The following is a 57671-nucleotide window of genomic DNA, read 5'->3' on the forward strand; positions in this document are numbered from 1 at the left end:
CCCATGATTCAAGCAAAATTCCATTGAAAACATGCGCCACCAAATCACCAAACCGTAGGGCGCCGTTAGGCCGCAGGCCGTAATGCGCCGTTGGATGCGCAGCACCCATGGCTTAACAAAATTACGGTTGGAATGTATAAGGGCTTCGCCCTCGGAGGGTTAAAATTCGTCGAGGTATTCGAATGAATGGCTTTCTATTACCTGCCCATCACGTATTACTTCGACCGTCCAAGTGCCATCAAAACCAGGCATTAATCGTTTACTGGACCATACTCGCCAGCGGTCGCCACCTATGTCGAAATCTACATCAGCTTGTTCAAAGCCATCTAACTTCCATCTATGAATCACGTGGCTGCCTGTCATACCGCGCAAATCCGTGAAAAAATAAACACGCTGAATTTCGCCATATTCCACTTTTATAGTGTCGCCAATATCATCAACAGGCTCGCGGTCGATTACATCGGTGGCGAACTGTGCACGGGCAACAATGGCGTCATTTGCCATTGCCTGGGACACACCACTCAAAGACACGGCGCTAATCAATGCAACTCGAACTAGCAATTTCCACATACTGTTATCCTAATACGGTTTCTATTTCATCATTAATTAATTCTTGTACCAGCATAGCGCTTTTATTGGACAAAAATAGCTCAGTTAACAATAAAAAACGATCTTTAATTATCTATAAACTTAATTGATACGATCTATTCGACTTTTGTATTATGGCGAAAATTACTAGCTCGCACCTCTCTATTTTTCTTGGCGGTCCGCAAGTGGCGTTGAAAAGGTGTACTCCATATCCCAAGGGAAACGGATCCAAGTATCTTGGCTTACCTCGGTAATAAAGGTGTCTACTAAGGGTTTGCCGGCAGGCTTTGCATAAATGGTTGCAAAATGCGCTTTTGGTAACATTTCACGTACTTTAGCTGCAGTTCGGCCTGTGTCAACCAGATCATCGATCAGGATATAACCATCTCCGTCACCCTCAACACCTTTCAGCACATTCAACTCACCTTGTTGGGTAGCAGCACCCGTTTCGTCTGCTTTGTAACTCACGATACAAATGGTATCAATAAGGCGAATATCCATTTCACGACAAAGAATTGCCGCTGGCACCAAGCCGCCACGAGTGATGGCAATAATGCCCTTCCAAGGGCCTTGCTCTAGTAAACGCCAAGACAGCGCACGAGCATTACGGTGCAGTTCTTCCCATGACACTGGGAAATCCTTTGAATACGGGGTCATCTAAAAGCTCCTAAGCTTAAATCAAGAAAAAGGGGGCGAACCTCTAAAATTTTAGCGGCATTGGTATACCGGCTGCAACTAAAGTTACCCGTTCGGTCAGTTTCGCTAGCATTTGATTCAGTTCACCTACTTCATCGCCAAAGCGCCGAGCCATTTCATTCATGGGCATAATACCTAACCCGACCTCACTGGAAACAATCACTAGACTGCCATCAAAAGCTTCTACGGCAGTTAAGAAGGCTTGCTTTTCTACTGCAAGTCGAGCTTCATCCTCCAAACACAGTAAGTTTGTTAACCACAAAGACACACATTCGATAATAACTGCCTTGCCGCTGCCGTTAAGTGAGGCTAATGTTTCTCCAAGGCTAATGGGCTCTTCAATCAGCTGCCAACTTTCTGGCCTTCGATCTTGGTGCTTACGTACTCGCTCAGCCATGCTGTTGTCCCACGCTTGTGAGGTCGCGATATAACAAACTGAGTCACTATACTTAGCGACGGTTTCTTCCGCAAAGGCACTTTTACCACTTCGGACGCCACCTAAAACTAAATGTTTCATGCTAGCTCTCTTCCTCCAGCCCCTTTTAAAAGACGAATAAGTGATTGATCTAAAATAGCTATTTCATCTTGCGCTGGTATAGCTACACGGATCCAAGCTTGCCCTAAACGCACATGTACACCCACCTGGTGAAGCATAGCGAAAACCTGTTCTGCATATTCTTCACTGTCGAGCTGCCAAGTAACAAAATATAAGGTTTCTGCACGTTCTTGGGTGTCAAAAATGGTATTCAGTTTAGGGCCAACACGCTCCAAAAACGTTTTCTGACGGCTAATCAAACTCTGCCGTGCCTTTACTTGCCATTGGCGGTCTAAGAGTGCCTGTCCTACTAAAAATAGGCTGGGGGTAGCAACTGGCCAAGGGCCAATGAGATTACGAATACGTTGTTGCCAGCTTGCATGCGCGAACAAAAACCCAACACGCGCTCCTGCTAGCCCAAAGAATTTACCGACCGATCTAAAAACAAAGAGGTACTGGCTAAAATTTGCAGATGCAAACTGTGTTAGCAGGCTATGTTGCGGTGTCGCATCAATAAAGGCTTCATCCACCAGCACATAAGCTGACATTTCTTCAGCACGCTGCACAATAGCCGTAAGGGTATCGAGTGGGCAGTTTTCCCCTGTTGGGTTATTTGGGTTGATAACCACAGCGACTTGCCATGAACGCTCTAGAAGCTCTTCAACATGATCATAATATTCAATAAGATAGCCCCATTTTCGCCACGCAAAGACATGCTCTTGGTAGCCAGTTCTAGGCACCATTACACGGCTTTCTTTTACATTAAGGCCGGTGTTTTCCAGCAAAAGCGGTAAAATTTCAATAAATTGCTGAGACCCAGCACCAATCGCTAAAGGTGCCTGTCCATAGTATTGTTGTGCCTGTCCTAGTAAGCAAGTAGGGTCTGGAAGCTCCATCCAGCGGTTCGGCGCCAGCTCGGGGATAGGCCAAGGTTCACGGTTACATGCGGAAGACAGGTCTAGCCAGTTTGCTGCTTGCTCACCTAGTTTATGCTGCCATGCGGCTAGGTCTCCACCGTGTTTTGGTGCGGTTAGATCAAGAGACAAATGACCATCCCCCATAAATACACACTTTTATCTACCAAAAGAATGGCCTCATTTAAATGTTTTGGCTCTGGGTCTTCCCCTTCACCTAATACAGGGCGAGTCTCGATTTTGCCAAAGTATGGCGCTTCTCCCCCTAATTTAATGTTTAAAGCACCGGCTCCAGCGGCCATTACTGGCCCCGCGTTGGGGCTTTTCCAACGAGCTGAAGGCTGTTTAGCACTGCGTATGGCTCTATGCCAGTTACCACAAGCACCATAGCTGTATACCACTAACCTTGCGGGAATAAAGTTCAGCACATCATCTATACGTGCAGCGCACCAACCAAAATGCAGAAAAGTGTCGCTCTTGTAACCCCACATAGCATCTAGGGTATTCGCTAGCCGATAAAGTAATACGCCAGGCGCTCCCAACAGGCAAAACCAAAAAATAGGAGCAAAAATAGCATCACTGCCGTTTTCTAGCACAGACTCAATACCCGCTTTCGCTACGTCAGGCGCGCTTAAATGCTCTGTGTCTCGGCTGACAATTCGACCAACGGCTTGCCTAGCTTGTACCAGATTATCTTCACTTAACGGTTGCTGCTCTAAAGGCTCTGCAATGGCAAGAGCGTGCTCCCTTAGGCTTTGCCAGCCAACAGCAAAATACAAAACCAGCACGCTTAAAAACCAATTGAGCCAATTCGGTAGCACGCTCTGTAAACACATTACCCCATATACAAATGGAGCAACCGCAAACAGCCATGCAAGCGCACCAACCAATCGTTGTCGTTCTGGCGATTGGTCGGTAGCTATTTGGCAGTGGGCACGGCATAGGTCTACCCAACGGCCGAACCAAATCAGAGGATGCCAGTTTTTCGGCTCTCCTAATAAGCGGTCCAAAATGAGCGCGGCCACTAGCGCAATGCCAGTAGAGGATATAAAACTCCAAGATAGGTCAAAAATCGAAGTGATCATGTTGATAGGTCGTTTTTTCACTTAACAAGATAAATAGGTAGGGTAAAATTCTACCATCTTATTGATTTAAAGCGTGATGAAACTGAATGTCTGCCTATAGTTTAATGGTTCAAGGAACCACCTCCGATGCCGGAAAAAGCACTCTAGTGACTGCCCTATGCCGCCTTTTCGCACGGCGAGGCATCGCTGTTGCGCCCTTTAAACCACAGAACATGGCACTCAATAGTGCGGTAACAAAAGAAGGTCATGAAATTGGCCGTGCACAAGCTGTGCAAGCTTATGCCGCCGGTTTAGACTGCCATGTTCACATGAATCCTATTCTCCTCAAACCTAATACAGACACTGGTGCTCAGGTCATTGTGCAAGGTAAGGCTGTAGGTAATATGAACGCCGTGGGTTACCACCAATATAAAGACATAGCGAAGCAGGCCGCACTCGATTCATTCCAACAGTTAAGTCAGCAATACGATGCCGTTTTGATAGAAGGCGCCGGCAGCCCTGCAGAGATCAACCTTAGAGCAAAAGACGTTGCTAACATGGGATTTGCCGAAGCCGTGGACTGCCCTGTGATCATCATTGCGGACATTGATAAAGGCGGTGTATTTGCTCATCTCGTGGGTACTTTAGAATTACTTAGCCCAAGTGAACAGGATCGCGTAATTGGCTTTGTCATTAACCGCTTTCGAGGCGACATCAGCTTGCTCCAATCTGGACTAGATTGGCTAGAAGAGCGAACTGGCAAGCCGGTTTTAGGTGTGCTCCCCTACCTGACAGGGTTTCATTTAGAATCTGAAGATGCCGTGACACAAAGCCCCATTAAGGAGAATAGTAAAGACTTACTACAAGTCGTTATTCCTATTCTACCCAGAACTAGCAACCACACGGATTGGGACCCACTACGCTTACACCCCAACGTGCAAGTCACCCTTGTGGGAGCGAATCAAACCATTCCTCCTGCCGACCTTGTGATACTTCCTGGCAGCAAAAGCGTACAGAGTGACCTTGCTTTTCTTCGCCAACAAGGCTGGGCCCATTACTTGGACAGGCACCTTAGATATGGCGGAAAAATCATAGGGATTTGCGGTGGCTTTCAAATGTTAGGGGAACGCCTGGAAGACCCATTAGGGCTTGAAAATCAACAAGCTAACACCAATAGTCCAGGCTTTGGCTACATTCCAATGACCACAGTGTTAGACAAAGAAAAACAATTGAAACGATGTGAAGGGCATTTTCACATACAAGGCAAAAAACACGCACTAACAGGCTATGAAATTCATTCTGGTATACCTCACTTCCACCAGACAATTAACGCTTTTGCCGAATTAGATAATGGCCACACCGATGGTTATCAATCTGAAGATGGGCAAATCATAGGTACCTACCTACACGGCCTATTTGATCATCCAGACGCATTACAAGCCTTGCTTACATGGACAGGCACAGAAACGAGCGAAATATTCGATTACGAGCAATATCGTAACCAAGAAATTGACCGCCTAGCCGATAGCGTCGAAAAGCATATGAACATAGACCAACTCATCAACACCATATCAAATTGAAGACCTCCAAGTGCAGGGCACCGTGAGACCGAAGGCCGTATACATGGGATCATCAAATCGTCCAATCGTAGGGCGCCGTTAGGCCGCAGGCCGTAATGCGCCGTTGCATGGCAACATCGAATCATCAAATCGTCCAATCGTAGGGCGCCGTTAGGCCGCAGGCCGTAATGCGCCGTTGGGTGCGCAGCACCCATGGTTGAACCAAATCCCATTGAAACCATGCGCCGTTGGGTGCGCAGCACCCATGATCGAACCAAATTATATCGGGGGTACACGAGGGCTACACCCTCGACGTCAAATTCGTTGCGCGAACCATGATCTACCCGCAATTTAAATTCGCAACCTTAAGACACCAACCCACTTTGTGGTTTGTCTTTGTATCGATTCAATAAATAATAAAATCGCGTAACCAAAATTACCGACAGCAATAATAACCCGAGCCCTAAACCAATGTAGAACCCCCTTAACGACAAGCTCTCTGACCAGGGGCTGTAATGAGACAACCAAAAGCCCAACGGCATGCTTAAACCAAACAAGGAAACACCAAAGGCATACATTGATGCGCGCGTATCGCGAATGCCACGTAATGCTCCGGTATAAACGGTTTGAACCATATCTGGGAACTGATAACAGGCCGAAATCACCAATAAACTGGCCGCCAATAACGCAACGTCTTCATGGCTGGTGTAAATGTATGGAATAAAGTCGTGAAGGGCCTGCGTCACACAAAAACACAAGCTAACATAAGCAAAGCCTAAGCCAATAATAATACGCATGCGCTGGCGCACGCCTGATATACCTTCTTTCGCCATGGTTTTCGCAACCACAATGGCGCTTACTGCACTCATTGCCATAAGAGGCGTAAACAACAAGGAGCTGTAAGACATAACGATCTGACCAGCACCAAGCGCTAAATCCCCGAACGAAGAGATCAACCAGGTCATGGAAGAAAACAAACCAATTTCAAAAGAGAAAGCAAAACCAGCGGGAGCCCCTACCCCTAACAAAATAGAAATGCGCCGCGTGTAGCGCCAAACTAGCTTGGTAAACAAAGGCCGACTATTAATGTATCTGTCGTATACAAAGAAAAACAGCACAGCTAAATACAAAGACATACAAGAAGCAATGGCCGCACCTTTTGCTCCCAAATCGGGTAAACCCAACTTGCCGTAGATTAAAACGTAATTAAAGCCAATGTTTAACATAAGGCCGATTGTTGCTATCGCCAACGGGATTCGCGGCCTGCCTGCGGCTTCAAATAAGTTTTTATAGGCTGTTAATAAGCCTAACATTGGCAAAGCTGGCGCAATTAAATACAAATAAGTAATGGTGACATCGCGAGTCTCACCAGGCTCTGTCATTAAGGTAGCAAAATACGGTAACAGCGTTGCTGTTAGCACGCTCGCGATGATGCCAACCATGACACACAAGCCTACCGATTGTGACATGTAAAGGTTAATCAACTTAGGCTGACGCCCATGTAAGTGGCGGGTCACCAAAGGTGTGAGTCCAAAGGTCACACCTATCATAAAGCAACCTATTGGTAACCATAAACTAGAAGCTAACCCCACTGCTGCCAAATGCTGGCTACTATAATGACCCAGCATTATGGTATCGACCACGCTGATCGATAGCTCAAGTGTAATGGTAAGCACCATAGGAAAGAGAAGATGAAGAATTTCTTTTAACGGTGACTGTGACTTAGCCATGGCACACCGCCTTATGTTTGAATGTCCGAGTTATCACGTTGATTTCCATTATTTAATCTTTAGAGACCCACTTCTATCCATTTTCGACACGAGCCTATTAAGGCTCGGTAATCTATCACTTAGTGGCGTATAATGCACCGCTCAGATTGAGGATAAGCAAGCGAAAACATAAAACACCGCCGCTTCACGAAACAAAAAGGAAAATTCACCTAATGACCATACTTGCCACCCTTGGCCCCTTACTACTCGCCCTACTACTAGGTTACTGGATCAATCTAGGTTTTTTCACCCCAAAGCGAGTTGCTACCGGCCTAGAACAACTGGTGTACATTATTTTAGGCTTGATCGGCTTTAGCCTAGGAGCCCTTGATAACCTGTTCGATAAGCTCCTTATTGCGGGTTACCAAGCCTTGATATTATTGCTACTTCTTAGCGCGATCAGTTTAGGTTTATTGTGGTTAAGCGGTAAGCGCTTTAAAGGCCACCATGCAGACCAAAATACGCAAGTAGAAAGTCACAGCAACGTATTACTGGAAGCCGTAAAAACTCTGGCCTGGGTTGTGGCTGGAATTGTATTGGGCTTTTGGGGAAAAGACTGGGCAGGCCATGTAGACGAAATTGTCACGGGGCTATTGTATGTGCTGCTCTTTTTAGTTGGCTGTCAGTTACGACAAGGTAACTACCGGTTACGAAAATTATTTCTGAACAGCCAAGGCGTGATTATTGCCAGCGTTACCATTTTTGCAACCTTGTTATCTGGCTGGCTGGGCAGCTTGCTACTGGGCTTAGACTGGTACCATGGTTTGGCTGTGGTATCAGGTTTTGGCTGGTATAGTTTATCAGGCATATTAATTACAGGCCTCGGAGACCCAGTGCTTGGCACGACCGCCTTCTTACTCGACCTAGGCCGTGAAATCATCGCCCTTAGTATTATTCCGTTTTTAGCAAGGGTGAATAGCCACCTTTCCGTTGGTTATTCCGGTGCGACTGCCATGGACTTCACCCTACCTATGTTGGGTAAATTTCATGGCGCTGAGATTATTCCTGTGTGCATTGCTAGTGGCTTTATCATGAGCATATTAGTGCCTATTCTTATCCCGCTCTTTATGGGTTTTGGGGCCTAACGGTGCTGAGAAGAGCTTTAATATTGATTTCTTCCGTCATTTTTTTGTAAATGAACAACACCTTTGACCTCGCTTTGAAAAACACCGTCATCATTGTGTAAAGCCCTTTGCCGCACAGCAAATTCTGGGCGTATTATTCAAATATGTCTTGTACTTTGCTGAACCAATCAATCTTTTGAAACTCAAACAAAGTGTGCAGGTGAAGGGGTCACTTTGATAAATGTAAAAACATAAGATTGGCATTCGTGCTACCGCTTATGTTAGAACAGTATCAACGGATCTGATTTGGCAAAGTACAAGACGTATATCCTTGATTCTACGTTGCTTATCCCCATATACATCTTATCCTGTCATACATGCTTTGATAGCGAAAATGATCAACACACAATTGAATGGAACGTTTTTATGAAAAAAACTCTTATTGCGGCACTGATGATCTCTTCTGTATCGGCTGTGTACGCAGACGACAGCGTGTCACTTGATACAAAAGAACAAAAACTTGGCTACAGCATAGGCTCTATGTTCGGCGGCCGCATGGCAACTGACTTTAGTGAGCTAGACATGGAAACATTTATTGCCGGCTTTAAAGACGCATTTGCAGGTAGTGAGCCTCTACTCACAACAGAGGAAATGCAAACTTCCATTCAAAACTACCAGCAAGAACAAGTAGCGAAAGCGCAGGCTGAGCAAGAAAAGCTAGCTGCTGAACAGCAAGAAAAAGCGGACGCTTGGTTTGCAGACATCGCCAAGCAAGACGGCGTGAAGAAAACTGAATCCGGCTTAATGTATAAAGTCATTACCGAAGGTGAAGGTGAAAAACCTGCGGCAACAGACACAGTAGAAGTAGATTACGCTGGAACATTAATGGACGGCACAGAGTTCGATAGCTCATACAGCCGTGGTGAAAGCATTACCTTCCCATTGAACCAAGTGATTCCAGGTTGGACAGAAGGTCTTCAGTTGATGAGTGTAGGTTCTAAATACGAACTTTACATCCCATCTGACCTAGCCTACGGCCCAGGTGGCACAGGCCCGATTCCACCAAACTCTCCACTTAAATTCGTTGTTGAACTGCACAGCATCGAAGCTCCAGCAGCAACAGAAGAATAACCTCCCCAAACCGCAACCAGCATAGATTGGTTGCGGTTTACGAATCCCTTGTATCTCCCACGAAATTTCATTCAAGCATGGGCGCTTCGCACCCAACGGCGCGTTACAAATTGACGGGGCATTGTGTTTAATCGAAAAATTGCATGTTGATGGGTAGGTCACGGTTCGCGAAGCGAATCTGACGCCGAGGGCGAAGCCCTCGTATAAGCCCGATGCAATTTGGTTGAATCATGGGCGCTTCGCACCCAACGGCGCATTACAAATTGACGGGGCATTGTGTTTAATCGAAAAATTGCATGTTGATGCGTAGGTCACGGTTCGCGAAGCGAATCTGACGCCGAGGGCGAAGCCCTCGTGTTACACCAATGTAATTTGTTTTATTCATGGTCGCTGCGCAACCAACGGCGCATTACGGCCTCCGGCCTAACGGCGCCCTACAATTGACGGCACATGATTTCAATGGAATTTGGTTTAATCGTGGGTGCGGCACACAATGGTGCATGACACCAATGGAATTTGGGCAATTTGTAGGTCATGGTTCGCGAAGCGAATCTGACGCCGAGGGCGAAGCCCTCGTATAAGCCCGATGCAATTTGGTTGAATCATGGGCGCTGCGCACCCATCGGCGCATTACGGCCTTCGGCCTAACGGCGCCCTACAGCCGAGGGTGCAGCCTTCGTGTTACACCAATGCAATTTGGTTCAATCATGGTCGCTGCGCAACCAACGGCGCATTACAATTGACGGCGCATGATTTCAATGGAGTTTGGTTTAATCGTGGGTGTGGCACACAATGGCGCATGACACCAATGGAATTTGGGCAATTTGTAGGTCATGGTTCGCGAAGCGAATCTGACGCCGAGGGCGAAGCCCTCGTATAAGCCCGATGCAATTTGGTTGAATCATGGGCGCTGCGCACCCAACGGCGCATTACGGCCTGCGGCCTAACGGCGCCCTACAATTGGCATCGCATGATTTCAATGGGGGTGGTGTCTCCATGGGTTCATTACGTTTTTTGGTTTTCTTCTCTTTCTGCCCATCTGGTGGCGGCCCAAAAATACACAATGGGAAAAGCAAATAACATTACCCCAATGTTGTGGGCGAACATCACTTGGGACAATCCAAAATCGATGTAACACATGGGAACCAAGGCCCCCGCCATGGCATAGGATTTCACCCGCCAATTGTGTTCATAAAGTTTCATTTTCTTAATGAACAAACGCATCGGAATCAAATACACCGCCAATAAAAAGGCCAAGCCAACTAGGCCTCGTTGCGACAAGGCATTAAAGAATTCATTGTGAGCATGTTTAAATTTGATCATTTCGGCAGGGATTAACCCTTGATCAATCAAACGACGCTTCTCTATTTGCCCGCCATATTCACCTACACCGAAAGCTGGCGCCTCTTGAAAGAGCTGAAAGGCCGTTTTCCACATATCAAAACGCATGCCTAATGACGTTGCTGTGTTCGCACCACTACTGTAATGGGACAAACTCACCATGGTTTGATCAATCTTTTTCTTCACTCCTGTTTGCGGTGTAGCAATTACCACCACCACTAGCAAAACAGCACTTACAAACGACCCCATACAGACTTTAGGGGTCAACAAATGGCGACTATGCCAAAGAATAAAACAACCAATCAGAGGAAGAGCAACCCAACCACCACGGGAGCCCGATAAGAAAGAGGTTCCAATACCACAAATAGCAGCAAGCACCGCCAAGACCACCCAGAGCAAGCGTTTTTCGGCATAAAAATACATAGCACCGGCTAGGCATAAAAGCCCCATCATCATGCCTGTATTACCAAACATTATGGGGTATTCACTGCCATGAGCTCGATCGAACCCCAGTACAAACTTTTCATAAAAAGCCAGGATAAAGGCGCTGATAGCACCAAATATAAGCCCATACCATAACCACTCTTTATGGTTATGAGAATGTAACAATAACAGCAATACAGGAAGCACAAGAATAAACCGAGAAGGCCGATCTAGCTCTCGAGTAAACCAGCCGTCTAGATAGACAAAGCAAAACATGCTTAAGCCAAAGGCTAAAAAGACAAAAAATAGCCGCTTATCATCGCCATCCAAATCAGACCATTTTGGTCTTAAATACAACAAACTGGCAGAACTTAAAAACAACAACCCTGTTGGTAGGCCATAACCATTTGGCACGCTAAGACTCAAAGCGAAGGTTAAGGAAACCAGCAGCCAAAGTAAGGCTGAAAAATAATTTCTTAACATATAAAACCGTTTTCTCTCATGCGCTCCCACAGCGCCTATCAATTATGCACCAAATTAGCATAGAAGATAACTAAAATGCTGATATTATAGGGAGCATTGTAATTTTTGTAGAATGAGACTTAAGTGAAACCAGGATTATCTTTAAAAGAACACAGTGCTTCTATTGCCATATCACTGCGTGTACTTGATTTATTCTTTATAATTACCAGTGGCTTAATAAGCCACTGGCTACGCTTTGAGCACTTTGAATTACCTTTAGCCTATAAAAATGTTCTTATGCTAGGAGTATTGATATGTGCGATTAGTCTCTCTTCTTTTGGGGCCTATCGAGCTTGGCGGGGGGCATCATTCACAAGTGAAATTCAATGTGTTATTAGCGCAACTTCAACAACCTTTCTCTTGCTCATAATCAGCGCATTTGTCACACAGTCGTCAGAGCTATTTTCACGTATTTGGGTAATGACTTGGCTTATTAGCTCAACTGGTACAATTTTAACTTACCGACTTATCCTCAGGAAAACCCTTGGCGCCCTTCGAGCTAAAGGATTTAATATTCGTCGAGTCATTATTATTGGAGATGATGAACTAGGCCAAAATGTGGCCAGCAAGTTAATATTAAGCCCTGAATTTGGTTTAGAGATACAAGGGTTCATCACAGATACGCCTGCTAAATACAAAAAAGCATTAGTGAAAGAGCTACCTATAATGGGCACCATTGAGGATATAGATAGAATAGTAAAAGAGCACCAAACAGACCAAGTATGGATCGCTCTACCTCTTAGCGAAGTAAAACGTATGGAAAAAGTACAATCAGCATTGGCTACCAGCGCGGTAACCATTCGAATGGTACCAGATATTTTTGGCTTCCAGCTCCTTAATCACTCTTTAACAGAGGTTGCGGGCCTACCTGTGATTAACTTGTCTACATCACACATGCTAGAAGGTAAAAATCGTTTTTTAAAAGAGCTAGAAGACAAAGTTCTAGCCAGCATTATTCTGCTGATGATCAGCCCTATTCTTCTTTCACTAGCTATAGGCGTGAAGCTATCTTCTCCTGGACCAGTGTTCTATCGCCAAGAGCGAGTAAGCTGGAACGGTCGAACCTTCAATATGCTGAAATTTCGCTCCATGGCCGTAGACAGTGAAAAAGACGGTGTGCAATGGGGAGGCGCTAAAAGTATGTCCGTTACCAAATTCGGGGCTTTTATTCGTAAAACCAGCCTAGATGAACTGCCTCAATTCATAAACGTACTAAAAGGTGACATGTCTATTGTGGGTCCTCGCCCTGAGCGCACTGTATTTGTAGAGCAGTTTAAAAAAGAGATACCTGGCTATATGCAAAAACACACAGTGAAAGCAGGAATTACAGGCTGGGCGCAAGTAAATGGTTGGCGCGGGGATACAGATTTGAAAAAGCGCGTCGAGCACGACCTTTACTACATTGAAAATTGGTCGCTCTGGCTCGATATTAAGATCATTATTCTGACTTTCTGGAAAGGTTTTATTCATAAGAATTCAGGGTAAAGTCTGTATATTTCGGAAAAGTCTGAGCAATAAGCTAGTTCGATAAAAATTTTAGATAGCTTTTAAAGTCTAAAAGAACTTGTTATCTACTTCCCCAGTAACACCTCACTTTGTTTTGTCGGCATAAAGGAGGTGCTGGCTAAAGTCTCCCTATATCAAAGCCTTTTTCTATGCACTTTTCTTTTATCATTGTGGAAAATTTCTTTTTAAAAATTTCTTCAGAAAAGCCATCGGCATGCTTTTTTATGATCTCAGGGCTAAGCAGTTGAGATGATCTGGACTCAAATGTCTCTATAGCTTCAATAAGGGAATCAACAGTTTGTTCGTGGAAATAAAAGCCTGTCTTACCGTCTACAACTGTGTCTAATACGCCTCCTTTCCCAAATGCAATAACAGGAGTACCACAAGCTTGAGCTTCCAGGGGTACTATCCCGAAGTCTTCTTCAGCAGCAAAAATAAAAGCCTTGGCTTTCATCATATGTTCTTTTAAAACCGAGAATTCTTGGTAGCCCATAAATACGATATTAGCATGATTGTTTGCTATACTTTCGACTTTATCTTTTTCGGGACCATCGCCAATAATTACTAACTTCTTACTAGGCATTCGAGAAAAAGCTTGAGCAATCATAGCGACTCGTTTATATGGCACTAAACGAGATGCAGTAAAATAAAAATCTTCTTTTTTTGTCTGTAGAGTGAAGTCATTCACAGTGACATTAGGAAAAATTACTTCGGAGTCTCTTCGGTAAAACTTACTAATACGTTTCTGAATAAAGTGACTGATTGCAATAAAGTGATCAACATTTTGGCTAACTACATAGTCCCAGGCTTTTATTTTATGCAAAAAATACCTTGCAAATAAAGATTTAATGCCTTTAGTTAAATGGGACTCACTTAGATATTCAAATTTTAAATCCCATGCATACCTAATGGGAGAGTAACAATAGCAAACATGCAACTGATTTGGAGATGTTATTATTCCTTTTGCAACTGCGTGACTACTACTGATGACTAGATCATAATCTGAAACATCTATTTGCTCGATAGCAAAAGGCATTAATGGCAAATAATTCCGGTATTTTTTTTTGGCAAAAGGTAGTTTCTGAATAAATGTTGTTTTGACTTTCTTACCCTTTAAATATTTATATCTATTCTCGGAGTCGAAAAAATCCACAACCGCAAAAACATCGGCATCAGGATAAATTTCAAGTATCGCACGAACAACTTGCTCAGCCCCACCAGGTGTTACGAACCATTCATGCACAATAGCAATTTTCATAGTTCAAATCTCGAATTCCCAACATCATAATTTTTTATTCCGACACACAATGACTCGTTCATAAAACTAGTAGATAATACCTATATTCATATAAGACCCTTTAATAAAGCTACTAGGAGCGAACTTGCTTAAGCAACCGTTAATTGTTGATTTAGATGGAACTCTAATCAAAACAGATATTCTATATGAAAACGCTAACAGTTTCATTTGTTCGTCTCCTGAAAAAGCACCTCTACTATTAAAGTGGCTATTGTCTGGCAAAAGCACACTTAAGGACGAACTATCTGAGCGCACTGGGGTCGATGCATCTACTCTGCCCTATAATGATGAGTTACTTAACTGGTTACAAGATGAGAAAAGTAACGGACGAGAAATTGTACTTGCTACAGCTAGCCATCATATCTTTGCCGAGCAAGTAGCCAAGCATTTAAAGCTGTTTGACTTAGTACTCGCGACAGATAAAGAAACCAACCTTAGAGGACAAAATAAAGCAGACACACTTATTAAGCTTTACGGTGAGAAAGGCTATGACTACGTTGGAGATTGTCATGCTGATCTACCTGTTTGGGAATCAGCTAACGTATCTCACCTTGTTGGAACATCAAAAGGACTAATAAATGATATTAAGAAAGTCAGTACGTTAGGCCATGTTTTCAAGGCAAACCGTTCATCACGGATAGAAATTTTTATAAAAGCAATAAGATTACACCAGTGGATAAAAAATTTACTTATTTTCGTCCCACTTCTGGCCGCCCACTCAATTACAGACCTGAACAGCGTGATCATAACCTTGCTAGCTTTTCTAGCCTTTGGGTTAACCGCTTCTAGTGTTTACATTTTGAACGACCTAGTGGATGTACAAGATGATCGACACCATCATAGTAAGCGCAAGCGCCCATTTGCTTCAGGAGACTTATCATTAGTTCATGGCTGGCTAACATGGCCCTGTTTACTCATTGCCGCCTTACTCTTGTCTTTAATGCTTTTACCATTTGCTTTCTTTATAAGTTTAGTATCGTATTATACGCTCACCCTAGCTTATTCTTTTACTCTTAAACGCAAAGCTATTATTGATGTTATTACCTTAGCGATGCTTTATACAATCAGAATAATCGCTGGCGCAACAGCAACAGCAACAATACCCTCTTATTGGCTGCTTGCATTTTCTATATTTATATTTTTTTCATTAGCATTAATAAAACGCTATAGCGAGCTCAAAACAGCTCGTGAGATAGGCAAGGAAAGGCTGAGAGGGCGTGGCTATTTACAGGAAGACTTGGAAGCCGTATCTGCAATGGGCACTTCTTCTGGATATATTTCTGTACTCGTATTTGCGCTATATATTCAGGACCCTAATACAGCTCACATGTATTCAAATACACAGTTCTTATGGGCGGCCTGCCCAATATTGGTCTACTGGATATCACGAGCTTGGCTAATTACCCACAGAGGAGAAATGCACGATGACCCAATTGTTTTTGCGATTAAAGATAAACCGAGCTGGCTAGTTGGTACTTTGTTTGTTCTAGTATTTGTTTTGGCTGGAGTGACATTGTGAACAAAGCTGCTAGAATCACTTTTCTATATGTAATATTTGCAGCCATTGCCACAGCAGCAAACCTTAGCACTCAAGCGTTAAGCATTTGGATTTACAATGGCCCTTATTCAATTCCAATATCAATTTTTATAGGCACTGCAGCTGGTTTGCCCATTAAATATGCATTAGAAAAAAAACATATATTTGAGTTTGAATCCGAAAGCATTAAACATGACGGCAAGCTATTTATTTTATATTCAGGCATGGGTGTTTTCACCACCGTAATATTTTGGGGCATTGAGTATGCCTTCCATCTATTTTTTAATAGTGACGGTATGCGTTATTTGGGCGGGGCAATTGGCCTTTCCATTGGGTACCTTATAAAGTACTGGCTAGACAAAAAATATGTTTTTATTAAAGCAGCATAAATATGAAAAAAGTAACTTCCTGGGGGCAGATAATTAATGCCCCTCATTCTCAGGTAATACCAGATAATTCCACCTCTATTGATGAGTTATTGGCTGGAATGAAAGAACCCTTATGCATACACGGGAAAGGAAAAAGTTATGGAGATATCGCCCTGAACCCATATGGGGTACTTTTCATGACAGATTACTTGGACAACTTTCTTTATTTCGATACTAAAAATGGGATCATCCGCTGTGAACCAGGTGTATTGCTAAAGGACATACAGCAGATTGCGATTAAATATGGATGGTTACTAGCCGTGACCCCTGGCACTCAATTAATCAGTGTCGGGGGAGCAATTGCAAATGATGTTCATGGTAAAAACCATCATATCCACGGCACGTTTGGACACCACCTTAGATCAATAGAATTACTTAGAACTGATGGGGAACGTATAAAGTGCAGCCAAGTAGAACGACCTGACTGGTTCCAGGCGACTATCGGTGGTCTAGGGCTTACAGGCATTATAGTGGAAGCTGAGATTCAGCTATTAAAAGTTTCAGGACCTTATCTAGAAACTGAGACAATTCCCTATAGCAACCTAGCAGAGTTTTTTGAACTCTCCACTGACTCTGAAGCTAAATGGGAGCACACAGTATCTTGGATTGATTGCGCAACAGGTGGGAAAAGTAATCGTGGAATCTTCATGAGGGCAACCCCGTCATTAGCTGTTAACCGCCAAATACAAGAGAGCACTACGAAAACAATAGCATTCACACCTCCAGTTTCACTTATTAATAAACTTAGTTTGAGACCTCTCAACTTTACATATTTTCATTTACAGAAAATGAGAAAGGGTAGAAAGAAGGTCCATTATGAGCCATTTTCATACCCTTTAGATAACCTATATGAATGGAACCGGATTTACGGGCCAAAAGGGTTTTATCAATATCAGAGTGTTATACCGTCTCGCGATAGCGAGGCTGCGACAGAAGAAATGCTAAAAGTTATCAAGCAATCAGGTACTGGATCTTTCCTTGCGGTGCTAAAAGTGTTTGGTGACATTCCGTCCGCAGGCATGATGAGCTTCCCTAAAAAAGGCGTTACTCTTGCACTTGATTTCCCAAATAAAGGGGAAAAATCAGAAAGGCTATTTCGTCAATTAGATAGCATAGTTGCTGAAGCAAAAGGAAGAATTTATTGCGCAAAAGATGCAAGAATGCCTAAATCACTTTTTGAATCAGGCTATCCAGAACTAGAACATTTTTTAAAATACAGGGATAAAGGAATAAGCTCAGCTTTATCACGCAGACTTCTTGGAGAATAATATGAATGATGTACCAACAATTGTAATAATAGGTGCCACATCAGCAATGGCAATCCATTGCGCAAGAATTTGGGCTAAAACAACCGCAAACTTTATACTTGTGGGCAGAAACAAAGCAAAGCTAGATCAAGTAGGTACAGATTTAGGTGCTCGATCACCTCATAGCACAACGAAGACTGTCGTTATAAATTTCAATGATGAACACGAGATTTCCAAGCTAGCAGAAGAAATCGGTAGAGAACACACTATTGATAAAGTTCTAATTGCCCACGGAACACTACCTAATCAATACGAATGCCAAGACAGTATTCACGAAGCTAAGCAAGCACTACTTATTAATGGTATTTCACCAACGCTGTTCGCGGAAGCCTTTGTAAAAGTATTGGAAAGGCAAGATTATGGAAACATCATACTCGTTGGCTCTGTTGCCGGAGATAGAGGCCGTAAAAGTAACTATATATATGGCTCAGCAAAAGGCTTAGTAACACGGTATGCTCAAGGCTTGCAGCATAGACTATATAAAACAAACGTTAACGTTTTGTTGGTGAAGCCGGGGCCTACCTCAACCCCTATGACAGCCAACCTAGAGATAAACACTGGACTTGCGAAAGTTGAGGATGTTGCTAGAGATATAGTAAAAGCAGATCAAGACAAAAAATCTGTACTTTATACCCCTAATAAATGGGGCTTAATTATGCTAATTATCAAGCTTTTACCACCCCCTATATTCAACAAAACTAACATATAAAAGACTTTACAATGATTAAAAAGAACCTGATAAGAATAAACTTTTTGTTTTTTATTTTTATAATAATCTCCCAAGCATTACTGTATCCATTTTTAATTCAAGAAGGAAAACTATGGCTAAACAATTTCTTAATCGTCGAATACGAAAAAATAATAAAAATCATTTCACTAATGACACCTTACATTTTACTATCAATCTTTTTGAAAAAATCAATAAATAGCAATATAATTTTAGCCTTAAGCGCACTTCCACTATTTATCTTAATAGAAACTATACCTTTAGGAGATAACTGGCAGTATCAAACGGATGTTCAGCCTAACCTTTGGTTATCTGAAGTATTTGGAAGCTTATATGCTAAAGCTTACTACCAATGGGGATATCAATGGATGAGTTATATAGTAAAGCCTTTGATTGGGTCATTTAGCATATATCTCATGCTTAGCATTATAGATGAGATATCAAAACAAGCAAACGATAAGAAAAACAATAAAATATTAACACGAAGCATAGTAATATCATCCCCTTGGGTATTAACAATATATCAAGGTAATGGAGATGTGATTTTTTTTGCAATTCCTGCAGTATTGATATTAATTAAAACAATATATGACTTATGGCAAAGCCAAAAAACAGATAGCAAAACTAAACTGATAGCCTCAGCCAGCTTTACGTTTTCTATATTCAGTCATATGGGAGCCTTAGTTTTATCTCCTGCTATCATCATAGTACTAGCCTTAAAGAAAAGATTCTACGACATCTTTGTAATCTACGGGCTAATCATATTAATATCACTAGCAACAGTACTACTGTTAAAGCAGTTAGATCTAGCCATTATAATGGGTAATGTTGGGGAGCACTCAATTATATTTAGTATTCCACAAGAATCAAGAGTCAGTTTCACAAGTGTTGAATATTTAGCTAGAGGCGCAAACATTTTATCTGTTGCATTTCCTTTATTTCTTTTATTCGTTATTGCTATGGCGATAGATGGATTTAGAACCTTAAGAAGAGACAATAGCATTTCCCCATTATTATTATGTAGCAATGCCTACTTTTGCTTTATATATATGGTTAATTTTCATTTTGGCTTTTATAGCGACATTGACTTAATGATCTACTTATCTCCTATTTTCATTATCACAGCTATCACCATCATAATAAAAACGGAACAATATAAAATTATTGAACGGTTGAAAATCCCTTTATCTGCACTCTCGATCCTAATTTCGGTATCTATCCAGACAAACATGGTAAATTAAATACTTTAAAGTAATGGCACTTTAAACCTTAAGTGCCATTACTACCAATAACTAAGAAGCACCATGCCATTTAAAATTATGCTTTTCCAGTAAGACTCAAGCTCACGCCCTAATTTCATAATAAAAACTCACTTTCCAAGTGAGCTATATTAAGAGGACTTTTTTTATAATAATCAAATTGAGGTTCAATTAAATTTCAATTTAAGTTTCATAAAAACTTTTTCATAGAGTTCATAAGAAAAGTATGCAAGCCCTACGGTGAGAAAAAATGAGATTAGAGCAACAAATACATTATGATTTATAAAAGAAGAAGGAGATGGTATTTTTACAGCCAGCTCTATAGCCGTAGAATGAAAAACATACATTCCGAAGCTAAGGGTAATCCCCCCGAAAAATAACAGCAGTCAAAAGTAGAATTTTCTCGTAATCTAAACGCAGGAGGTTCTGCATGAAAAAGTCACGTTATACCGATAGCCAGATCATGGCGATTTTGAAGCAAGCGGAAGCTGGCACAACGATTCCTGAACTATGTCGGGAGCACGGAATGAGTGCCGCTTCATTCTACAAATGGCGAGCAAAATACGGTGGTATGGATGCATCACTAATGGCTCGAATGAAAGAGCTTGAAGAAGAAAACCGTCGTCTTAAAAAGATGTATGCTGAGGAACGCTTAAAAGCTGAGATTATTCAGGAAGCCATGGCAAAGAAGTGGTAAAGCCATCTGAGCGAAGAATGATGGCTTTGGATGCTGTGGCAACTAGGATAGTGAGCATTCGTTTGGCTTGCTCGGCTTTTTCGATCAGTGAAACCTGCTATCGTTATCAGAGCCAAAACAGCGATGAAAACACACAGATTGCAAAGCTACTGGTCAATCTGACCGTAGAGCAATCGGATTGGGGCTTTGGGCAGTGTTTCAACTACTTACGCAATACAAAGGGCCACTCTTGGAATCATAAGCGCGTTTATCGCATCTACTGTGAGTTGGCTCTGAACCTGCGTATTCGCCCAAGACGACGGCTTAAGCGAAATGCGCCGGAAGCACTAAAAGAACCGACAAAGCCGAACCAAGTCTGGTCGATGGACTTTATGCATGACCAACTGGCAGATGGACGAAAGTACCGTCTGTTTAATGTGATCGACGACTATAAACGTGAGGGATTAGCCATGGAAGCAGGCTTCTCCTTGCCGTCACAGAGAGTGATTCGGGTTCTGGATCAACTACTGGAGTGGCGAAAGAAGCCTATAGCACTTCGCTGTGATAACGGTCCGGAGTTCATTAGCCATGAGTTCGTTAAATGGGCAAAAAAGAAAGGCATCAGAATAAACTATATTCAGCCAGGTAACCCTCAACAAAATGCGTATATTGAGCGTTACAATCGAACAGCGAGATACGGATGGGTCAGCAAACATCTATTTGATACGCTTGAAGAAGTCCAAGACTATGCAACAGAATGGCTGTGGTTTTACAATTATGAAAGGCCACATACTGCCAACGGAGGTAAGCCACCTCTAATGGCTGCTTAACCTCTACTTTTGAACTAAGTTAAAAAAGGGAGGATTACCTAGGTAAATGACCTAAGAAAACCCAAAAAAACGCTATAAACCTTAATCCATCTAAGAAAGGAAAATAAAAACCGTCCCTATAATTCCCAATACTTTTATCATTAATCACTATAGTATGCCTTATCATCAATAATTGTAAGAAACATCTATTTATTGCTTTATTACTTTTTCTATAAGGAATGAAACCACTTCCCAAGAGCAGTTAAACTCGGGGGGATTTGCAGGCCTCTCTTCTTGAGTAACTAGAATTTCCATTATTTTCTCTTCTATACTTTTAAAATCATGAGGAGTGACAAAAGAAACCAATCCCATAGATATTTCAGAAAGGGCAGTTGTATTTGAAGAAAGCACAGGTGTACCAGATGCTACAGCTTCTAATACTGGCAGCCCAAAGCCTTCATAAAGTGATGGAAAAGCCATGAGCCTTGCCCCTTTATACAATTCAGCAAGTTGCTGCTCTGTAGCATAGCCAAAAAAATGAACCCTATCAGCAATGTCGTGTTGCTTAATTAATTCATCGAGCTCTGACGTTACAAGACCAGTAAAAATTAAATGTATATCTACTTTCTTTGATACTTCATGAAACGCCCGAATTAGCCTCTCTTCATTTTTGTGCTTCTTTCTATTGGAAGGACAAAAAATGTATTCATAGCCAGGCTCATATGCTTTTTCATTCTTATAAAATATATCAGAAACCCCACACCCAACATTTACGACCTTGCTTTCACGGACGCCACTCCACTCCACTATCCTTCGTTTCGAAAACTCTGAAATAGTAAAAATCTTCTCTGCTTTAAAGCAACCTGGCTTTATGACTAAACGATAAAAAAGCCTTTTTATAAGGCTAGAATTATAAGGGACATCTAAATGATTAAGATCGTATATGACAAAATAAAACTTTTGCTTAGAGAAAAAAGGTGGAATATATCCAAAATATAAAAAGATATCTTTAGAGCTATAAAATAAGCTTTGAAAGGCATAAAAAAATGTCACTAAAGGTGAGGCAGGAGACTTAACCTTCTTTAGTTTATGAGCTTTAGTTAAACGAGAGCTTACTTCCGAATAAAATCGGCCTATCCCTCCTTTTCCTTCCCAAGAAGGGTCTATACGCAGTTTAGGCATAGAACATTGCCTTTAAGGTTTCTTGAAGGCTATATTTAACTGTTTCAGAAGTTAATGAATTAAGTTTCGTGTTATCCCCACCGAGTATTTTAATTTCATTTTTTCTAACGAAGTCGGGGTTAACTTTCACAGAAATATTATAGCCTGCAAGAACTTGCATCTCTTCTATAATATGAGATAGGGAATAAACAGATCCTGAACATAAGTTTACTATGTCAGAGTGTGCGCTCGATTCTAACAACCGAACATAATAACGGCTAATGTCTCTTACATCACTAAAGTCGCGATATACATCAATATTACCAAGTTCAATTGACTTTTCGCCACGCTTAAAATGACTCACAATTTTGGGCACTAAAAATTTTATATCTTGTCCAGCCCCTGTATAATTGAACGGCCTAGTTATCAAAATAGGTAACTTGTCAAACCACAGCTTCGACATATGCTCCATTGCTAGCTTGCTCATTGCATAATGGTTAACTGGTGAAGCTGGCTGCGTTTCAGATATTTTTTCTACTGTAGGGTTACCATACACATTAGCACTGCTAGACAGAATGATTTTTGCAACATCTAATTCAAGCTCTGCGCATGCCTCTAATATATTTAGAGTTGCAAATAGGTTCACGTCATAAAAAGCACTAGGATCATCATGCCCAACAAACGACAAAGCAGCTAAGTGAATTATGTAATCAGGCTGATACTTTTGAAAACAGTTTTTAACTTTTTCCTTGTTAGATAAATCGCACTCAACTTGATACTCAAAAGCTTTCGACCTAACTATTTCAATTACTTGGTAACCCTTTGCTTTCAACTCAGCAATGACATAGCGGCCTGTAAAACCATTTGCACCTGTAATCGCAACTTTTTTCATTATATGAGCCTTTAACATTTACACAAAAATAAAGGCGGCAAAGCCGCCCTAGTAACCATAACTTAACTTCTAAAATGAGAAACCTTGTTCGTTACGACGCAGGTCTGCTTCAACCATCATCGCACATAGTTCTTCAAGAGTCGTTGTTGGCTCCCAGCCCAATTCATCTTTAGCTTTTTGTGGATTTCCGATTAATAAGTCTACTTCGGCAGGACGGTAAAATTTAGGGTTCACTCTAACAACAACTTTTCCTGTTGCTTTATCTGTAGCGGTTTCATTCTCTTCTGTGCCAGACCATTCAAGCTCAACGTCAGCAGCTTTAAAGGCCATGGTCACAAAATCACGAACCGTTTCCGTTCGATTTGTAGCAAGCACATATGTATCTGGCTTATCAGCTTGAAGCATTCGCCACATTCCTTCTACATAGTCTTTTGCAAAGCCCCAATCGCGCTTTGCGTCCATATTTCCGAGCTCCAGAACATCTTGCTTCCCAAGCTTAATTTTAGCCACCGTATCAGTAATTTTACGCGTAACAAATTCTTGGCCACGTAAAGGGGATTCATGATTAAACAAAATTCCGCTAGTGGCAAAAATATCATAAGATTCGCGATAGTTAATTACCATCCAATGTGCATAAAGCTTTGCTACACCATAAGGGCTTCGTGGATAGAATGGAGTAGATTCTCGCTGCGGTATTTCTTGAACCTTACCAAACATCTCAGAAGTTGATGCTTGATAAAAACGAATTTTAGGGTTAACAATCCGAATTGCTTCAAGTAAGTTAACTGGGCCAATTCCCGTAATTTCCGCAGTAGTTAACGGCTGATCAAACGATACACCAACAAAGCTTTGAGCAGCTAAGTTATATACTTCATCTGGCTGGGCTTCTTGTAGAAGCCGAATACTTGAAGACAAATCAGTCAGATCATACTCAACAAGATGAAGGTTTGGGTTATTTTGGATACCAAGCTCTTCTATGCGCCAAAAGTTAACAGAACTTGTACGACGGTAGGTACCATATACGATGTAGCCTTTTTCTAAAAGTAATTCCGCTAAGTAAGCAGCATCTTGGCCGGTAATACCTGTAATAACCGCTGTCTTCATTAAACTCTCCATAAATTAAAATTTCGTTGCTCGATCAAGCACTTCATGACATAAAAAATATTCTAAATCAGACGGTATACCTAGTCCGTACATCCCCTCTGATTCAGAACCAATGTTATAAACACCTATTTTACCACCATTATCAGCCAAATATGTATAGACAGGAGCAACATAAAACTCTCCATTACTCCTTATGTTTTTATGTATCATCTCGTCAGCATACTTACAGAAAGCCGAACCTGTCTTAAAGTTGTAAACACCAACTGTTGCTTCATCAGAAACCACGACTTTCTCGACCACTTCTGTCACAAAACCATTTGACCCGACCTTAGCATAGGACCATTTTGGATCTGTCGCTTTCATTGTTAACATAGAGCCATCAAGCTCTCTATCGCGCATATCGTCCAAGTACTCGTTTATATCCATGTCGACCCATTGATCTGAATTGGCGATCATTAAAGGGTTTTCATTGTCAATAAGTTCACGCGCCTTCATGACTGTAATAGCAGCGCCATCAGTAATACCATCAATACCAATAACGGCAAAATCCGAACAGCTATTCGAAAAGACAGATTCTAATTTATAATCTTGGATATGCTGGTTCTGACAAATAAAAATAAATCTATGTGGCTGTTTAGGCATTAAATTATTAATGACCACCTCAATCATATGTTTGCCATTTACATCAATTAATGGCTTTGGCCTATCATAACCTTCTCTTGCAAATCTACTACCTCGCCCAGCCATAGGAACTACTATATTTAGCATTATGCTTCCTCCGCTAAATACTTATCGTTTAATGCTCCAGGTAGCTTAACAACAACAGTCGTTGTATCCTCTAAAGCCTCAAAGTCAGTAAAAGTGCCAGGTTCAATTTTAACTATCTCGCCTTCTGCCACAATAGTCCCATTCATTCTAGCTTTCCCATTAACTATTGCAGTAATTTCTGTTGCTATTTTATGGCAATGAGAGCTTTCTTTATCCCCTTTTTTAAAACTTTGAATAGCTACCTCTACATCTGTGGTTTTGAAAAGTGTTGGCTCGAAACCTCCAACAATCCATCCCCTCACAAAACTATCAAGCTTATAACTCGTCATTTTTTTCATAAAGATATGCATCCATTGATATCATTAAGCCATCATCGTTCCAACGAATTACATCGGTACCAATTAAAGTAACTTCATCTAGTTTCAATTCGAACTCAATAACACTTTGCCGACTACTAGAAATAATATCCTTAGCTACAAACGATAGATTTTTAACTGAGTTAAAAATCCCTTTAATATAATCGACAACATTGCTCTTACCTGAGACCTTTTTAGCAGGATCAATTAATACAAAATCCTCTGAAAAGAATGTAGCCACCTCTTGAATATTTTTATCGTTAAATGCTTTAACATATTCCTCTGTTCTTAGTTTTACCATATTATTCAACCTCCTAACTTTATTCGCTGCAATCTCTTCATAATTTTCCAAAGCATGCTCATCATTAATATGAAAATAACACTCTTTATTGATTGGAATCGCTCTAACTGTACCATCGTTAAGAATAATTTCATTAATGACAGGAGCTATGTAAAATAATCCATTAGTTTTTTCATCCTTTCGAATCATACTCTTGGCAGACTCAATGAACAGAGATGCTTTTTTAAAAAAATAAAAACCTGCAACTGCATTTCTACTTATCGGAGTCTTTTCTGCCACTTGAAATACATTGAAGTCACTATCAAAGTTGACGTAGGACCATTTAGGGTGAATCGCATCGAAAGTAAGAACTCCTGCATCAACTTTCTCATCCAAGAACGCCTTTAAATATGGCATTAAACTGAAGTCCAGAACTTGTTCAAAACTAGATACAATGAGTGGCTCGTCAAGATTAAGATGCTCAATTGCTAATAGTGCCGAGCATGCAGTGCCGCGAGTTTGGCTATTAATATGACAAGTTTCAATATCTGGGCTTAGAAGCTTTAAAACTTTATCCAATCGAAACTTTTTTGATTCATTTTTAGGAAGAGCTACTATTATCTTTTTAGGCATATCAAGAGCAATATATGGCTCAGCTGCTCTATCTATAAGCAACCTCCCATCTACCTCACTCAATATTTTCGGGAAAGCGTTACTTTCATTGGCCTTAAACGTTTTTTCTCCTGCAAGAGGAATTAAAATATTCATCTTTCTGACTCGACCTCATCAATGAAATTTTTAATATTCTGATAAGTAACATCATGCACAGATTCAACTTTTAGTACATGCGCCCCAGAAGCCTGCGCTGCCCGAATCCCATTTTCATTGTCCTCTACAACTACACATTGATCAGGAGATAGCCCCAGTTGAGAAATAGCCAGATTATATATTTCTGGGTCTGGCTTCCCTTTGGATACATCTTGATTTGAAAGATAGAAGTTAAGATAGTTCATCAAGCATGACCTTTCCATCATTACCTTTACAGTGTTTCTAATAGAGTTAGATGCAACCGCGAGATGGTAGCCTTCATGTTTTAGCTTTGACAATGCGAACTGGTGATTAAACGTAGGCTTGCAAAGCTGATACGTTATATCCATTGTGTATTGTTGCTTCATTTCGTTAATAAACTCATGAAGCGAAGTAGGTAAGACATGTGTTTTCGAAAGAATTTTAAGTTTTTGGCTAGTAGATAAGCCATCAAAAGTCACTAAATGGTCATATCTATTAATTTCAAGACCAAAAATAGATAAAGCCTTATTCAATGCATCGTAGTGCCAATCTTTTGCATCAATGAGGACACCATCCATATCAAAAATCACAGCTTTAATTTTTGTTTTCATTTAAAGTAATCTCTAGCAATTTCTGGGATATCGGTACAGAGAATCAATCTTTCGGAGGCAAGAGTTTCATCACTTAAGCAATTGATTTCTTGCCACAGTTGCATGTGATCTCGTCCATGCAACTCAGAGGAGACTATGCAAACCTCTTTACCTTCAAGAATCAGTTTTTCTACTAAATCAGGTTCAAATGAACCTCCATCAAAGCTGTCATACCATATACCTCTGACAAGCTTCCAGAGACAAGATTCTGGTTCATACTCACTAAATCGGGCATAACAATTCAAACCAGCGCGAATAGAAACAAGTGCATCTGGTACCGACATATCAAAGACAAAGTAGTTGCTGATATTGAATCGTTTTAGCTCATCTACTACCTTGTCCTGAAGGCCATCTGCTTTGATGTTAAGAGCAAGAGTAGCCGAGCACTGTTTAGCATTGTATAGTTGTAGAAGGTCAGAAAACTTCATTTCCTCACCACTAGGTATATCATGGCTAATAACTATTTGACCATTAGCATCTCTCAAATCCGTTTCGGTCCCAAAGCCTAACGAAAATGAACGACTAAAAGCATCAGATGTATTTTTCTCATGTGCTTCTACCCAATAACCTCTATGAGAAATAATTTCCACTAAAATCTCCCTATTGATAAAAATCAATTACTTGCTGACAGATGTAGTGAGTTTCCTCAACAGTCAGACCATAAAAGATTGGCAACCTTATTAATTTTTCACTCTCAATTGTTGTATATCTATCAACACCACAAAAATCCGTATTTTTTAAGCCAAAGCTAGAAGAGTGGAGAGGTACATAATGAAATACCGCTAACACCCCTTTGCTTTTCATGTAAGAAATGAGTTCACTTCTTTGCTCTACTGATCGGCACTTTATATAAAACATATGAGCGTTATTACCAGAATCAGGAGGAATAACAGGGAGCCTAATATGTCCACTACTCTCGAGAGGCGATAACAATTCAGAATAAAGCTCCCAACACTCAACTCTAGCGGAGTTTATTCGTTCTAAACACTGTAGCTGAGCGAAAAGATAAGCGCTTTGTATCTCAGATGGCAGGAAACTTGAACCAATATCTACCCAAGAGTATTTATCAATACTCCCTCGTAGAAATGACTTTCGATTTGTGCCTTTCTCACGAATTATTTCTGCTCTTTCGACTAACGAAGGTGTGTTTATTAAAAGAGCCCCTCCTTCACCACCACTCGTAATGTTTTTAGTCTCATGGAAGCTATAAGCTCCAAGGTGTCCAATTGTGCCTAGAGCTTTTCCTTTGTAGTGACTACCTATTGCTTGCGCGGCATCTTCAATCACAAATAGATCATTCTCTCTTGCTAAAAGCATTATTTCATCCATATCACATGCCACACCGGCATAATGGACGACCACAATAGCTTTAGTTTTAGAAGTAATTGCCCGTTTTATCGCTTCAGGAGAAATGTTCATCGTATTCTCCACTATATCGACAAAAACAACTTTCGCCCCACGCAGTGCGAAAGCATTAGCAGTAGAGACAAAGGTATAACTAGGCATGATAACTTCATCACCAGGCCGTATATCAACCAATAAGGCGCTAGCTTCCAAAGCAGCAGTACATGAAGGCATTAATAATACTTTTTGTGATAAAGTTATGCTTTCCAGTAGTGCTTCACATTTCCTCGAAAAATTACCATCCCCTGCTAGGCTTGCGCTATCAATTGCTTGTTGAATATACGCCAGCTCAGTCCCTAAAACAGGTGCTTTATTAAATGGAATGTTAATCGCTATCTCTCCGTATTATCAATAAATCAGTCTATGAACTCATATTATAGCCAGATAGGACTACTCATTTATACCATTTATGCAGTGTTACATCAGGGCTAGGAAAAGAGAAGCCTAACGCAACATACAAGTTAAAAATTGCAATATTGTGAGAGGATATACTCGTAGATACTAGGCGGTAACCTTCTTCTTTTAGAAAATTACACATGCTCTTCCAAATGGTTTTGGCTAACCCTTTCCCTCGAAAACTACTCAAAACACCAACTAACGACAAGTGAACTTCATTGTCTTTATGTGGCTCGATTACAAAAAATGCCACTATATCGCCTTCAGAATTAGTAGCTTTAAATACTGTTTGATGAAGACTATTCATAGCGTTGAATAGCCAGTTCTTATATCTGATATTTGCATCTTGATTTAGGATGTTAGGGTCTTGGTGATAACGGCCATACTCAAACATCCCCATCACCTCACTTCCCATATTCTTCACTTCTGAATTGCTACACTCACTGATAAAGAACATATCACTATCAATGGGACCTAAGTTCGACAATTCAAAACTAGGCCGGTAGCTCACCTCAATGAAATTAAACCCCACTTTCTCTAAGTAATGAATCAACTGAACTTCGCTCTGACTCACACGGACAGTAGCAAGCGAAGCTTCCGTATCCATGAGCAAAGAGTCAATTTCTTCTATCTCATTGAAAGAATAACTAACTTTAGACTCATCGAGAGTAACATTAAAAATGTTAGCACTGAAAAGCTCGCTATCCCAAGGAATAGATTGGATAACAGCACCGCTTTTAGAAATATAAGTTTTGCTATCTTTCGATGTCATTTAGTATTTCCTATTAATTTTATATAAAAATAAATATTCATAAACAATATAAAAAACATAGAATACAAGATCAAACTAGCCACCCCCTCAACATCAGGAATCTCTAGTACAAAGGGATAAAGGAATATAAAAGTAAGAACAAAGAAAGGAACCTTAATAAAAAAGTAGAATTTTCTCGCTAAAAAATAGTTAAAGAAAATTGTATTAACAGCCAGCAGCGTCATTGAAAAAGAAAGGACTTTAAAAACACCAATTGAAGAAATATATTTTTTTCCAAATAAAGTTAAGACTATGAACTCTGGAAATAATAAAGAAGATACAAAAACAGCACCTCCACATAAAAATGCTACAAAACAAGAAAATAACAGAATATCAGTGGCATTCTGCCCTTGGGATAGCTTTTTCTTTGATGCAGCAAAAACAATACTACTAACAGCACCAGATATAAAAAAAGCTATTTTTCCTAAGTTAGATCCAACAGTATAGTCTGCAGCATCACTTTCTGAAAAAAATCGTTTAGCTAGGAGTAAATCTATTGATAATAGAGCGCCGCCTATAAATAGAGTCGCCGATACTGGAATAGATTGTTTTATATAAACTTTAAGACCTTTTATTCCACTTCCTAGACCAGAAAACCCATTAACCTTATACAAGAAAAACACTGATAGTAAGGTAGCAAAAAACTCAGAGAAAAATACAATTTCAAGTAAATTTCCAAAAAAATAGAATGAAAAAAAAGTAAATAAAAGCTTTAGAAAGCTAAGCAAGAGCACTTGAATCTGAATAAGTTTATACCTACCTTCCGATAGACAATGGCCAACAAAAATTTGTAAAATCAGGCTATTTAGTAAACAAGTAGAATACAATAACATAGGCAGCGGAGTTGAAATTTTCAAAAAACCACTCACTGAGAAAGATAAAAGAAAGAATAGCAAAAAGAAAACAACACTGACGTATAAGGCTAGCTTGTTCAGTGCTTTTAGATTTTTCTCTTTGCCTACTTCATCTACAAAGGTATCACTATTTACAAGAACGTATAGAGACGGAACGACAGACAGAAAAGAAGTAATTACAATTCCTGTAGCTGTTACCGAAGAAAAAATAGACAGATCTTGCTTCGAGAGCCACCTAGATACAACAATCATCTGTAGATAATTGAAAACGTTAGACAAATTGGACAAAAAAACCAGCCAAAAGCCAGTCCTTAAAAAAGAAAGCATTTACTTTCCACCCACAAACTTCATCCAAACTTTTTTTATTAATCTAGCAGTTTTAGGTGATGAGCGCCTGATCATCCCATAAAGGACCATTCTTAAAATAGAGCTTATCTCTTCCTTCTTCAATAAGATTAATAGCACTATTCTTTGTACCTGGGTTAGCTGTTTAGACTGGGTTATGCCTCTCCTATAAGCTGAAAAAGTTCTTCTACATACCTCAATTTCTCTGTTATTAAATAGAGCCCCGGCCCTCAAGCCCTCTGATGAAGGTAATAAGTTTGCATGAAATAGCACATCATCTACTACAGCTAAGTTCGCCATTTCTAGCAGCCGAAACTCAACAGGCAGCTCTGCCCATGTAGTGTCTTCTTTAACCTCTAGACCTACAAAAACCTCTTTGAACGCGTTACGCACTAATGCTGTGCGGTGTAACGACCATAGTATTTTCGACTTACCGCAGTAGTCTGGTTGCAGTATATAGTTCTTTAGTCTTTGATAAGGTGTGTCACCTGGAATTTCATGCAAATATTTAGTAAAATCACTTCTAATTTGTGGATAACTCATTTTATCAACAACATCGTAGCCAGAAACTACAAAACCATACTTATTATTTTTAGCTAAAACAGGCAATAGTTTTTCAATATAATTAAGCTCTAGCTCATCATCATCAGCTGCCCACATAAAGTAATCTCCATTAGCCTTCGTTAAAACAAACTGAAAATTACCTATAGAGCCAATATTCTCTTCTTGCCTAAAAAATATGATTCTAGGATCTTCTGAAAGATGCCTTTCGACTACATCTCTAACATCTTTGCTTTTGTCAGATAAGTTATCAGAAACAATAATTTCTATATTAGAGTGGGTTTGTTTCCGAAGTAATGTCAAACATTGATTCAATTCTTCAGGACGATTATAGGTAGGGACTCCTATAGATACTAAAATTTGCTCCATATAACCCTCAAGAGATTTTATTAATAAATTTGTTATATATTTTATAATTTTCTTCGATCAACATATCTTTGGTAGTATATGCTTTCCCTTCACCTTCGACATCTGGATCACAAAAGTGGAATGCGGGTATCCACATTTTATAATACCCAGTAAAATAAGGTCTCAATAACAGTTTAATATAGGCTTTTTTCTCAACCGCCCCCGGAGAAAAAATTTCTCCAGACATTTTTCCGACGATACTACTCAAAAATCGTTTTTGGGTTATAGTGGCTGCCAATGAGAACTGTTCATGAAAGTTTCTATACCACCACCGTTTAGAGACGAAACAGTTTCCATCTACAACCAGCTTCTCTCCTGACTCCAACCGTCTTCCATCGAACCATGGCTTTGGAGTTGGTTTTTTCTCTGCAAACCAGGCCATTCCTCGGCATGACAACTTCAATTGAGCAAGCCTAGAAGAAGCAGCTGCCTTTATAGCTTTATCAAGTGGAAAGTCCATTATCCAAACAAAATCGTCTGGCAAGAAGACAAAATACTCACTTTCAACTATTTCATTAATCATTTTTAGCCTAGCTAAATATGAGCTTTTAGGAAAATGATAAAATTCGATTCCATATTTATCATAAATTTTCTTCTGTTCTTCAATTTCATCGCTCGAATCAAGAACAATATGCCTTATTTCAGGGTGGTTAAATGAGTAAAATGAAGAAAAAGACTTATCTAGATATTTAACTCTATTTTTATTAGAAAAATTAACTAGCGAAACGACTTCAATCATGATGGATTTCCTTTTTCCCATCATAGCTTTTCAAAACAGGGGATTTACCTAATTTTTTCAAAGCAATATTCCAGACTATAGTTGTAGCTGTATAAAAACATAAGGGAAAGTGATACAAAAAAGCTCTATTTCGCCGTTTCAAAAACAAGTAAATAGTATCAATTAAAACTGGAAAAATTAAAAAAACATAGGGTAAAAATAGAATTTTTTTTATTTTTCCCATAATTCCACTTCTCAAGCCCATTAACTCCTCTCGTTTAAGAAAGCCAGAGGCTCCTACAGAATCCGTGTGATAAATATTATTATTAATTCTCCACTTTATCTTTCTAATGTAATTTAATACTGATTCTGACGAGAAGTGCAGCAGTTTATGGGTCTTACAAACTCCAACGTTAGTGTCTAATTGAAGCATAATATAAAAAAGATGGGGAAGATTTTCTGCTTTCGCAACTATACCTGGAAACTCTTTTTGAAAAAAGGCTTTATTTAATAAAGTCCCCATAGCAAGAAGCTCAATTAATGGAAGTGAGTTTTTCTCCCCAAAATCAATGACACAGCCTATTTCAGAATCATTTTTTACAACATATTTTTTTTGTAGGTCTTTTATAAATACATCTGGGGCTTTAGAGATTCGATAAACAAAAAGGCTAAACGGATCACCATATTCATTTATGTAGTCATTTATTAAATGTTCGCTAGGAGGATTAACATACCCTGTAGATAGCACTACTTTTAAATCATTATCTATAAGGAGCTTAACTTGGTGCTCTAAGCAATACTGATTTTCATAAACTTCATCATGATCCAAGTATATTATTAATTCAGTTTCAGCTTCTGAAAAGCCAATAAACTTAGCATAAACAGGTTCGGTTCTAGGGTTCTTTTTAACAATACAATTTTTCTCGGTACCATATTTTACTGTTTCGTCACTTGATCCCCCATCAACCAACATAACAGTAATTTTATTCTGAGGATAACTCTGATTACCAATTGCCTCTAGAACCTTAGGTAAGACATGCATAGAGTTGAAAGTTGCGATTATTATCGTAATATCCGGTAGAAGGCTTTTATTGTCTGTACTCATAACATACTAACCAGGCTACTCACAACTATTTTTGAAGGATAACTAACATCAAACTTCGGCTCTCGAGAGTATTTATTCGGATCTTTGAAAAAAGCATCAATTACGCTCTCATCTTTCTTAGATACAAGAACATTTTCATCAAGCCCTTCAACTCTTTCAGTATGCGTTCGGAGAATTAGGCAGGGCTTCCCCATATAATATGCTTCTTCCTGGTTACTCCCGCCATCAGTAACCAGAAATTCACAGTTTGAAAGCACAGTCATAAACTCCATGTACTCTAACCTTGGGATTAACGTAATGTTTTTGTTACTATTCAGTTCATCTAAAAGATCAAGCTCGATCAACTTTATTTTTGTAAGTTCATGTAAAACAATGACACAATGTCTTTTTTCACTTTCTTTAATACATCTTCTGAAAATAGACTCTACAAACGCACTGTCGAACAAATTTTCTTGCCTATGAACAACAAGAACAAAATATGCTTCTTTCGGCTTATACTTACTATCTAAATTTATTGTTTTAGAAAGCCTTAAGCTATCTAGAAGAGTATTTTCTCCCGTATTGATAACTTCACCCTTTTTACCATCTAAGTTTTTTGATGCCCATTCATTAGGTGCGAAATGCACACTTGCTAGCCTTGAAGTAATAACTCTATCTATTTCTTCAGGAAACGGGTTCAAGTAATTGTATGAACGTAAACCAGCCTCTATGTGGCAGACTTTCATTCCTAACTGTTTACCTACTAACGCACCAAGAACTGTAGAAACAGTATCTCCGTGGACAAGCATAATTGCCCCTTTCAAATCCTTGTATCTTTTCTTAAGCGAAGCCTTTCCTATAAATAACGATTTAAAAAACCATGAGAGTAAACCAAAAGCTGTTTTTTTATGAGTAGTATCCGACAATATAACGGAAGGAGCTTTGAGCCCGAAATATTCAAAAATCGTGGAACTTACTATCTGATTCTGACCGCTAGAGATAACCTCATAATCAATATTTTGATCACGCATCTCAACCATGATAGGAAATAATTTTATTAGTTCAGCTGTAGTACCTACGAAAAAATAAATCACTTATCAACCTTCTATTTCGACTTTTCTGAAATTATATATAATGGGCGATCAACGACTTGCACATGAATTCTACCAATATAAATTGCAGTAAAACCAATCGACGATAGCACTAATCCTGTTAGAAAAGTATTAAACACCACAAAATAAGCAAGAGGAGTGAATACCTGGTTACCAAACACTTCAGATAAGCCCATATAAGCTACTAAAAAGAAGCAACTTACAAGAATTAATGCCCCTAGCGCCCCTGCAACCTTCAATGGCAACAATGAAAAGGACGTGAAACTATTCACAGCTAATTGTGTTAGTTTCCTGAAAGAATATGCAGCCTCACCATTTAGACGTGATGGGGCTTTGAACGGAATATAACATTTTTTGAATCCTAGCCACTCGATAAGCCCCCTAAACATAATGGCTTTCTCTTTAAATTTCAAAAACTCTCTCGCGATATCTTTATCTATCAATTTAAAATCAGTAAGCCCTCGAGGAAGATCAACATCACCAAAGAAGTTCATCACTTTATAGAAACAGTTAGATGTTACTTTTTTAAAGAGAGAATAATCATCAGCGCTGCTCCTTACTCCAGAAATATTTTTATAACCCTCTTCCCACTTTCTCAAGAAGGTTGGAATTAATTCTGGAGGGTGCTGTAAGTCTGCATCCATAAAAATGATTGCATCTGAATCAACGCTCTCACTCAGACCTGCTACTAGTGCCGGTTCTTTACCAAAATTAGCCGAAAAACGAATTGCCTCTACCGAAAGTGAAGAATATGACGGTAAATCTGATAGTACTTCCCATGTCTTGTCTTCACTACAATCATCTACAAAACGAACAGTCCACTCATAGAGACTCTCCGCATTAGATATTTTTTCAATGCTATCAAGCAAAGGCCGGATGTTATCAGCTTCATTGAATGCAGGTACTACGATAGTAATTTTTTTCTTCATAAAGGCAATTTAGTCCATAATTTTTTTGAGAAAGTCAGCAACGCTAATATCTTCTTTTTTCGTCCGACCCACGACTTCAAATATGGAGGTCGTTTCATCACTCACTATTAAAGTCACCTTATTAGAGGTATATAAAGTATCAAGCGAACTTAAGCTTTCATTTGAAACTGCAATGTATGAAACACCGCCATAAATTAGCTCATCCAGCGTATCAGTACTAAGGTCATTAACCTTTTTAGAGAGTGTATCCAATTTTTCTCTATAAACTGTATTATTACTGCCATAGTATACTTGATTGGCTAAAGCTTTCTCATGAAACATTCTATTAACCATATATTGATAATTGCTTTCAGGTGGATCACTAATTGGTGAGTAGAATGGTATTTCTAATAAAATTCCGCTATGCATTTCTTTAACACTTTCATAAGGACTAGTGCTTGAAAATTTCAGCCCAGGAAATTTTTGGAACATGTCGACACGAGTTGTGTCATTATGAACTAACAGAAGTGCAAGAATTAGTGAAAAACTAAATAATTTGAACTTAATAGTGTTTAGTTCTTCTGAGTAGACTTTTGTGATTGCTACTATCGAAATCGATAGCATAGCAAACATTGCAACATTGAAATACAGAAGAGACCTCAAACCCACACGAAACATAGGCGCCAATTCATATGTCAAAAAAACTAGCGAATAAGGTTTTCTTACATCCAGAGCGAATAAAAATAGAACGCTTGCAGCAACAAGCCATGGAAAGATCTTTTTAGCCGTCTGGATGAAATATGGAAAATCTTTGATAAAGATCACAAAGTTTAAAACGATTATAAGACAAGGAACAACAATACCCAGCCTATACGACATTTCCCATGTATCCGAATGAAAGACTTCTCCATTCATAAGTCTATCAAGAAACAATATATTCGATTCAAAAATTGGATAGACGCTTTTAAGAGTATAAATTGAAAAGCTGTTCCAGTCATGAGTATGACTAGTAGTAGATGGAACATCATTTTTCCCAAAAAGAGCATCGAATGCAGGCTCAAAAATAACATTAGGATACAGTAAGAGCATTAAAGATATAAAAAACAATAGTGCCACACTTAACGGTACTAATAAGCCTAATACACCTTGTTTTCGGATGCTCAATGTAAAGCTTGAAAAAAGAAAAGATATCGTAAAAAATACACCAAAGTAACCATAATACTCATTAACATTAAAATTAAACGCATGTGCTAATGCAAGATAAATTAATGCACGAGTGGTTCTAGCTTTAGCGGCATATACAGTTAATAACGCAACTAGTAATGGGGCAAAAGCAACTCCAAGGCCAAACAAATGAGCCTGCGCTCTTACTAAGGTATTATCCATAGAAGCAAAAGAGATACACAGAATCAGAGATAACGTACGGTTTAATCCGAGATAGCGAAATAAAACATAGGCCATTAAAGAAGTCAGAAAGTATCCAATCATAGCAATGACATCATAAGTAGTTTCAGGCACAAAAAAACTACCAACTATAAAACTGACCATTTTCCAAAACTGGCTAGAAGGCCCAGGAGCAGCTAACGCTTGACCGTGATTTTCATACCAAGCTAAATCTGAGAATAAATACTGCCAGCCGCCATTATGAACTAAATCTTGTAATGCAAAGATACCTGCAATTGTACCAAGCCCATCACCTGAGTTAGCTAATGCTAAATCACCAGAAAACACTACCTTACTGTATTTAAATAAAGAGTAAGATATAAGAAAAAACAAAACTCCTGTGAAAGGTAGATTGATTTTCTTTAAAACATTAGTCATTCTCAAAAATTGCTCCATAATTTAGCTATCCGTCAGATTCTCAAACTCAATTTTTCAAAAAAGATTTCCGAACTTTCTTTCCAGCTAAGCCAGTTAATATGAGTGGTAGTGGGTATACAATTATTATCTTTAAGTCGGGTCCATTCAAATATCGAATCTGCTACAGTTTTAGCACTAGCACCATCAAAATAGTAGGCACCTACACCTGCCACCTCTTTGAAAACAGGTAAGTCTCTTGCAATTATCGGTAAAGAATAATGAGCAGCTTCAATCAATGGCAACCCAAAACCTTCACCATATGATGCGGCAATTAAGGCTGTAGAGCTACTGTATAAATTTTGCAACTCGTGATCTGAAGCTTGATTAAGCCATCGAATATTTTTAGAGCTTCTATTAAGCTTATCAAGCCGATCAATAATATCATCAGCACCCCAACCAGGTTTTCCTACGATAATCAGCTGACAATCTGGAATTTTGTCTAGTAATAGCAAGAATGAATCTACTATTTGAGCATGCCCTTTACGTGGCTCTATTGTACCAACCATTAGAAAAGTATTTTTTTCTCTAACAACTTCTCGATTGTTACTCTTTATAAAATCAGCCCCTAGGTGGAAAAAATCAATATACTTAGGATAATTTCTCTGCTTAACATTATCAGCATTTAAAAAATATTGTATAACTTCTTGTTTAACTGCCTCAGAGATACATAACACCCGATCTGCCACACAAGAAACCATATCTATCCATTCTTTAAAAAACTTCACCATATCCTCAGTAAAACAGTCCGGCAGAGTTATTGGAAGCATGTCATATATAACAAATGAAATCTGGGTCCCTCTAGCCAACCAAGATTTAAAAATAAGTTCGCGTCTCTTAACATGCCCTAGGTACAGATCTAGCCCGACAAATTTATCGAATTTATTTGGGGTGATTACTCCCTTATAATTAACTTCTCCCCACCTTTCTTTTTGAAATTCTTCAGCACACTCATACCAACCACAATCATTATACTTAACTAAACAGGTATTCTCTATGGATGCAGTTGGGAAATTATTTATTATAGAGTTTACTACTCTTTGAATCCCTGTTTTCGCATCGATTTTAACTAGCTCTGTCACATCAATATAAATAAAACCTTTTTCATTTTTATAGAGCTGTTCTATCGATCTAGCAGATCTAACAAAATCATTTTTTGTAAATGCTTTTGCTTTTTTCTTAAATATTTTTAAAAACTTATCTTTACCATATGCAATGCTTTTATCATGTGTCATGTAGTTTCCAGACATAGAAAGAGCTTCAAAAAATATATTTAAAGATTTATCAAATTCATCCCGAAACTCTTCATTTAAAAGCACATTATATAATGCTAGTTCAAGTGATTTTATATTATTACTAAACCTGCTCTCCCAAGCAGTTCTATCCTCTTCAATTTCAGCTAAGGCATTATCATTTTTACAATAAAATTGACAATACCCTTTATAGAAATCGACAATTACCTTTTCTTCTATGAGTAAAGCAGCTTCTCTCTCAATTTCGGAGCAGTCGAAAGGGTAGTCAGAAAAATTCAAAGAAGATAGATCAACTTCATTAGAAACAAACCTTATAGCCAAATCAAAATCAGTGCATCTTAAAAAGCTTTGGATCGCTGATAAAAACATACCTGCATCATTTAGTGTGGTGATATAGATTAAAAAACAGAACTTATCACCTATCTCATTAGACTCTACTAAATTTAATTCAGGAATCGAGAACACATTACCGTTAAGTTTTCTTTGAAGATAGTCCTTAACGTTTTCTTCATTTGAAAGAATCAGATTAGCTTTAGAGAAGCTGCTATCAAGCCTATCAAAATAAAAATTTTCATATATGTTAAATTTGTTTCGCAACGAAAGCGACGAATTGTAAACTACAACATTAAGCCCAACATTCTTCTGTAAATTACTGACAGAATAACCATTTAGAAAGTCGAAATACCCAAAAGAAACAAAAACATCAGGAGAAATTAAGCTAACAAACTCATCTTTAATTAGCTCTGAAGCAGGAATTAAATAATCAGCCCCCTCCTTTATTTCAAAATTCACCTCACAGCTAAGAAAGTGAATATTATCAAAACCTAAAAAACTACTTATAAAAAAAGCAATGTCGTTATTATTTGAAACCCTGTCATTAAGCAAGACATGCACATCAAAATCTTTGCCATATAATACAGAAAATTTCTTTAAAAAAATCACATGTGATATAAATATCTTTCTAGGAAAGTCCGATGACTGGATAGACTGAAAATCAAATAAAACCTTATTCATTAGAGAGCTCTTTTAAAATCGACTTTGCATCTTCAGTCATTATAAGCCCTTTTGTCTCTCCCACTTCATTTTTATATAAGCACCTTCGAATTTTTTCTCTTGTGACAGGGAACCTCAAAAACAACTTAGCAATTAGGTCCCACCCACCAATGAGAAGAAATACTTTCTTTGCTTTTCCTACTAGAGCTTTCAATACTCTTTTTAAAAGTAGCACAGGCATTACCCAATAGTCTTAGAATTAAAACGACTAAATTCAAGAGCAACTGAGTTCTCAGAAATATTATTGGCGATAATGCGAATTTCTTTATCTGTAAACTCATAGCCTGAGCGAATAAAAATTTCGTTGATCAAGTCGCCTTCGTCATGAATCCTAGTCATGACTTCATTCGGCGCTTCCTTAACAATTTCTCTGATTGAATTTAATAGAACTTCAGCACTCTTCTTCCATGAAAACTTTGCAGAGCGAACTTTTGCGTTTTCTAGCAGACGCTCTCTGAAGCTCTCATCATTTATTGCCTGCTGCATTTTTTTAGCTATATTATTAACATCATTTGGCGAGAACATAGCTTCTTCTAACTCTATAACTTCAGGCAAGCTAGATACGTTTGAGCAAACCGTAACCGCCCCACACATCATTGCTTCAAGCACTGGCAAGCCAAACCCCTCATGGAAAGAAGGAAAAACAAATAAATGGCATTGCCCATATAGGTTCTGTAGCTCGTGGTTAGATATAAAGCCCGTAAAAATTATTTTATTTTTTGCTATACCTTTTTTCTTAGCAAAGTTTGATAAATTTTCTATATCTAATTCTGAATATTTACCTACCAAAACTATATCAAGCCGCTCCTTCTCTTTTTCAGTAAGTAACGAAAAGGCTGTCAATAGCCCCTTCAAATTCTTCCTCTCATCACACGCGCCAGAGTATAAAATAAAATCACCCTCAATTGAAAACCTATCATTGAGGTCGATTTTTTCTTTTCCTTTTAATGGTTTATAACTTGAGTCACCAGCTGATGAAATGTTCACAATCTCACTTTCATCTATATTCGCCATACTAGAAAACTCTCTTTTAGAGCTTTCAGATATAGAAAAAATCACATCTGCTTTTTTCGATTCAGCTATTTTCTCATAGTACCACGCCTTCATTTCAGGAGTTGGCAAATGTAAATCTGGCTCATATAAAGGTATCAAGTCATAACCTATAAGCCCCACTTTATACCTACGATTTTGCAATATATTGCAGGCGAAATCTTCTGAAGCACCTTCAAAGAGCGATGTTATTAACAAAAAGTCCGGTTCTAAGACATTGATGTAGTAATTTCGGATAGCTTCTGCTACAAACCTTAACTTTTCATTCCCAAAAACCCGAGAAACATCACTTGGTGCTTTGAATATGTGTATTCTATCGACAGAGCATTCATTTTCAATTTTTTGGCAAAACAACTCCACTCCTTCTGGCGAATAGTCATTAAGTAAAAACGATACTTCTATATCTTTACTTTTTAAAATTTCTTTGACTAACGAAATGGTGTAGTGACCAATACCTCGACTTCTACTTGAAGTTTGTAGCCCTTGAACATCGATCAACAATCTCATTTGTCTATTTCACCTTGCTTAAGGGCCACTTTAATCTTTTTGTATGTCAGAAAACCTCGGGGCGATAAGAAAACTTTTTCTTCAACTTTTATCTGACTCTGCTTCTTATACCAAAGATACAACACCTTACCAGCTTTATTATCCATAAGTTTAACAGCAACCTTTTTGATTAAAGGTTGCTTTAGTAATGCACTGAAAACTAGCAAAATAATTTTTTTGAATATTCTCTTCAACTTACACTCACACCATGGTCATATTTTTTAATTTCAAAAGTTGGATAGAGTTTACTAGTGCCAACAAATGTTTTTTTATTTTCTGCTAAAACCTCAAAAGAGCTTGCCACATCTGTCCACTCATAATTTTCGCTTAGGTGGTTTTCTCCTCCACCAAGAGAAGTTTGAATTGAATACTCTCCTACACCAATGTCTAAGTTCATTGTGATTAAAAAATCATATGTGTCACCAGAAACAGCACTGTTTATAACCTTTTCAAGCAAATAGGAATTAGTCCCATACACCGTTTGACCAAGTCTATCCTTGATAGAAAACCCTAGTACTAATTTCTCTAAATTTTTATGAACATTTACAACAAATTTTATTTTTAAAGCCTCACCAATCTGGTAGCTATGCTTTTCATCACCATTAGAGTCGAGTAGTTTAATCACTCCTATAGTGGCTTCTTTTGTTCCTGAAACTGTTTTAACCTTTCCGTTAGAAAGAGTTGTTTGTACGATTTCCCCAGGAGAGCTCGACAGCTTAGCGTTATATAAGTCCATCACTTCCTCTGAGCGTGAATACTGCGAAACACGCCCTCCTTCAAGTAAGATGGCCTTATCACATACAGCCCTAACAGCTCCGGTATCGTGAGAGACAAACAATAAAGTTGTACCTTTTTTACAGTAGCTTTTAATCCTTTCTAAACACTTATGTTGAAAATATACATCTCCAACTGATAATGCTTCATCAACTATTAATATATCTGGTCTTATGGCCGTAGCAACTGAAAATGCGAGTCGCACTTGCATCCCACTAGAATAAACACGAACAGGCATATCAATATAATCACCAATTTCAGAAAACTCTTCGATACTTGGCATTAAGCGGTCCATTTCCGCTTTAGATATTCCTAGAAGTTGCCCTGACATATAAGCGTTCTCGCGACCTGTGAACTCAGGATGAAACCCCATACCTAGTTCTAATAGTGCGGCCACCCGTCCTTGCATCTCAATGCTGCCTGTTGTTGGCTGACTTGTACCTGTTATCATTTTTAATAAGGTACTTTTACCTGCACCATTTACACCTACGATCCCTACGGCTTCTCCAGATTCAACTTCAAAACTAATGTCATTAAGAACCCATTTTAACTCGTGTCTCCTACCTAAAAATGGAAAGAGCCACTCTATAACTCTCGAAAGCTTACTTGGGTACTGTTTATAGGCTTTGCCCACATTATTGACTAGAATTTTCCCCATCAGAGTTCGTCCACCATCTCTTCGCCATGCATCTTAAATAGGTAAAGACCTAAAGCTAGTGCAGCTAGGGTTAGAATTACTAACCCTCCAAAGTCTTGCAAAGTCGGCAAAGACTGTGTCAGCATGACTTTTTGATAAACCTCAATGAAGTGTACCATCGGATTTAACTCTATATAGAAGTGCGCCCACTCAGGTATGATAGATAAGGTATAAACTATTGGGGTTCCCCAAAACAAGAACTGTAATCCTACTTCAACAAGCTGGCCAACATCTCTAAAGAAGACATTTAGCACTCCTAACGCTAACCCAAGCCCTAAAGTAAAAACTATTTGCAAAACAAGCACAGGAAAAATGACAAGGAAACTTACACCTGGAAAATTGCCACTTAATATTAGAAAAGCTACAAATAAGCCATATATAATGAAAAAATTTGCTAGGGAAGATGTAGCGACGATTAAAGGAAGGCAGATTTTAGGGAAGGTCACTTTCTTCATTAAATTTGCATTTTCAATGAAGGTGTTCTTGCTCCGGTTTAGTTGCTCAGAAAACAGCCCCCAAGCCAGTAGACCTGAGCATAAGTATATACTGTATGCAAAGCCACTATCATTTCCAGGGATTTTAGCCTTCATCACCTGAGAAAAAATCAGGGTATAAACCAATATCATAGCTAACGGCTGAATCACTAACCAAGCGACTCCAAGGAGGCTTGATTGATAACGCGTCTGAAAGTCGCGTTTTATGGTTGCCCACATAAAACCGCGAAACTCCCAAATAGTACTCAAATTACTTTTCATATAATCTCGTATACTCTCTGAGACTCCATTAGGCGGTTAATTTATTAACCACACTTTTTAGGGCCACTTCTACAATCTTGCTGGCTTCAGTTGATACACCCGCCTCAACATAACAACGCAACTCTGGTGCATTACCAGAAGGCCTTAAATGAACTATATCATTGTTAGAGAGTGTCATTCTTAAACCATCAAGTGTATTTATTGATGTCGCATATATTCCTTCATTAAGGTAGATACTTGACAAAAAATCATCCTGTTTTTCAGAACTTTCTTTCAAAGCAGACAAATAATTTTGACTAAGCTTTGTTGGAGTTTCTTTAATTCTATCACTAGCTGTGTATCGCGCTGGGTAGTTTCTTAAGAGCTCACTCACAACTTTGCCCTGCTGTGCAGCCATCGCTAGGACAATCATAATAGGAAGCACTGAGTCTCGAGTTGGTAACGCTTTAAGTGTTTTTTCCTCAGCGCCAAAACCAAGATCTGAACCAACTAAAAAACCGCCATTGGCTTCATAACCAACGACTTTCGCTAAGTCAGCCTTATTAGCAAGCTCACCCATTCCAGCGATAACATAAGGTGAGCCTATCTTAGTTCGCAGGCAAACACGCTCAGGATCAGAAAGCTCTAAAACAGTATTAACGTTAACAGGTGCGGCCACATGAGTCGCTTTAAGGTAATCGGCACACAAAACACCGACTATATCGCCACGCAACCACTCACCATTTTCATCAGATATGAGCGGGCGGTCGCCATCACCATCAGTCGAAACTATTGCATCAAGTTTATATTCTTGAGACCATGTACGACCTTTTATCGCATCTTCTTCTGATACGGCTTCTGTGTCTATTGGAACAAAAGTGTCTGTTCTCTCTAACGAGACAACCTCAGCGCCAAAATACTTAAGCAACTTTTTAATAACATCACGGGCTACGCTAGAATGCTCATACACCCCAACACGCTTCCCAGCTAATACATTTTCAGGAAAAAGCTCTATGTACCTTTGCTCAAACAGCGCCATGGCCGTTTGCTTGGCTTCAGGAAGTGCCTTATTTTCTAGTTCGTGCAGGTCAGCAACTAACGAGACGTTACCTGACATAATAGCCACTTCATCTGCTTTACTGATTTCACCGTCTGGTCGATAAAACTTAATACCATTACGATCAAAAGGAATATGGCTACCCGTGATCATAACGGCAGGCATAGCATGCTGCATTGCATAGAAAGCTAAAGCAGGCGTAGGCAACTCACCGCAATAAATGGCTTTAGCACCGCGTGCTTCTATTGCTCGAATAACAGCTTTGGCAATACTTGGGCTACTTGGCCTTAAGTCTATCCCGACAGCAACTTCCTTTTTTTCTGGACATACGCTCTGTAAAAAAGACAGAGTGAAAGCAAAACAAAGTTCTGGGGTTAAATCTTCAACAAGACCACGGACACCACTAGTACCAAAAGCAACGCCAAGCTCATCGCTCAATGTTTTTACTTGAAAAGAGTTCTCTACCGACATTATTTTGAACGCCCATATCGATCGCTAAAACGCACGATGTCGTCTTCACCAAGGTAACTGCCAGATTGCACTTCCACTAACTCTAGTGGAATCTTGCCAGGGTTTTCCAAAGCATGAACCACGCCAACAGGAATGTAAGTCGATTCATTTTCCGTTAGAAGGATCTCTTTCTCGCCATTTTGTACTTTAGCAGTACCTGAAACTACAACCCAGTGTTCTGCTCTATGATGATGCATTTGCACACTAAGCTTTTCACCAGGTTTAACCATTATCCGTTTAACTTGATGACGGTCGCCAAGATCAACAGTCTGATAGCTACCCCAAGGGCGATGTACCGTCGTGTGGAACATATGTTCATCACGTCCTTCTGCATGAATACGTTTCACTATTTTTTTAACATCTTGAGCTTTGTCTTTGCTCATAATTAAAATAGCATCAGCTGTTTCAACAACAATTAGGTTATGTACACCAACAGTCGCAACTAATCGAGATTCTGAACGAACAAAGGAGTTGGTCGTACCTTCAGACATAACATCGCCAATCAATACATTCGCATGCTGATCTTTAGTCGAATAATCATATAGCGCATCCCAAGCACCAATATCACTCCAATCTCCTGAGTAAGGAACAACTTTTGCTTTTTGAGTAGGTTCCATTACCGCAAAATCAATGGAGTCTTCAGGGCACTCGGTAAAAGTTTTTTCGTCTACTCGGACAAAGTCTAGATCTTGATTGCGCTGATCATAAGCTAAGCTAACAGCTTGAAAAATATCAGACCTATGACTAGCAAGTTCCTCAAGATATGTTTTTGAATTAAATAAAAACATACCGCTATTCCAGAGGTAATCACCAGATTCCAAATATTTTTTTGCTGTTTCCAAATTTGGCTTTTCTACGAACTCAGCAACATCGTGATTGTCGCCAGAGCGAATATATCCATAACCCGTTTCTGGGCGAGTCGGTTTAATACCAAAGGTAACTAGAGCGTTTTCTTTCGCCAATTCTGCTGCTTGAATAATTGCATTTTCAAATGCCACAATATCCCGAATAACGTGATCTGCAGGCAACACCAATAATAGAGCTTCGTCTTCGTTTCGAAATTGCGCTTCTAAAGCCGCCAAGGCAATTGCTGGGGCGGTATTTCGCCCCGCAGGCTCAAGAATGATACTCGACTTTTCAACGCCTAAACTCTGCAGTTGCTGGGCAATAAGAAAACGGTGATCTTCATTACATACGACTATAGGAGCCGCAACATCTAAAGCGTTTGTTCGCTTAACCGTGTTTTGTAGCAAACTGAATTCTTCATCTGTTAATGGTAAACATTGCTTTGGGAAATGCTCGCGAGATAAAGGCCAAAGGCGGCTTCCGACGCCGCCAGACAGAATTACCGGTATAATTTTCACTAAAGATCCTTTCATGAACTTACGTCTAGCCATCTTGAGTACTTACACTCATCAGTAGCCAGAAAAATAACAGAAACATTGGAACAAGATGATAATCGAGCCCCTATAATTATGCAAAATTCTTACTTTCAAAAGTCTAATTAATTAGGCTTTTCAAGTATTTCCCATATTCGTTTTTAGACATCGCATTAGCTTTATCAAGTATGTCATTACTAGATAGCCAGCCATTATAAAAAGCAATTTCTTCTAAGCACGCAATTTTATAACCTTGTCGTTTCTCAATTGTTTCAACAAATTGGGCAGCCTCCAGTAAGCTCTCATGAGTCCCAGTATCCAGCCAAGCAAACCCTCTCCCCAATACTTCCACATTTAACCGCCCTTGCTGTAGATACATTTCATTGATTGTAGTAATCTCCAACTCTCCTCTTGAAGACGGCTTAACTTGCTTAGCTAGTTCGACAACATCTGAACTATAAAAATATAATCCCGTGACTGCTAAATTAGACTTAGGTGTATGTGGTTTTTCTTCAATAGAAATAGCTTTCATATTTTTATCAAACTCTACTACACCGAAGCGCTCAGGATCCTTTACCTGATAACCAAATATTGTAGCGCCTTCGCCATTTTTGATTTTTTCGACAGCAACCTTAAGTTTAGGCGAAAAGCCTTGTCCATAATAAATATTATCCCCTAAAACAAGGCATACCGAATCGCCCGCTAGAAAATCTTCCCCAATCAAAAAAGCTTGCGCTAGACCATCTGGACTTGGCTGAACTTCATACTCAAGATTAATACCAAAGTCACTCCCATCCCCAAGTAAGCGTTTGAAGCTTTCATTATCTTCTGGGGTCGTAATGATCAGAATATCTTTTATGCCAGCAAGCATCAATGTAGATATAGGGTAGAAGATCATGGGTTTATCATAGATAGGCAACAGCTGTTTAGACACACCACGTGTAAGTGGATATAACCTTGTTCCTGAACCACCAGCTAACACTATTCCTTTCATCACTTATTCTCCCGCGCCTAAACGTTCCATACTGTAAGAACCATCTAGCACTCGGCTCCACCAGGTTTCATTATTCAAATACCACTCAACTGTTTTACGAATACCCGACTCAAAGGTTTCTGCTGGCTTCCAACCAAGCTCTCTTTCGATCTTGCTAGCATCAATTGCATAACGAACATCATGACCTGGACGATCTTTTACATAAGTTATTAAATCAAGGTACTGTTTTACACCTTTAGGTTTTTCTGGCACTAGTTCTTCAAGTAAACTGCAAATAGTTTTTACCACCTCAATATTAGCTTTCTCGTTATGGCCACCAATATTGTATGTTTCACCAATCTCACCTTCTGTAACAACTTTATATAAAGCACGAGCATGGTCTTCTACAAATAGCCAATCGCGTATTTGCATACCATCGCCATAAACAGGTAGAGATTTACCATCTAAGGCATTTAGGATCATTAAAGGAATGAGTTTTTCTGGGAAGTGATAAGGGCCGTAGTTATTTGAGCAATTAGTAATGATAGTTGGTAGTCCATAAGTCCGGTACCAAGCTCTTACAAGGTGATCACTTGATGCTTTAGATGCTGAATAAGGGCTTGAGGGCTTATAAGAGTTTTTTTCTGTAAATAAATCATCCGTGCCTTCCAAATCCCCATACACCTCATCTGTTGATATATGGTGAAAACGGAATGCGGACTTTTCATCAGTATCTAAATCATTCCAGTACTGACGAGCCGCTTCTAATAATACGTATGTCCCTACAATGTTGGTTTCGATAAAAGCCGCAGGCCCATCAATGGAACGGTCTACATGTGACTCCGCAGCTAAGTGCATAACCGCATCTGGCCGGTGCTCTTTAAACACTCTATCTAATTTTGCACGGTCACAAATATCCACTTGTTCAAAGACATATCTTGGGCTACTTGAAACATTTAAAAGGGACTCAGTATTACCGGCATAGGTTAGTTTGTCTAAGTTAACCACTTCGTCCTGTGTTTCAGAAATAATGTGTCTTACAACTGCCGAGCCAATGAAGCCAGCGCCTCCTGTTACTAACAACTTCAATGAACATTCCTTAATTTAAAAATACACTTTTTGAGTTAGATATACATTTCAAAAAAATAGGTACGCAGGATAAACGAGCCTCAATAAATAAGCAAAGAAGAAGGACGTTTTTTCCATTTTTCCTCGTTGTTTCCTATAGTTAATTCATTGCTAAAGAACACAAGGAGTGTGTATGTTAACTATTAACCACCGCGGTGCAGTACAAGGGGTAACAGGTTCTTGCCATGAGCTTGTTATTGATCAAGACCATTCTTTTCTTGTGGATTGCGGTTTATTTCAAGGTGCGGAGGTATCTGGAACGGGCGCTAATGCCAAGCGTTTAGAAATCGACTTTGATATTCGTTCAATACAAGCACTTGTAGTCACCCATGTTCACATAGACCACGTGGGGCGTTTACCCTATTTACTGGCTGCAGGATTTACTGGCCCCATTTATTGTTCCGAGCCCAGCGCAGCACTTTTACCCCTGGTTATAGAAGACGCCATAAAAGTAGGCGTAACGCGCAATGCCAGTATCATAAAAGCCTGCTTGGAACGACTCACCAATCAGATATCGCCGCTAAAATACCAAACATGGCATCGAGCATTAGTTCAACATGCTGAAAACAAACAGACAAAACAAACAGTTGATATAAAACTGTCTAAGGCGGGGCATATTTTAGGATCTGCCTATGTAACTTTCAGAGTGAACACTCCAAAGTTACGAAAACAAGGCAAGCGCTACCATGATGTCGCTTTTTCAGGTGATCTTGGCGCACCTTATTCTCCGTTATTACCTTCGCCTAAATCCCCGTATCGTGCCGACCAGTTAATAATCGAAAGTACCTATGGCGATAAAAATCACGAGAACCGTTCTAGCAGACGTAATAAGTTACAACAAGCCATAGAGCATGCCTTGCAAGACTCTGGCTGCGTGTTAATTCCTGCCTTTAGCATTGGCCGTACTCAAGAACTGCTTTATGAGCTTGAGCACATTATTTACCTAAACCAGAACAAAGCCGTGAGCCGCACTAGATCTGGAAAGCCACTTAACTGGCAAGATATCGACATCATCATTGATTCGCCTCTGGCCAGTCGCTTCACTAGCGTTTACCAGTCTTTAGCTCAGTATTGGGATAACGAAGCCAAGCGCCGTGTTCGCTCAGGGCGACATCCGCTCGATTTTGAGCAAGTAACGACCATTAATAGCCATCAAGAACACTTACAAACCGTAGCTTACTTACAGCGCCAAACTCGTCCAGCTATTATTATTGCCGCATCGGGCATGTGTGCCGGTGGGCGTATTGTTAATTATTTAAAAGCCCTTATTGCAGACAAACGCAATGATATTCTCTTTGTGGGTTACCAAGCTGCGGGCACGCCAGGCAGAGATATATTGAGATATCACAACAAACCAGGCGGCTATGTAGAATTTGATGGAACTCGGCTTCCAATACATGCCAAGGTGACACAAATAAGCGGTTATTCTGCCCATGCAGGGCAAAGAGATTTATTGAATTTTATTAAACGCATGAGGGTGAAGCCTCAAAAAGTGCATATAGTGCATGGGGACGAGAAGGCCAAGCAGAGCTTGCAGACGTTAATTCATCACGAATTTGAAGGCATTGAAGCAACAATAGCGCGTTAACCCGTAGGCCACGGTTCGCAAAGCAAGTTGACGCCGAGGGCGAAGCCCCCGCATAACGCCGATGTAGTTTGGTTCAACCATGGGTGCTTCGCACCCAACGGCGCATTACGGCCTGCGGCCTAACGGCGCCCTACGATATGACCGATGTGGTTTGGTTTAACCATGGGCGCTTCGCACCCAACGGCGCATTACGGCCTGCGGCCTAACGGCGCCCTACGATATGACCTATGCGGTTTGATTTAACCATGGGCGCTTCGCACCCAACGGCGCATTACGGCCTGCGGCCTAACGGCGCCCTACGGTATACCCGATAAACCTTGCACCCGCATTTTTATTTTGCTTTTATTCCACTGTAACAGACTTTGCCAGGTTCCTTGGCTGATCAACGTCTGTGCCTTTTACTACAGCCACGTGGTAGGAAAGCAGCTGTAGTGGAATGGTGTGCACTATTGGCTCTAAAATGGTTTCGACTTTTGGCACTTCGGTGAAGATAAAGCCGTCTTCATTGTGAAGTTCGGTGCTTTTGTCTGCAAATACATACAACTCACCGCCCCGTGCGGCTACTTCTTGCATGTTCGATTTAAGTTTATCAAGCATGTCGTTATGAGGCACCATGGTAATGATTGGCATGTTTTCATCTACCAAGGCTAATGGGCCGTGTTTTAGCTCCCCTGCTGGGTAGGCTTCCGCATGAATGTATGAGATTTCTTTAAGCTTTAACGCACCTTCAAGAGCAATAGGGAACATAGCGCCGCGCCCTAAAAACAAGGCGTTGTGTTTGTTTGCAAAACGGTCTGCCACTTGTTTGATGTGCCCATCTTCTTTTAACGCTGCATCTACATGAGCAGGTAGAGATTTCATTGCCTGCACTAACTCTGCTTCTTTCTCAGCTGGTAAGCCGTTTTCTACAGCAATAGCCACGCTAGTGATCAACAAAGCGGTTAACTGGGTAGTAAAGGCTTTAGTAGAAGCCACGCCAATTTCAGCCCCCGCATTGGTCAACAAGGTTAGAGCTGATTCACGCACCAATGTGCTAGATGGCACATTACAAATCGCCAAGGTTGTTAGGTAGTTGAGTTCTTTTGCCATACGCAAAGCTGCAAGCGTGTCTGCCGTTTCACCAGACTGAGAAAGCGTTAAGAATAAGGTATTCTTAGGCACAGCTACCTTGCGGTAACGGTATTCGCTGGCCACTTCCACTGTACAAGGAATGCCTGCTAAATCTTCAATCCAGTATTTTGCCACCATACCCGCATGGTAGCTGGTACCACAGGCAACAATATGAACATTCTCCACTTCTTTTAAAAAGCCTGAATCCGCACCAAAGCAACTGGTTAATACCTTGCTGTCGCTAATGCGGCCTTCTAGGCATGCACTGATCACACTCGGCTGCTCGTAGATCTCTTTCATCATGTAATGACGAAATTCGCCTTTGTCTGTCGCATCTATATTGTGGTTAAACACGCTAACAGGGCGATCTTGTAACTCGCCAGCTTCGTCAAAAATGGTGACTTTGTCTCGAGTTACTTCAACAACGTCCCCTTCTTCTAAAAAGATGAACTGATCGGTCACGTGCAACAAGGCCAGCTGATCAGACGCGACGAAGTTTTCCTCAATCCCCACGCCAACTACCAATGGGCTACCTTTGCGGGCGGCAATAAAGCGGTGTTGATCGTCTTTTTGCACAACGCCAATGGCAAATGCACCCTCTAGCTTTTTCAAACTTGCCTGAACAGCACTCAATAAATCAGGTTGTGTTTTTAGGGTATCGTGAATTAAGTGAACAACCACTTCTGTGTCGGTTTCAGACTGGAAAACATAGCCTTTTTCTTGCAGTTCACGGCGCAAGACTTCGTGATTTTCAATTATGCCGTTGTGCACTAAAGCCAAGTCACTACCAGAAAAGTGTGGGTGAGCATTTGATTCAGTGGGTTTACCATGAGTTGCCCAACGAGTATGTGCAATGCCCATTGTTCCGTCTAACGGTTGCTCGGCAAATTTATCTTTTAGAGCTTGTACTTTGCCCACAGCACGGTGTGCCGCCACGCCTGCATCGTTATTAATTGCCACGCCCGCTGAATCATAGCCACGGTATTCTAAACGGCTTAAACCTTCTACTAAGATCTTCGCGACATTACGCTGAGCAATGGCTCCCACGATTCCACACATATTCTCTTCCCTCTAGCGGCCTACTGATTGGCCGCCGTTACTTGTCTTAATTATCTGTTTAACTGGCTTAGTTTTTCTTGGTCGGTTTAGACCAGTTGTTTTTATTCGCTTGTCTTGCGCGAGCAAAAGCCAATTGTTGTTCTTGCACATCTTTTGTGATGGTAGAGCCTGCCGCAACGGTAGCTCCCTGCGCAATCGCCACAGGGGCAACCAGCGCCGAATTAGAACCAATAAACACATCGTCGCCCACTTGGGTTAGGTGTTTATTCACTCCATCGTAATTACAGGTAATGGTACCCGCGCCAACGTTCACGTTTGCGCCCATTTGAGTGTCGCCTACATAGCTTAAGTGGTTTACCTTGCTGCCTTCACCAATGTTGGCTTTTTTGGTTTCTACAAAGTTACCTATCTTCGCTTTGTTTGCCAATCTAGTGCCTGGGCGCAAACGAGCAAACGGACCAATATCACACTGTTCACCCACCTGGCTGTCATCAATTAGGGTATTGCTTTTAATGACAGTATTGTCGCCAATGGTGCAGTCTCTTAAATGGCAATTAGGGCCAATTTGCACACCGCTGCCCAATACAACTTTGCCTTCAAACAGACAGTTAATATCTATGGTTACATCTTGCCCTGTGGTCAATTCACCACGTACATCAATACGAGATGGGTCAAGCAAAGTCGCACCGTTTGTCATTAATTCAATGGCTTGTTGGCTTTGTAATTCTCGCTCTAACGCAGCAAGTTGAACTCGGTCGTTCACGCCTGCCACTTCTGCTTCATTGTTTGGCTGAACGGTAACAATATCTACGCCATCTTGCGCAGCCATAGCAATAATGTCGGTTAAGTAATACTCGCCTTGAGCATTGTTGTTGTTTAATGCCGCCAACCAACCTTGAAGGTGCTCGTTAGGAGCTAACAAAATACCAGTGTTGACTTCGTTAATCTTAAGCTCTTCTGGTGAGGCATCTTTTTGTTCAACAATGGCCGTTACTTTGTCTTGAGCATTTCGCACAATACGGCCATAACCGGTTGGGTTGTCTAATGCAATTGTCAATAAAACCAGGGTATTCGGGGTAGATAAGCTCACCATGCTTTCAAGCGTATGCTGGCTAATTAAAGGCACATCACCGTATAACGTAAGCGTTGCCCCTTGAGCCTGTAAATGCGGTGCCACACGGCGCAATGCGTCTCCCGTGCCTTGTGGGTTGTCTTGCCACACAAGGTTGGCATTAAAGTCTTCACAGGCCGCAGCCACTTGCTCACCTTGGTGGCCTACCACCAAATGCAAGCTGGCGTTTTGTAATGCGCTGGCCGTCTTCAATACCCGGCGCACCATGGCTTCACCGCCCACCTTATGCAACACCTTAGAGAAAGACGACTTCATGCGGCTTCCCTTACCCGCAGCGAGAATAACGATATCCTGATTCATTGGCATCCTTGATAGAAAAATAGTAATAAAACAACAATTGTGTGCATTAGACCTCGTTAACAAAAACCGCACAAGCACAATTGTCATAAAAAAAATGACAAACCAAAAACAAAAAACATTACCCCATGATTTATATACAAAAAAGACCGTCACAACGTCAATTGTAGGGCGTAATGCGCCACCAAATCGTAGGGCGCCGTTAGGCCGAAGGCCGTAATGCGCCGTTGGGTGCGAAGCGGCAATGATTGAACAAAACCACATTGGTGTTATACGAGGGCTTCGCCCTCGGCGTCAGATTCGCTTCGCGAACCGTGACCTACGCATTAACATGCAATTTTTCGATTAAAAAAATGCGCCGTCAATTGTAATGCACCGTCAATTGCAATGCCCCGTTGGGTACGAAGCGCCAATGATTGAACAAAACCACATTGGTGTTATACGAGAGCTGCGCCCTCGGCGTCAGATTCGCTTCGCGAACCGTGACCTACGCATCAACATGCAAGTTTTCGATTAAAAAAATGCGCCGTCAATTGTAGGGCGCTGTTAGGCCGCAGGCCGTAATGCGCCGTTGGGTGCGAAGCGCCCATGATTGAACCAAATTACATTGGTGTTATACGAGGGCTTCGCCCTCGGCGTCAGATTCGCTTCGCGAACCGTGACCTACGCATTAACATGCAATTTTTCGATTAAAAAAATGCGCCGTTAATCGTAGGGCGCTGTTAGGCCGCAGGCCGTAATGCGCCGTTGGGTGCGAAGCGCCCATGATTGAACAAAACCACATTGGTGTTATACGAGGGCTTCGCCCTCGGCGTCAGATTCGCTTCGCGAACCGTGACCTACGCATTAACATGCAATTTTTCGATTAAACACAATGCGCCGTTGGGTGCGAAGCGCCCATGATTCAATCAGCGTTGTTTGAATATGTAATAACACCGTATGAGAAGAATTATTGAGTAACGAAGCTGGCGAAGAGTACATCCATTACGGGTTCTTGGCCGGTTTCTTCTTTCATTATCTCATTAATGGCGGTAACGGCTTCAAGGCGAGTTTGCTCTCGAGCAATGGCACCACTCACTTGGTCGCGAGTTCGGGTGCTTAAAAACATCACGATGGCATCGCGTACTAGGGGCATATTGGCAGCAATTAAACCTTGACTCATGCTGTCGGTGCGTAAATTAATTTTGGTTTTAATATATTTTAATTTTGAACTGGGCTCACCGTAATTCACAATAAAATCTGGGCGCAGCTCCATATAAACCGGAATGGCGCCTCCCTCTTCATCGGCGGCAGAAGCAAATGGAGCACAGAGGCTGATTGCAAGAAATGTAAAGTAAGCGTAATAGCGGCGTTTCATTGTATATAAAAGCGACATTATCATTGTCTCGTATCCGTTTTGTATGTGAATATACTAACCGTCATTGAAGCCTATTGTCAGCAGTATTTTTAGTGTACGTACATTCAATTAGGCTTTTCTGGCCCATTCCCGACTTTTTTATTTATTTTGCCTGCAAGAGGATGCGTATGCTTGCTTTAATTTCGGCTCGCCGTTTTCATGGTTTTGTGGCTTTTGTTGCTTTTGCATTATTAGCTGTTGCTTTTTATATGGAATATCAAATGGGCTTAGAGCCTTGCCCATTATGCATGATGCAACGCATTGCTTTTTTTGTGGTCGGTGTGTTTTCGCTAATTTCCGCAGTATTTGACTATGTGAAAGTGCGCAGGGCTTGTGCTTGGGCTGCGGCCCTGTTTGCTGCTCTTGGTGCTGCGTTAGCCATTCGCCATCTTTATTTGCAAAACCTTCCTGCTGATGAACTGCCGGCTTGCCTACCAGGGTTAAGCTATATGTTTGAAGTGTTTCCTTGGCAAGAGATCCTAGAATCTATGATTATGGGCACCGGCGAATGCGGTGAAACAGTCTGGACTTTTCTTGGTCTGAGCATCCCAGGTTGGACGTTAGTAGCCTTTACTGGCATGACTATTTGCAATTTTATGATCGCTGTTAAAACTAAAATCGTTACAGGCTGATTACTAAAGGTTACTTGTTGCCATAGCCTCTACTATTGCAGAGGCTATGGGTTCGGCTTATTCTAGCTAAAAGCCGTAGAGTTCTTGTACGCAAGACTTATCTACTGCCATTCACATCCCATTAGATGGAGTAGTCGCTATGTTAGAAGATTGCAAAACAGCTCAAGAAAGATGGGGCGGTGTTCATGACATGATCGACCGTTTACTTGCCGAACGCCATACTTTAATTCAAGCTTGGCAACCACTGAAAGGTAAACAACTCTTTACTGATGACGATACTGCCACCGTTCAGTCTTTATGTGAATTATTGGTGGATTATGTGTCTGCGGGGCATTTTTCGCTGTATGAGCAGCTCGCGCTTGAAGCACAAGACTTCCACGACGATAAAGCACTAAAACTGTTAAATCGATTGCTGCCAGAAATCGACACCACGACCCAATTGGCGATAGAATTTAATGACAAGTTCGATACTCCTGAACACTGCAACCAGCAGCTAGAAGATTTACCCTTCTCTTTACAGGCCTTGTGTGCGGTAATGTCGGAACGCTTTACTTATGAAGATCAATTGATCAAGGAATTACATGACGTCCATAGCGAGAAAGCTGTCTAAATTCACAGGACTTGCCCTTACTGCATGTCTGTTATGGTCTTGTTCTGCCCAATCTCCTAGTAGCACTGCTGAGCTCGCTGTACAGGGCCTTTATTCAGCAGCCTTAAGCGACGATGGCAGGCATTCTGTTATAGGCTCCATACAACATGGCGGCAGTTTTTGGGACAATAACCGCAGTGAACGTTTATTCAATTGGAACCACGCCCAAGGGGAATACACCCCATTAATTAGCGTCGACATTGACCCTAGTGGTGGTTTTGCCTTAACAGGTGGCGCTCGCACGCTGGTCTTATGGAATACGCAAAATGGTCAATTCGAAGGGTTCTGGAACACTCCAGGCGACGTGCGCTCACTTAAGCTCACACAAAATGGCAACCTTGCTTTGGTTGGGCTAGATGATCAAACTGCTCGTTTTTTTGATGTGAAAAATGGCGGCATAATGCAAACCTTGCGCACAGGGGCCGTGGTTCGTGCTGTGGACGTAACGCCTGATGCACAGCTTGGCCTAACGGGTGACGATAACTACAAAGCCATTTTGTGGGACATGCAAACAGGCGAAAAGAAGTTTGAGTGGGAGCTCAACAACCGCATTGCCAGCGTGGCTCTTTCTAACGACGGGGAATATGCTTTTGCTGCCGCCCAACTCGGTAACGCTAAAATTTGGTCTACCCGAACTGGTGAAGAGGTTTTAAACATTAATACCGGGGCGCTAGATTCACGCAATGTCACCATTGCTAAAGCTGTATTTAGCCCAGACAAACGCACCATTCTGCTGGGCGGCATTAATCGCCGCATCACTCTAATGCAAGTCAGCACGGGTGAAAAACTCAATGAATGGGACCTTTATTTGAAAGACATAGTTCGCCCTACGGGCGCAAGTGTACTCGCTTTGGCCTATGGCACAACAGGCCGTTATTACGCCATTGGCAGTAATGGCTATTTAAACACTTTGGAATAACCCTTTTGCAATTACGAGCTTTTTATTCTCCAAGCGCTTTATACTGGGGGGCATGGTTTGCCATACAAGCGGGGATTGCCGTTGCAGCAGGAGCCTTTGGTGCTCATGGCTTGCAAAGCCTAGTA

At 40.5% G+C, this 57671-nt stretch carries 51 protein-coding genes (1 of these 51 running past the window's edge); 15 read left to right on the forward strand and 36 right to left on the reverse strand.

What is annotated here, in order from left to right; translation table 11 throughout:
* Positions 1–159: 159 nt before the first annotated feature.
* The 5 genes from ACYVGZ_RS04240 to cbiB form a co-directional block, all read right to left on the reverse strand.
* Positions 160–570, reverse strand: coding sequence for a DUF2914 domain-containing protein (locus ACYVGZ_RS04240; RefSeq protein WP_460751674.1), 411 nt, complete (start codon positions 568–570; stop codon positions 160–162).
* Positions 571–750: 180 nt separating this feature from the next.
* Complete coding sequence (gene gpt, locus ACYVGZ_RS04245; RefSeq protein WP_460751679.1) at positions 751–1245, reverse strand: xanthine phosphoribosyltransferase; 495 nt, start codon at positions 1243–1245, stop codon at positions 751–753.
* A 43-nt stretch (positions 1246–1288) separates the two neighbouring features.
* Positions 1289–1801: a bifunctional adenosylcobinamide kinase/adenosylcobinamide-phosphate guanylyltransferase gene (gene cobU / locus ACYVGZ_RS04250; protein WP_460751682.1), complete on the reverse strand. Its 513-nt coding sequence runs from the start codon at positions 1799–1801 to the stop codon at positions 1289–1291.
* Positions 1798–2880, reverse strand: a complete 1083-nt coding sequence (locus ACYVGZ_RS04255; protein ID WP_460751686.1) for an aminotransferase class I/II-fold pyridoxal phosphate-dependent enzyme — start codon at positions 2878–2880, stop codon at positions 1798–1800. The genes cobU and ACYVGZ_RS04255 overlap by 4 nt, the downstream gene beginning before the upstream one ends.
* The gene (cbiB, locus tag ACYVGZ_RS04260) at positions 2850–3818 is read right to left on the reverse strand and encodes an adenosylcobinamide-phosphate synthase CbiB (protein ID WP_460751689.1); all 969 of its coding nucleotides are present in this window, start codon (positions 3816–3818) and stop codon (positions 2850–2852) included. The genes ACYVGZ_RS04255 and cbiB overlap by 31 nt, the downstream gene beginning before the upstream one ends.
* Before the next feature lie 86 nt (positions 3819–3904).
* Between cbiB and ACYVGZ_RS04265 the strand changes: the two genes are divergently transcribed.
* On the forward strand, positions 3905–5377 hold the full coding sequence (locus ACYVGZ_RS04265; protein WP_460751693.1) for a cobyric acid synthase: 1473 nt from the start codon (positions 3905–3907) through the stop codon (positions 5375–5377).
* 344 nt (positions 5378–5721) lie between these two features.
* Here the strand turns inward: ACYVGZ_RS04265 and ACYVGZ_RS04270 are convergent, their stop codons facing one another.
* Positions 5722–7086 (reverse strand): MATE family efflux transporter, encoded by a 1365-nt coding sequence (locus tag ACYVGZ_RS04270; RefSeq protein WP_460751697.1) that lies wholly within the window; start codon positions 7084–7086, stop codon positions 5722–5724.
* Positions 7087–7298: 212 nt separating this feature from the next.
* Here ACYVGZ_RS04270 and ACYVGZ_RS04275 point away from each other — a divergent pair, with 212 nt between their 5' ends.
* Both ACYVGZ_RS04275 and ACYVGZ_RS04280 read left to right on the forward strand, forming a co-directional pair.
* On the forward strand, positions 7299–8210 hold the full coding sequence (locus tag ACYVGZ_RS04275; RefSeq protein WP_460751700.1) for a LysO family transporter: 912 nt from the start codon (positions 7299–7301) through the stop codon (positions 8208–8210).
* A 405-nt stretch (positions 8211–8615) separates the two neighbouring features.
* Positions 8616–9320, forward strand: a complete 705-nt coding sequence (locus tag ACYVGZ_RS04280) for an FKBP-type peptidyl-prolyl cis-trans isomerase (protein ID WP_460751703.1) — start codon at positions 8616–8618, stop codon at positions 9318–9320.
* Between the two features lie 1005 nt (positions 9321–10325).
* Here ACYVGZ_RS04280 and ACYVGZ_RS04285 read toward each other — a convergent pair.
* Positions 10326–11567, reverse strand: coding sequence for an O-antigen ligase family protein (locus tag ACYVGZ_RS04285; RefSeq protein WP_460751706.1), 1242 nt, complete (start codon positions 11565–11567; stop codon positions 10326–10328).
* A 123-nt stretch (positions 11568–11690) separates the two neighbouring features.
* Here ACYVGZ_RS04285 and ACYVGZ_RS04290 point away from each other — a divergent pair, with 123 nt between their 5' ends.
* On the forward strand, positions 11691–13091 hold the full coding sequence (locus tag ACYVGZ_RS04290) for an undecaprenyl-phosphate glucose phosphotransferase (RefSeq protein WP_460751709.1): 1401 nt from the start codon (positions 11691–11693) through the stop codon (positions 13089–13091).
* Between the two features lie 139 nt (positions 13092–13230).
* Here the strand turns inward: ACYVGZ_RS04290 and ACYVGZ_RS04295 are convergent, their stop codons facing one another.
* Positions 13231–14370 carry a glycosyltransferase family 4 protein gene (locus ACYVGZ_RS04295; RefSeq protein ID WP_460751711.1) on the reverse strand — a complete coding sequence of 380 codons (1140 nt, stop codon included), beginning with the start codon at positions 14368–14370 and terminating at the stop codon, positions 13231–13233.
* A gap of 124 nt (positions 14371–14494) precedes the next feature.
* On the opposite strand from ACYVGZ_RS04295, the gene ACYVGZ_RS04300 reads away from it, so the two are divergent.
* The 6 genes from ACYVGZ_RS04300 (at position 14495) to ACYVGZ_RS04325 (ending at position 21173) form a co-directional block, all read left to right on the forward strand.
* Positions 14495–15928 (forward strand): UbiA family prenyltransferase, encoded by a 1434-nt coding sequence (locus tag ACYVGZ_RS04300; protein ID WP_460751714.1) that lies wholly within the window; start codon positions 14495–14497, stop codon positions 15926–15928.
* Complete coding sequence (locus ACYVGZ_RS04305) at positions 15925–16335, forward strand: GtrA family protein (RefSeq protein ID WP_460751716.1); 411 nt, start codon at positions 15925–15927, stop codon at positions 16333–16335. Before ACYVGZ_RS04300 ends, ACYVGZ_RS04305 begins: the two co-directional genes overlap by 4 nt.
* A gap of 2 nt (positions 16336–16337) precedes the next feature.
* Positions 16338–17642, forward strand: a complete 1305-nt coding sequence (locus tag ACYVGZ_RS04310; RefSeq protein ID WP_460751719.1) for an FAD-binding oxidoreductase — start codon at positions 16338–16340, stop codon at positions 17640–17642.
* A 1-nt stretch (position 17643) separates the two neighbouring features.
* Positions 17644–18390, forward strand: a complete 747-nt coding sequence (locus ACYVGZ_RS04315) for an SDR family NAD(P)-dependent oxidoreductase (protein WP_460751722.1) — start codon at positions 17644–17646, stop codon at positions 18388–18390.
* 11 nt (positions 18391–18401) lie between these two features.
* On the forward strand, positions 18402–19649 hold the full coding sequence (locus tag ACYVGZ_RS04320; RefSeq protein WP_460751725.1) for a hypothetical protein: 1248 nt from the start codon (positions 18402–18404) through the stop codon (positions 19647–19649).
* 448 nt (positions 19650–20097) lie between these two features.
* A protein-coding gene (locus tag ACYVGZ_RS04325) for an IS3 family transposase (RefSeq protein ID WP_460751728.1) occupies positions 20098–21173 on the forward strand; the annotation gives its coding sequence in 2 pieces (ribosomal slippage) (positions 20098–20359 and positions 20359–21173; 1077 coding nt in all).
* Positions 21174–21362: 189 nt separating this feature from the next.
* On the opposite strand, the gene ACYVGZ_RS04330 is transcribed toward ACYVGZ_RS04325, so the two are convergent.
* From ACYVGZ_RS04330 to rfbB, 25 genes are all read right to left on the reverse strand, one after another.
* Positions 21363–22334 carry a glycosyltransferase family 4 protein gene (locus ACYVGZ_RS04330; RefSeq protein WP_460751731.1) on the reverse strand — a complete coding sequence of 324 codons (972 nt, stop codon included), beginning with the start codon at positions 22332–22334 and terminating at the stop codon, positions 21363–21365.
* Positions 22327–23205, reverse strand: a complete 879-nt coding sequence (locus ACYVGZ_RS04335) for a GDP-mannose 4,6-dehydratase (RefSeq protein ID WP_460751733.1) — start codon at positions 23203–23205, stop codon at positions 22327–22329. The genes ACYVGZ_RS04330 and ACYVGZ_RS04335 overlap by 8 nt, the downstream gene beginning before the upstream one ends.
* A 69-nt stretch (positions 23206–23274) precedes the next feature.
* The gene (gmd, locus tag ACYVGZ_RS04340) at positions 23275–24309 is read right to left on the reverse strand and encodes a GDP-mannose 4,6-dehydratase (protein WP_460751737.1); all 1035 of its coding nucleotides are present in this window, start codon (positions 24307–24309) and stop codon (positions 23275–23277) included.
* 15 nt (positions 24310–24324) lie between these two features.
* Positions 24325–25077 (reverse strand): glycosyltransferase family 2 protein, encoded by a 753-nt coding sequence (locus ACYVGZ_RS04345; RefSeq protein ID WP_460751740.1) that lies wholly within the window; start codon positions 25075–25077, stop codon positions 24325–24327.
* The gene (locus ACYVGZ_RS04350) at positions 25077–25415 is read right to left on the reverse strand and encodes a hypothetical protein (RefSeq protein WP_460751743.1); all 339 of its coding nucleotides are present in this window, start codon (positions 25413–25415) and stop codon (positions 25077–25079) included. Before ACYVGZ_RS04350 ends, ACYVGZ_RS04345 begins: the two co-directional genes overlap by 1 nt.
* On the reverse strand, positions 25393–26481 hold the full coding sequence (locus ACYVGZ_RS04355) for a nuclear transport factor 2 family protein (protein WP_460751746.1): 1089 nt from the start codon (positions 26479–26481) through the stop codon (positions 25393–25395). The genes ACYVGZ_RS04350 and ACYVGZ_RS04355 overlap by 23 nt, the downstream gene beginning before the upstream one ends.
* A complete protein-coding gene (locus ACYVGZ_RS04360) occupies positions 26478–27113 on the reverse strand; it encodes an HAD family hydrolase (RefSeq protein ID WP_460751749.1) in 636 nt (211 codons plus the stop codon). The genes ACYVGZ_RS04355 and ACYVGZ_RS04360 overlap by 4 nt, the downstream gene beginning before the upstream one ends.
* Positions 27110–27742: a PI-PLC domain-containing protein gene (locus ACYVGZ_RS04365; protein ID WP_460751752.1), complete on the reverse strand. Its 633-nt coding sequence runs from the start codon at positions 27740–27742 to the stop codon at positions 27110–27112. The genes ACYVGZ_RS04360 and ACYVGZ_RS04365 overlap by 4 nt, the downstream gene beginning before the upstream one ends.
* A 10-nt stretch (positions 27743–27752) precedes the next feature.
* Positions 27753–28892, reverse strand: coding sequence for a dTDP-4-amino-4,6-dideoxygalactose transaminase (gene rffA, locus ACYVGZ_RS04370; protein ID WP_460751866.1), 1140 nt, complete (start codon positions 28890–28892; stop codon positions 27753–27755).
* 58 nt (positions 28893–28950) lie between these two features.
* On the reverse strand, positions 28951–29724 hold the full coding sequence (locus ACYVGZ_RS04375; RefSeq protein ID WP_460751755.1) for a GNAT family N-acetyltransferase: 774 nt from the start codon (positions 29722–29724) through the stop codon (positions 28951–28953).
* Positions 29721–30944: an MATE family efflux transporter gene (locus ACYVGZ_RS04380; RefSeq protein WP_460751758.1), complete on the reverse strand. Its 1224-nt coding sequence runs from the start codon at positions 30942–30944 to the stop codon at positions 29721–29723. Before ACYVGZ_RS04380 ends, ACYVGZ_RS04375 begins: the two co-directional genes overlap by 4 nt.
* Positions 30945–31892, reverse strand: coding sequence for a glycosyltransferase family 2 protein (locus tag ACYVGZ_RS04385; RefSeq protein ID WP_460751761.1), 948 nt, complete (start codon positions 31890–31892; stop codon positions 30945–30947). It abuts the gene before it with no gap.
* A 7-nt stretch (positions 31893–31899) separates the two neighbouring features.
* Entirely contained in the window at positions 31900–32670 is a 771-nt protein-coding gene (locus ACYVGZ_RS04390; RefSeq protein ID WP_460751764.1) for a hypothetical protein, read from the reverse strand.
* Entirely contained in the window at positions 32663–33754 is a 1092-nt protein-coding gene (locus ACYVGZ_RS04395; RefSeq protein WP_460751767.1) for a glycosyltransferase family 2 protein, read from the reverse strand. The genes ACYVGZ_RS04390 and ACYVGZ_RS04395 overlap by 8 nt, the downstream gene beginning before the upstream one ends.
* A complete protein-coding gene (locus ACYVGZ_RS04400) occupies positions 33751–34827 on the reverse strand; it encodes a UDP-N-acetylglucosamine 2-epimerase (protein WP_460751770.1) in 1077 nt (358 codons plus the stop codon). Before ACYVGZ_RS04400 ends, ACYVGZ_RS04395 begins: the two co-directional genes overlap by 4 nt.
* Before the next feature lie 11 nt (positions 34828–34838).
* Positions 34839–35774 carry a glycosyltransferase family 2 protein gene (locus ACYVGZ_RS04405; RefSeq protein WP_460751773.1) on the reverse strand — a complete coding sequence of 312 codons (936 nt, stop codon included), beginning with the start codon at positions 35772–35774 and terminating at the stop codon, positions 34839–34841.
* Positions 35775–35783: 9 nt separating this feature from the next.
* The gene (locus ACYVGZ_RS04410; protein WP_460751775.1) at positions 35784–37574 is read right to left on the reverse strand and encodes a hypothetical protein; all 1791 of its coding nucleotides are present in this window, start codon (positions 37572–37574) and stop codon (positions 35784–35786) included.
* A 32-nt stretch (positions 37575–37606) separates the two neighbouring features.
* The gene (locus ACYVGZ_RS04415) at positions 37607–39877 is read right to left on the reverse strand and encodes a glycosyltransferase family 4 protein (protein ID WP_460751778.1); all 2271 of its coding nucleotides are present in this window, start codon (positions 39875–39877) and stop codon (positions 37607–37609) included.
* 219 nt (positions 39878–40096) lie between these two features.
* Complete coding sequence (locus tag ACYVGZ_RS04420) at positions 40097–41473, reverse strand: glycosyltransferase family 4 protein (RefSeq protein ID WP_460751780.1); 1377 nt, start codon at positions 41471–41473, stop codon at positions 40097–40099.
* A gap of 229 nt (positions 41474–41702) precedes the next feature.
* The gene (locus tag ACYVGZ_RS04425) at positions 41703–42944 is read right to left on the reverse strand and encodes an ABC transporter ATP-binding protein (RefSeq protein WP_460751783.1); all 1242 of its coding nucleotides are present in this window, start codon (positions 42942–42944) and stop codon (positions 41703–41705) included.
* Positions 42944–43738, reverse strand: coding sequence for an ABC transporter permease (locus tag ACYVGZ_RS04430; protein WP_460751785.1), 795 nt, complete (start codon positions 43736–43738; stop codon positions 42944–42946). The genes ACYVGZ_RS04425 and ACYVGZ_RS04430 overlap by 1 nt, the downstream gene beginning before the upstream one ends.
* 28 nt (positions 43739–43766) lie before the next feature.
* Positions 43767–45245: a phosphomannomutase gene (locus tag ACYVGZ_RS04435; RefSeq protein ID WP_460751788.1), complete on the reverse strand. Its 1479-nt coding sequence runs from the start codon at positions 45243–45245 to the stop codon at positions 43767–43769.
* Positions 45245–46648, reverse strand: a complete 1404-nt coding sequence (locus tag ACYVGZ_RS04440) for a mannose-1-phosphate guanylyltransferase/mannose-6-phosphate isomerase (protein WP_460751791.1) — start codon at positions 46646–46648, stop codon at positions 45245–45247. Before ACYVGZ_RS04440 ends, ACYVGZ_RS04435 begins: the two co-directional genes overlap by 1 nt.
* Positions 46649–46784: 136 nt before the next feature.
* Positions 46785–47657: a glucose-1-phosphate thymidylyltransferase RfbA gene (gene rfbA, locus ACYVGZ_RS04445; protein WP_460751795.1), complete on the reverse strand. Its 873-nt coding sequence runs from the start codon at positions 47655–47657 to the stop codon at positions 46785–46787.
* Positions 47658–47660: 3 nt separating this feature from the next.
* The gene (gene rfbB, locus ACYVGZ_RS04450) at positions 47661–48725 is read right to left on the reverse strand and encodes a dTDP-glucose 4,6-dehydratase (RefSeq protein ID WP_460751798.1); all 1065 of its coding nucleotides are present in this window, start codon (positions 48723–48725) and stop codon (positions 47661–47663) included.
* Between the two features lie 172 nt (positions 48726–48897).
* On the opposite strand from rfbB, the gene ACYVGZ_RS04455 reads away from it, so the two are divergent.
* Entirely contained in the window at positions 48898–50352 is a 1455-nt protein-coding gene (locus ACYVGZ_RS04455) for an MBL fold metallo-hydrolase RNA specificity domain-containing protein (RefSeq protein WP_460751801.1), read from the forward strand.
* A 342-nt stretch (positions 50353–50694) separates the two neighbouring features.
* On the opposite strand, the gene glmS is transcribed toward ACYVGZ_RS04455, so the two are convergent.
* The 3 genes from glmS to ACYVGZ_RS04470 form a co-directional block, all read right to left on the reverse strand.
* Entirely contained in the window at positions 50695–52521 is a 1827-nt protein-coding gene (glmS, locus tag ACYVGZ_RS04460; protein ID WP_460751803.1) for a glutamine--fructose-6-phosphate transaminase (isomerizing), read from the reverse strand.
* Between the two features lie 67 nt (positions 52522–52588).
* Entirely contained in the window at positions 52589–53953 is a 1365-nt protein-coding gene (glmU, locus tag ACYVGZ_RS04465) for a bifunctional UDP-N-acetylglucosamine diphosphorylase/glucosamine-1-phosphate N-acetyltransferase GlmU (RefSeq protein ID WP_460751806.1), read from the reverse strand.
* Positions 53954–54899: 946 nt separating this feature from the next.
* Positions 54900–55331: a flagellar basal body-associated FliL family protein gene (locus ACYVGZ_RS04470; protein WP_460751809.1), complete on the reverse strand. Its 432-nt coding sequence runs from the start codon at positions 55329–55331 to the stop codon at positions 54900–54902.
* A gap of 143 nt (positions 55332–55474) precedes the next feature.
* On the opposite strand from ACYVGZ_RS04470, the gene ACYVGZ_RS04475 reads away from it, so the two are divergent.
* The 4 genes from ACYVGZ_RS04475 to ACYVGZ_RS04490 all read left to right on the forward strand — a co-directional run.
* Positions 55475–55978 (forward strand): disulfide bond formation protein B, encoded by a 504-nt coding sequence (locus ACYVGZ_RS04475; RefSeq protein ID WP_460751812.1) that lies wholly within the window; start codon positions 55475–55477, stop codon positions 55976–55978.
* 139 nt (positions 55979–56117) lie between these two features.
* Positions 56118–56588, forward strand: a complete 471-nt coding sequence (gene rsd / locus ACYVGZ_RS04480; RefSeq protein ID WP_460751815.1) for a sigma D regulator — start codon at positions 56118–56120, stop codon at positions 56586–56588.
* Complete coding sequence (locus ACYVGZ_RS04485) at positions 56560–57546, forward strand: WD40 repeat domain-containing protein (protein ID WP_460751818.1); 987 nt, start codon at positions 56560–56562, stop codon at positions 57544–57546. Before rsd ends, ACYVGZ_RS04485 begins: the two co-directional genes overlap by 29 nt.
* A 5-nt stretch (positions 57547–57551) precedes the next feature.
* Positions 57552–57671: the 5' portion of a DUF423 domain-containing protein gene (locus tag ACYVGZ_RS04490; RefSeq protein WP_460751820.1), read on the forward strand. It continues 291 nt past the right edge of the window; the window shows 120 of its 411 coding nt (coding positions 1–120); the start codon lies at positions 57552–57554; the stop codon falls past the right edge of the window.

It is taken from the genome of Marinomonas epiphytica (assembly GCF_054780655.1).

Bases quoted from the DNA above. Each gene is read 5' to 3' on its own strand.
- ACYVGZ_RS04240 (WP_460751674.1), bottom strand. From the start codon at position 570: ATGTGGAAATTGCTAGTTCGAGTTGCATTGATTAGCGCCGTGTCTTTG.
- gpt (WP_460751679.1), bottom strand. From the start codon at position 1,245: ATGACCCCGTATTCAAAGGATTTCCCAGTGTCATGGGAAGAACTGCAC.
- cobU (WP_460751682.1), bottom strand. From the start codon at position 1,801: ATGAAACATTTAGTTTTAGGTGGCGTCCGAAGTGGTAAAAGTGCCTTT.
- ACYVGZ_RS04255 (WP_460751686.1), bottom strand. From the start codon at position 2,880: ATGGGGGATGGTCATTTGTCTCTTGATCTAACCGCACCAAAACACGGT.
- cbiB (WP_460751689.1), bottom strand. From the start codon at position 3,818: ATGATCACTTCGATTTTTGACCTATCTTGGAGTTTTATATCCTCTACT.
- ACYVGZ_RS04265 (WP_460751693.1), top strand. From the start codon at position 3,905: ATGTCTGCCTATAGTTTAATGGTTCAAGGAACCACCTCCGATGCCGGA.
- ACYVGZ_RS04270 (WP_460751697.1), bottom strand. From the start codon at position 7,086: ATGGCTAAGTCACAGTCACCGTTAAAAGAAATTCTTCATCTTCTCTTT.
- ACYVGZ_RS04275 (WP_460751700.1), top strand. From the start codon at position 7,299: ATGACCATACTTGCCACCCTTGGCCCCTTACTACTCGCCCTACTACTA.
- ACYVGZ_RS04280 (WP_460751703.1), top strand. From the start codon at position 8,616: ATGAAAAAAACTCTTATTGCGGCACTGATGATCTCTTCTGTATCGGCT.
- ACYVGZ_RS04285 (WP_460751706.1), bottom strand. From the start codon at position 11,567: ATGTTAAGAAATTATTTTTCAGCCTTACTTTGGCTGCTGGTTTCCTTA.
- ACYVGZ_RS04295 (WP_460751711.1), bottom strand. From the start codon at position 14,370: ATGAAAATTGCTATTGTGCATGAATGGTTCGTAACACCTGGTGGGGCT.
- ACYVGZ_RS04310 (WP_460751719.1), top strand. From the start codon at position 16,338: ATGAAAAAAGTAACTTCCTGGGGGCAGATAATTAATGCCCCTCATTCT.
- ACYVGZ_RS04315 (WP_460751722.1), top strand. From the start codon at position 17,644: ATGAATGATGTACCAACAATTGTAATAATAGGTGCCACATCAGCAATG.
- ACYVGZ_RS04320 (WP_460751725.1), top strand. From the start codon at position 18,402: ATGATTAAAAAGAACCTGATAAGAATAAACTTTTTGTTTTTTATTTTT.
- ACYVGZ_RS04330 (WP_460751731.1), bottom strand. From the start codon at position 22,334: ATGCCTAAACTGCGTATAGACCCTTCTTGGGAAGGAAAAGGAGGGATA.
- ACYVGZ_RS04335 (WP_460751733.1), bottom strand. From the start codon at position 23,205: ATGAAAAAAGTTGCGATTACAGGTGCAAATGGTTTTACAGGCCGCTAT.
- gmd (WP_460751737.1), bottom strand. From the start codon at position 24,309: ATGAAGACAGCGGTTATTACAGGTATTACCGGCCAAGATGCTGCTTAC.
- ACYVGZ_RS04345 (WP_460751740.1), bottom strand. From the start codon at position 25,077: ATGCTAAATATAGTAGTTCCTATGGCTGGGCGAGGTAGTAGATTTGCA.
- ACYVGZ_RS04350 (WP_460751743.1), bottom strand. From the start codon at position 25,415: ATGAAAAAAATGACGAGTTATAAGCTTGATAGTTTTGTGAGGGGATGG.
- ACYVGZ_RS04355 (WP_460751746.1), bottom strand. From the start codon at position 26,481: ATGAATATTTTAATTCCTCTTGCAGGAGAAAAAACGTTTAAGGCCAAT.
- ACYVGZ_RS04360 (WP_460751749.1), bottom strand. From the start codon at position 27,113: ATGAAAACAAAAATTAAAGCTGTGATTTTTGATATGGATGGTGTCCTC.
- ACYVGZ_RS04375 (WP_460751755.1), bottom strand. From the start codon at position 29,724: ATGACATCGAAAGATAGCAAAACTTATATTTCTAAAAGCGGTGCTGTT.
- ACYVGZ_RS04380 (WP_460751758.1), bottom strand. From the start codon at position 30,944: ATGCTTTCTTTTTTAAGGACTGGCTTTTGGCTGGTTTTTTTGTCCAAT.
- ACYVGZ_RS04385 (WP_460751761.1), bottom strand. From the start codon at position 31,892: ATGGAGCAAATTTTAGTATCTATAGGAGTCCCTACCTATAATCGTCCT.
- ACYVGZ_RS04390 (WP_460751764.1), bottom strand. From the start codon at position 32,670: ATGATTGAAGTCGTTTCGCTAGTTAATTTTTCTAATAAAAATAGAGTT.
- ACYVGZ_RS04395 (WP_460751767.1), bottom strand. From the start codon at position 33,754: ATGAGTACAGACAATAAAAGCCTTCTACCGGATATTACGATAATAATC.
- ACYVGZ_RS04405 (WP_460751773.1), bottom strand. From the start codon at position 35,774: ATGAAGAAAAAAATTACTATCGTAGTACCTGCATTCAATGAAGCTGAT.
- ACYVGZ_RS04410 (WP_460751775.1), bottom strand. From the start codon at position 37,574: ATGACTAATGTTTTAAAGAAAATCAATCTACCTTTCACAGGAGTTTTG.
- ACYVGZ_RS04415 (WP_460751778.1), bottom strand. From the start codon at position 39,877: ATGAATAAGGTTTTATTTGATTTTCAGTCTATCCAGTCATCGGACTTT.
- ACYVGZ_RS04420 (WP_460751780.1), bottom strand. From the start codon at position 41,473: ATGAGATTGTTGATCGATGTTCAAGGGCTACAAACTTCAAGTAGAAGT.
- ACYVGZ_RS04425 (WP_460751783.1), bottom strand. From the start codon at position 42,944: ATGGGGAAAATTCTAGTCAATAATGTGGGCAAAGCCTATAAACAGTAC.
- ACYVGZ_RS04430 (WP_460751785.1), bottom strand. From the start codon at position 43,738: ATGAAAAGTAATTTGAGTACTATTTGGGAGTTTCGCGGTTTTATGTGG.
- ACYVGZ_RS04435 (WP_460751788.1), bottom strand. From the start codon at position 45,245: ATGTCGGTAGAGAACTCTTTTCAAGTAAAAACATTGAGCGATGAGCTT.
- rfbA (WP_460751795.1), bottom strand. From the start codon at position 47,657: ATGAAAGGAATAGTGTTAGCTGGTGGTTCAGGAACAAGGTTATATCCA.
- ACYVGZ_RS04455 (WP_460751801.1), top strand. From the start codon at position 48,898: ATGTTAACTATTAACCACCGCGGTGCAGTACAAGGGGTAACAGGTTCT.
- glmS (WP_460751803.1), bottom strand. From the start codon at position 52,521: ATGTGTGGAATCGTGGGAGCCATTGCTCAGCGTAATGTCGCGAAGATC.
- glmU (WP_460751806.1), bottom strand. From the start codon at position 53,953: ATGAATCAGGATATCGTTATTCTCGCTGCGGGTAAGGGAAGCCGCATG.
- ACYVGZ_RS04470 (WP_460751809.1), bottom strand. From the start codon at position 55,331: ATGATAATGTCGCTTTTATATACAATGAAACGCCGCTATTACGCTTAC.
- ACYVGZ_RS04475 (WP_460751812.1), top strand. From the start codon at position 55,475: ATGCTTGCTTTAATTTCGGCTCGCCGTTTTCATGGTTTTGTGGCTTTT.
- rsd (WP_460751815.1), top strand. From the start codon at position 56,118: ATGTTAGAAGATTGCAAAACAGCTCAAGAAAGATGGGGCGGTGTTCAT.
- ACYVGZ_RS04485 (WP_460751818.1), top strand. From the start codon at position 56,560: ATGACGTCCATAGCGAGAAAGCTGTCTAAATTCACAGGACTTGCCCTT.